Annotated in this window: 51 protein-coding genes and 3 tRNA genes (2 of these 54 cut by a window edge); 20 read left to right on the forward strand and 34 right to left on the reverse strand. The window is 68.7% G+C overall.

Translation table 11 applies throughout. The features are described 5' to 3' along the window. Positions 1-319: the 3' portion of a DUF3060 domain-containing protein gene (locus AC5Y5E_RS04490; protein ID WP_499901728.1), read on the forward strand. It extends 56 nt beyond the left edge of the window; the window shows 319 of its 375 coding nt (coding positions 57-375); the start codon falls outside the window, past its left edge; its stop codon occupies positions 317-319. A 35-nt stretch (positions 320-354) separates the two neighbouring features. After that, entirely contained in the window at positions 355-837 is a 483-nt protein-coding gene (locus AC5Y5E_RS04495) for a DUF3060 domain-containing protein (RefSeq protein WP_499901729.1), read from the forward strand. A 10-nt stretch (positions 838-847) separates the two neighbouring features. Here AC5Y5E_RS04495 and AC5Y5E_RS04500 read toward each other — a convergent pair whose 3' ends face one another. The 11 genes from AC5Y5E_RS04500 to AC5Y5E_RS04550 all read right to left on the reverse strand — a co-directional run bounded on the left by AC5Y5E_RS04500 (position 848) and on the right by AC5Y5E_RS04550 (position 19,629). Next, positions 848-1,615 carry a crotonase/enoyl-CoA hydratase family protein gene (locus AC5Y5E_RS04500; protein ID WP_499901730.1) on the reverse strand — a complete coding sequence of 256 codons (768 nt, stop codon included), beginning with the start codon at positions 1,613-1,615 and terminating at the stop codon, positions 848-850. Beyond that, a complete protein-coding gene (locus AC5Y5E_RS04505) occupies positions 1,612-2,331 on the reverse strand; it encodes a PaaX family transcriptional regulator C-terminal domain-containing protein (protein WP_499901731.1) in 720 nt (239 codons plus the stop codon). Before AC5Y5E_RS04505 ends, AC5Y5E_RS04500 begins: the two co-directional genes overlap by 4 nt. A 3-nt stretch (positions 2,332-2,334) precedes the next feature. After that, positions 2,335-3,273, reverse strand: a complete 939-nt coding sequence (locus tag AC5Y5E_RS04510) for a crotonase/enoyl-CoA hydratase family protein (RefSeq protein ID WP_499901732.1) — start codon at positions 3,271-3,273, stop codon at positions 2,335-2,337. Positions 3,274-3,281: 8 nt separating this feature from the next. Further along, complete coding sequence (locus tag AC5Y5E_RS04515) at positions 3,282-4,910, reverse strand: acyl-CoA dehydrogenase family protein (RefSeq protein ID WP_499901733.1); 1,629 nt, start codon at positions 4,908-4,910, stop codon at positions 3,282-3,284. Positions 4,911-4,957: 47 nt separating this feature from the next. Beyond that, the gene (locus tag AC5Y5E_RS04520; protein ID WP_499901734.1) at positions 4,958-5,794 is read right to left on the reverse strand and encodes a CE1 family esterase; all 837 of its coding nucleotides are present in this window, start codon (positions 5,792-5,794) and stop codon (positions 4,958-4,960) included. 10 nt (positions 5,795-5,804) lie between these two features. Next, complete coding sequence (locus AC5Y5E_RS04525) at positions 5,805-6,560, reverse strand: deoxyribonuclease IV (RefSeq protein ID WP_499901735.1); 756 nt, start codon at positions 6,558-6,560, stop codon at positions 5,805-5,807. Positions 6,561-6,599: 39 nt separating this feature from the next. Beyond that, positions 6,600-8,939, reverse strand: a complete 2,340-nt coding sequence (locus tag AC5Y5E_RS04530; protein WP_499901736.1) for a winged helix-turn-helix domain-containing protein — start codon at positions 8,937-8,939, stop codon at positions 6,600-6,602. 122 nt (positions 8,940-9,061) lie between these two features. Next, positions 9,062-13,012: a DNA-directed RNA polymerase subunit beta' gene (locus AC5Y5E_RS04535; RefSeq protein ID WP_499901737.1), complete on the reverse strand. Its 3,951-nt coding sequence runs from the start codon at positions 13,010-13,012 to the stop codon at positions 9,062-9,064. Positions 13,013-13,047: 35 nt separating this feature from the next. Further along, the gene (rpoB, locus tag AC5Y5E_RS04540) at positions 13,048-16,557 is read right to left on the reverse strand and encodes a DNA-directed RNA polymerase subunit beta (RefSeq protein WP_499901738.1); all 3,510 of its coding nucleotides are present in this window, start codon (positions 16,555-16,557) and stop codon (positions 13,048-13,050) included. Positions 16,558-16,942: 385 nt separating this feature from the next. Beyond that, entirely contained in the window at positions 16,943-17,956 is a 1,014-nt protein-coding gene (locus AC5Y5E_RS04545; RefSeq protein ID WP_499901739.1) for an ABC transporter ATP-binding protein, read from the reverse strand. A gap of 158 nt (positions 17,957-18,114) precedes the next feature. After that, positions 18,115-19,629 carry a carotenoid oxygenase family protein gene (locus AC5Y5E_RS04550; RefSeq protein ID WP_499901740.1) on the reverse strand — a complete coding sequence of 505 codons (1,515 nt, stop codon included), beginning with the start codon at positions 19,627-19,629 and terminating at the stop codon, positions 18,115-18,117. Between the two features lie 71 nt (positions 19,630-19,700). Here AC5Y5E_RS04550 and AC5Y5E_RS04555 point away from each other — a divergent pair, with 71 nt between their 5' ends. Continuing rightward, the gene (locus tag AC5Y5E_RS04555) at positions 19,701-20,378 is read left to right on the forward strand and encodes a TetR/AcrR family transcriptional regulator (RefSeq protein ID WP_499901741.1); all 678 of its coding nucleotides are present in this window, start codon (positions 19,701-19,703) and stop codon (positions 20,376-20,378) included. A gap of 49 nt (positions 20,379-20,427) precedes the next feature. Here the strand turns inward: AC5Y5E_RS04555 and rplL are convergent, their stop codons facing one another. The 5 genes from rplL to AC5Y5E_RS04580 all read right to left on the reverse strand — a co-directional run bounded on the left by rplL (position 20,428) and on the right by AC5Y5E_RS04580 (position 27,420). After that, positions 20,428-20,820, reverse strand: a complete 393-nt coding sequence (rplL, locus tag AC5Y5E_RS04560) for a 50S ribosomal protein L7/L12 (RefSeq protein ID WP_067012853.1) — start codon at positions 20,818-20,820, stop codon at positions 20,428-20,430. Positions 20,821-20,861: 41 nt separating this feature from the next. Beyond that, positions 20,862-21,470 (reverse strand): 50S ribosomal protein L10, encoded by a 609-nt coding sequence (rplJ, locus tag AC5Y5E_RS04565; RefSeq protein WP_499901742.1) that lies wholly within the window; start codon positions 21,468-21,470, stop codon positions 20,862-20,864. A 237-nt stretch (positions 21,471-21,707) separates the two neighbouring features. Next, entirely contained in the window at positions 21,708-22,631 is a 924-nt protein-coding gene (locus tag AC5Y5E_RS04570; protein ID WP_499901743.1) for an ROK family protein, read from the reverse strand. After that, the gene (locus AC5Y5E_RS04575; RefSeq protein WP_499901744.1) at positions 22,631-23,248 is read right to left on the reverse strand and encodes a DUF7158 domain-containing protein; all 618 of its coding nucleotides are present in this window, start codon (positions 23,246-23,248) and stop codon (positions 22,631-22,633) included. The genes AC5Y5E_RS04570 and AC5Y5E_RS04575 overlap by 1 nt, the downstream gene beginning before the upstream one ends. Then, complete coding sequence (locus tag AC5Y5E_RS04580; protein ID WP_499901745.1) at positions 23,245-27,420, reverse strand: glycoside hydrolase family 38 N-terminal domain-containing protein; 4,176 nt, start codon at positions 27,418-27,420, stop codon at positions 23,245-23,247. Before AC5Y5E_RS04580 ends, AC5Y5E_RS04575 begins: the two co-directional genes overlap by 4 nt. A 39-nt stretch (positions 27,421-27,459) precedes the next feature. Here AC5Y5E_RS04580 and AC5Y5E_RS04585 point away from each other — a divergent pair, with 39 nt between their 5' ends. The 11 genes from AC5Y5E_RS04585 to AC5Y5E_RS04635 all read left to right on the forward strand — a co-directional run bounded on the left by AC5Y5E_RS04585 (position 27,460) and on the right by AC5Y5E_RS04635 (position 37,675). Further along, complete coding sequence (locus AC5Y5E_RS04585) at positions 27,460-27,993, forward strand: DinB family protein (RefSeq protein WP_499901746.1); 534 nt, start codon at positions 27,460-27,462, stop codon at positions 27,991-27,993. A 3-nt stretch (positions 27,994-27,996) separates the two neighbouring features. After that, positions 27,997-28,587: a DinB family protein gene (locus AC5Y5E_RS04590; RefSeq protein WP_499901747.1), complete on the forward strand. Its 591-nt coding sequence runs from the start codon at positions 27,997-27,999 to the stop codon at positions 28,585-28,587. Then, a complete protein-coding gene (locus AC5Y5E_RS04595) occupies positions 28,563-29,510 on the forward strand; it encodes an alpha/beta fold hydrolase (RefSeq protein WP_499901748.1) in 948 nt (315 codons plus the stop codon). Before AC5Y5E_RS04590 ends, AC5Y5E_RS04595 begins: the two co-directional genes overlap by 25 nt. 52 nt (positions 29,511-29,562) lie before the next feature. Beyond that, a complete protein-coding gene (locus tag AC5Y5E_RS04600) occupies positions 29,563-30,909 on the forward strand; it encodes an ABC1 kinase family protein (RefSeq protein ID WP_499901749.1) in 1,347 nt (448 codons plus the stop codon). A gap of 8 nt (positions 30,910-30,917) precedes the next feature. Further along, the gene (locus tag AC5Y5E_RS04605) at positions 30,918-31,823 is read left to right on the forward strand and encodes an alpha/beta fold hydrolase (protein ID WP_499901750.1); all 906 of its coding nucleotides are present in this window, start codon (positions 30,918-30,920) and stop codon (positions 31,821-31,823) included. Positions 31,824-31,914: 91 nt separating this feature from the next. Next, positions 31,915-32,775 (forward strand): cyclopropane mycolic acid synthase family methyltransferase, encoded by an 861-nt coding sequence (locus AC5Y5E_RS04610; RefSeq protein ID WP_499901751.1) that lies wholly within the window; start codon positions 31,915-31,917, stop codon positions 32,773-32,775. A 7-nt stretch (positions 32,776-32,782) separates the two neighbouring features. Beyond that, positions 32,783-33,646: a cyclopropane mycolic acid synthase MmaA2 gene (gene mmaA2, locus AC5Y5E_RS04615; protein ID WP_499901752.1), complete on the forward strand. Its 864-nt coding sequence runs from the start codon at positions 32,783-32,785 to the stop codon at positions 33,644-33,646. Between the two features lie 142 nt (positions 33,647-33,788). Continuing rightward, positions 33,789-34,670 carry a cyclopropane mycolic acid synthase family methyltransferase gene (locus tag AC5Y5E_RS04620; RefSeq protein WP_499901753.1) on the forward strand — a complete coding sequence of 294 codons (882 nt, stop codon included), beginning with the start codon at positions 33,789-33,791 and terminating at the stop codon, positions 34,668-34,670. Positions 34,671-34,757: 87 nt separating this feature from the next. Then, positions 34,758-35,654, forward strand: a complete 897-nt coding sequence (mmaA4, locus tag AC5Y5E_RS04625; RefSeq protein WP_499901754.1) for a hydroxymycolate synthase MmaA4 — start codon at positions 34,758-34,760, stop codon at positions 35,652-35,654. A gap of 96 nt (positions 35,655-35,750) precedes the next feature. Then, positions 35,751-36,449, forward strand: coding sequence for a YciI family protein (locus tag AC5Y5E_RS04630; protein WP_499901755.1), 699 nt, complete (start codon positions 35,751-35,753; stop codon positions 36,447-36,449). Between the two features lie 8 nt (positions 36,450-36,457). Next, complete coding sequence (locus tag AC5Y5E_RS04635) at positions 36,458-37,675, forward strand: RNA polymerase sigma factor (protein WP_499901756.1); 1,218 nt, start codon at positions 36,458-36,460, stop codon at positions 37,673-37,675. On the opposite strand, the gene rplA is transcribed toward AC5Y5E_RS04635, so the two are convergent. The 12 genes from rplA to AC5Y5E_RS04695 all read right to left on the reverse strand — a co-directional run bounded on the left by rplA (position 37,672) and on the right by AC5Y5E_RS04695 (position 42,648). Then, positions 37,672-38,379 (reverse strand): 50S ribosomal protein L1, encoded by a 708-nt coding sequence (gene rplA / locus AC5Y5E_RS04640; protein ID WP_499901757.1) that lies wholly within the window; start codon positions 38,377-38,379, stop codon positions 37,672-37,674. The two genes, AC5Y5E_RS04635 and rplA, sit on opposite strands and share 4 nt — an antisense overlap. A 70-nt stretch (positions 38,380-38,449) precedes the next feature. Further along, complete coding sequence (gene rplK, locus AC5Y5E_RS04645) at positions 38,450-38,878, reverse strand: 50S ribosomal protein L11 (RefSeq protein WP_066907205.1); 429 nt, start codon at positions 38,876-38,878, stop codon at positions 38,450-38,452. Between the two features lie 24 nt (positions 38,879-38,902). After that, the gene (gene nusG, locus AC5Y5E_RS04650; RefSeq protein WP_499901880.1) at positions 38,903-39,604 is read right to left on the reverse strand and encodes a transcription termination/antitermination protein NusG; all 702 of its coding nucleotides are present in this window, start codon (positions 39,602-39,604) and stop codon (positions 38,903-38,905) included. A gap of 115 nt (positions 39,605-39,719) precedes the next feature. After that, the gene (gene secE, locus AC5Y5E_RS04655; RefSeq protein ID WP_499901758.1) at positions 39,720-40,172 is read right to left on the reverse strand and encodes a preprotein translocase subunit SecE; all 453 of its coding nucleotides are present in this window, start codon (positions 40,170-40,172) and stop codon (positions 39,720-39,722) included. A gap of 92 nt (positions 40,173-40,264) precedes the next feature. Further along, positions 40,265-40,337, reverse strand: a tRNA-Trp gene (locus tag AC5Y5E_RS04660). 155 nt (positions 40,338-40,492) lie between these two features. Beyond that, positions 40,493-40,993, reverse strand: a complete 501-nt coding sequence (gene hadC, locus AC5Y5E_RS04665; protein WP_499901759.1) for a (3R)-hydroxyacyl-ACP dehydratase subunit HadC — start codon at positions 40,991-40,993, stop codon at positions 40,493-40,495. 3 nt (positions 40,994-40,996) lie between these two features. Further along, complete coding sequence (gene hadB, locus AC5Y5E_RS04670) at positions 40,997-41,425, reverse strand: (3R)-hydroxyacyl-ACP dehydratase subunit HadB (protein ID WP_499901760.1); 429 nt, start codon at positions 41,423-41,425, stop codon at positions 40,997-40,999. After that, positions 41,412-41,864 carry a (3R)-hydroxyacyl-ACP dehydratase subunit HadA gene (gene hadA / locus AC5Y5E_RS04675; RefSeq protein ID WP_499901881.1) on the reverse strand — a complete coding sequence of 151 codons (453 nt, stop codon included), beginning with the start codon at positions 41,862-41,864 and terminating at the stop codon, positions 41,412-41,414. The genes hadB and hadA overlap by 14 nt, the downstream gene beginning before the upstream one ends. Positions 41,865-41,934: 70 nt before the next feature. After that, complete coding sequence (gene rpmG / locus AC5Y5E_RS04680) at positions 41,935-42,102, reverse strand: 50S ribosomal protein L33 (protein ID WP_066907182.1); 168 nt, start codon at positions 42,100-42,102, stop codon at positions 41,935-41,937. A gap of 44 nt (positions 42,103-42,146) precedes the next feature. Further along, positions 42,147-42,220: transfer RNA gene (locus AC5Y5E_RS04685), tRNA-Met, on the reverse strand. Positions 42,221-42,272: 52 nt separating this feature from the next. Beyond that, positions 42,273-42,345 (reverse strand) — tRNA-Thr (locus AC5Y5E_RS04690). Between the two features lie 96 nt (positions 42,346-42,441). After that, positions 42,442-42,648, reverse strand: a complete 207-nt coding sequence (locus AC5Y5E_RS04695) for a type II toxin-antitoxin system VapB family antitoxin (protein ID WP_499901761.1) — start codon at positions 42,646-42,648, stop codon at positions 42,442-42,444. 70 nt (positions 42,649-42,718) lie between these two features. On the opposite strand from AC5Y5E_RS04695, the gene AC5Y5E_RS04700 reads away from it, so the two are divergent. From AC5Y5E_RS04700 to AC5Y5E_RS04710, 3 genes are all read left to right on the forward strand, one after another. Then, complete coding sequence (locus AC5Y5E_RS04700; protein ID WP_499901762.1) at positions 42,719-43,432, forward strand: MBL fold metallo-hydrolase; 714 nt, start codon at positions 42,719-42,721, stop codon at positions 43,430-43,432. Between the two features lie 122 nt (positions 43,433-43,554). Beyond that, positions 43,555-44,388 carry a DUF8453 domain-containing protein gene (locus tag AC5Y5E_RS04705; RefSeq protein ID WP_499901763.1) on the forward strand — a complete coding sequence of 278 codons (834 nt, stop codon included), beginning with the start codon at positions 43,555-43,557 and terminating at the stop codon, positions 44,386-44,388. 21 nt (positions 44,389-44,409) lie between these two features. Continuing rightward, on the forward strand, positions 44,410-45,105 hold the full coding sequence (locus AC5Y5E_RS04710; protein ID WP_499901764.1) for a crotonase/enoyl-CoA hydratase family protein: 696 nt from the start codon (positions 44,410-44,412) through the stop codon (positions 45,103-45,105). Positions 45,106-45,219: 114 nt separating this feature from the next. Here AC5Y5E_RS04710 and cynS read toward each other — a convergent pair whose 3' ends face one another. The 5 genes from cynS to AC5Y5E_RS04735 form a co-directional block, all read right to left on the reverse strand. Continuing rightward, positions 45,220-45,675, reverse strand: coding sequence for a cyanase (cynS, locus tag AC5Y5E_RS04715; RefSeq protein WP_499901765.1), 456 nt, complete (start codon positions 45,673-45,675; stop codon positions 45,220-45,222). A 5-nt stretch (positions 45,676-45,680) separates the two neighbouring features. Further along, on the reverse strand, positions 45,681-46,436 hold the full coding sequence (locus AC5Y5E_RS04720; RefSeq protein WP_499901766.1) for a class I SAM-dependent methyltransferase: 756 nt from the start codon (positions 46,434-46,436) through the stop codon (positions 45,681-45,683). Positions 46,437-46,446: 10 nt separating this feature from the next. After that, entirely contained in the window at positions 46,447-46,881 is a 435-nt protein-coding gene (locus AC5Y5E_RS04725; protein ID WP_499901767.1) for an SRPBCC family protein, read from the reverse strand. Beyond that, positions 46,881-47,714, reverse strand: a complete 834-nt coding sequence (locus AC5Y5E_RS04730; protein ID WP_499901768.1) for a lysophospholipid acyltransferase family protein — start codon at positions 47,712-47,714, stop codon at positions 46,881-46,883. The genes AC5Y5E_RS04725 and AC5Y5E_RS04730 overlap by 1 nt, the downstream gene beginning before the upstream one ends. 68 nt (positions 47,715-47,782) lie before the next feature. Continuing rightward, positions 47,783-48,298: a nitroreductase family protein gene (locus AC5Y5E_RS04735; RefSeq protein ID WP_499901769.1), complete on the reverse strand. Its 516-nt coding sequence runs from the start codon at positions 48,296-48,298 to the stop codon at positions 47,783-47,785. 71 nt (positions 48,299-48,369) lie between these two features. Here AC5Y5E_RS04735 and recC point away from each other — a divergent pair, with 71 nt between their 5' ends. From recC to recD, 3 genes are read left to right on the forward strand one after another with little or no spacing between them, the layout of a single operon-like run. After that, a complete protein-coding gene (recC, locus tag AC5Y5E_RS04740) occupies positions 48,370-51,675 on the forward strand; it encodes an exodeoxyribonuclease V subunit gamma (protein WP_499901770.1) in 3,306 nt (1,101 codons plus the stop codon). After that, complete coding sequence (gene recB / locus AC5Y5E_RS04745; protein ID WP_499901771.1) at positions 51,676-54,975, forward strand: exodeoxyribonuclease V subunit beta; 3,300 nt, start codon at positions 51,676-51,678, stop codon at positions 54,973-54,975. It abuts the gene before it with no gap. Continuing rightward, positions 54,972-56,687, forward strand: a complete 1,716-nt coding sequence (gene recD, locus AC5Y5E_RS04750; protein ID WP_499901772.1) for an exodeoxyribonuclease V subunit alpha — start codon at positions 54,972-54,974, stop codon at positions 56,685-56,687. Before recB ends, recD begins: the two co-directional genes overlap by 4 nt. Positions 56,688-56,736: 49 nt before the next feature. Here the strand turns inward: recD and AC5Y5E_RS04755 are convergent, their stop codons facing one another. Continuing rightward, positions 56,737-56,960, reverse strand: partial view of an antitoxin gene (locus AC5Y5E_RS04755; protein WP_499901882.1) — the 3' portion only. It continues 4 nt past the right edge of the window; 224 of the gene's 228 nt are visible here — the last part of the coding sequence; the start codon falls outside the window, past its right edge; the stop codon is at positions 56,737-56,739.

Genomic DNA, 56,960 nt, shown 5'->3' on the forward strand with positions numbered 1-56,960 from the left:
CCCCGCCGCTCCGGCGCCGGACGCGCACGCCAAGAACGGCGACACCCATATCACCGGGCAGGGCGTCGAGCAGACTCTGGACTGCAACGACGCCACCCTGATCGTCAACGGCACCGCGAACATCATCAACGCCAAGGGAAACTGCTGGGCGGTCACGGTCATGGGGTCGGGCAACACCGTCATCGCGGACTCGGTCACCCACGACATCACCGTGTACGGCTACGACGAGACCGTCTTTTTTCACGGCGGTTCGCCGGTCCTCTGGGACCGCGGACGCGAACTGGGCATGACCAACCGGCTCCAGCAGGTGCCGGGCTGAGGCACGGCAGAATTCAACTCCGGAATCGAGGATCGATGCGTGACCACATCACCGACCGCTCGTCCAGGCTGGCCGCGCTCGCCTTGGCGCCGGCCGCCGCGGCCCTAGTGCTGGCGGGGTGCAGTTCGACGGCCAATCCGCCCGGGGGGGCAACGACGACCACGACGAAGAGCACCGCCACCACGACGAGCGGCGCGGCCGCGCCGACGAGCTCGGGCGGGGCGAGCACGACCGCCTCCATCGAGATCGGGAACTCGCTGAACTACGGGTCGATGGGGACCACGGCCACCCTCGATTGCGCCGACGGCAAGTCACTCAACGTCGGTGGCTCCGACAACACGCTGACCGTCACCGGCACCTGCGCGACGGTGACCATCGGCGGCGCCAACAACAAGATCACCTTCGACAAGGTCGACACGCGCATCAGCGTGGTGGGGTTCAACAACACCGTCACCTACAAGGACGGCGCCCCCAAGGTCGACAACCTCGGCTCGGGCAACACCATCAGCAAAGGCTAGGGCTGCCAGGTTAATTCGCGGGCGTACCGTGGCGCCCGGCGCCCGCGGCAAAGCGCCCGGCGCCCTCCGCGGCCTCCGCGGCGACCCGCGAGATGCTGGCGAATTCGAAGTCGATCGCCTCGGCTTCCGGCCTGCCCCACTGATGTAGCGCCGACAGCCGATCCGAACGCAGGCACTGCTGCGGCAGGGCCGCGAGCTGTGCCGCCAGTTCCTCGGCCGCTGGGCGCGCTTGGCCTTTGGGCACGACGCGGTTGGCCAGCCCCATCGTCAGCGCCTCGTCGGCTTGGACGCCTCGGCCGGTGAGGATCATGTCCATGGCGCGGCTCTGCCCGATGAGCCTGGGCAGCCGCACGGTGCCGCCGTCGATCAGCGGGACTCCCCAGCGCCGGCAGAACACGCCGAACACGGCGTCCTCCTCGGCGACCCGCAGGTCGCACCACAGGGCCAGCTCCAGTCCCCCGGCGACGGCGTAGCCACTGACCGCGGCGATCACGGGCTTGGACAGCACCATCCGCGTCGGCCCCATCGGCCCGGGGCCGGTGCGGTGCACCGCGTTGGCGTCGGGCGTGCCGAAGGACTTCAAATCGGCTCCGGCGCAAAAGGTTCCACCGTCGCCCCAGAGCACGGCGACCGATGCGGCGTCATCGCGGTCGAACTCGTCGAACGCCGCGTAGAGCGCGGCGGCCGTCGGACCGTTGACCGCGTTGCGCGCCCCCGGCCGATCGAGGATCACCGTGGTCACCGGGCCGTTTCGCTCGATACGCACCGGATCGTTCATTTTGCCTCCGCAAATAGTGGTTCCCGCCGCTGCAGCAGTTCAGTGGCGAAGCCGTGGTACGCCGCGCGCAGCCGCGCACCGGGCCAGTCGGCGGGCAGCAGTTCGTCGGGCAAGACCGGGTCGGTGAGCAGGTGTCGCACCGTCGCCGCGGCCACCACGAACCGGGCGGGTACGTCCGGCGCGGCGGCCATCTCGTCGAGTAGCCGGTTGCCGGCCCCGGCCCACGCGGGCAGGTCCCACAGCTGCGCGGCCAGCTCGGCGGCGTCGTCGACGCGTGCCCGCAGGACCCGCACCCGGGCGTCGATCTCGGGATCGAGGTCGGGCTCCAGGTTGTCGGGGCGCATCCACACCCCCTCGCGCAGTTCACCGAAGCGCTTGTCGTGCATGGCGTTCCGCAGCGCGGCCCGGGTGCGCGCGTCACCGCCCACGCTGGTCACGATCAGTGTGACCCACTCCCCGCCCCACGGGCGGACCCGTGGGTCGATGGCGTCGTCCTGGCGGCGTTGGCGGGCCAACAGGCGATCGGAGAGCCGGTAGCCGTCGGCCGAGCGGATCAGGTCGCCGGCGCCGACCATGCGGGTCAGCGCCACCCGCAGGGTCGTCTCTTTGATCCCGAAATCCGAAGTGAGCCTGACCAATTCGCTGGCCCGAGCGTGCGCCGGGTGGGCGCCGAGCAGCACGCTGAGCACCACCGACCGGGCCGTCATATCGGGCATGGTTTACACCTGTGACGCGCGGCGGCCGTGGTCACCGAAGGGTTCGTCGCGATGACGAACCGCCTCCCGGAAGCCGTGCTGCACCGCGTCGGCCACGAAGGCGTGCCCCTCAGGCGTGTGCCGCGCGACACCATCGAAGACGGTGCTGACCATCCTGCTGGTGGCCACCCCCTGTTGCAGCAGAGCCGAATTGAGCGCGAGCTTGACCATGATCAGCTGGTTGACCGGCATCGCCGCGATCCTTTCGACCAGCCGCTCGGTCCGCTCGTCGAGGTCCTCGGGGTCCGGCGCCTCCACGGCCAGGCCCCACTCGGCGGCCTGCGCGCCGGTGATGCAATCGCCGGTGAGCAGCAGGCGTTTCGCGCGCTGGTCGCCGAGCCGGTGGGCCCACAGGCCGGCGGCGGGGACGCCCCACACCCGGGTCGGCGGGTAGCCGATCTTGGCGTCGGCGGCGGCGATCACCTGGTCGGCGTGCAACGCGATGTCGGTGCCACCGGCCACGCAGTACCCGTGGATCTTGACCACCGTCGGCTTGTCGGCGTGCATGAGGCTGGAAAAGCCGCGCACGAACCGGCTCATCATCTGGTAGTCGATCATCGGGTCCCACGGCTGATTCGGCAGGTGGTTGACCGCCTGGGCCTTGCCGTCCAGCACTGTGCCCTGATACGCGCCGGTGCCCCCGGCCGACCCGGTGCGATCGGCGTAGGCGGACAGGTCGAAGCCCGCGCAGAAGCCCTCGCCGCGCCCCGACACCAGGATGACGTGGACGTCCGGGTCGAGGTCGGCGCGCGCCACCAGCGCCGAGAGCTCGAGTGGGGTGTCCGCGACGATCGCGTTGCCCTTCTCCGGCCTGTTGAAGGTGATGCGCGCAACCCGGCCGGTGACCTCGTAGGTCATGGTCTTCAGGTTGTCGAAGTCGACCGGCCTGATGGCGTGAGTCATGTTGCGGCTCAGCCCTTTACCAGGGAGCGCTCCAGGATGGGGGCCAAATCCAGCCCTTCCGGCATGGTGCCGAACGCACCGCCCCACCGGCCGTCGAGCCGGGTGGCCAGGAACGCCTCGGCGACGGCGGGGTGGCCGTGCCGCACCAGCAGCGAGCCCTGCAGCGCCAGGCAGATGTCCTCGGCGACCTTGCGGGCGCGGTAGGCGATGTTGTCCAGGTCGGCCAGTTGCTGCCGCAGCTTTTCCACGTGGCCGTCCAGTCGGTGATCCTGGCCCGTAGTTTGGGCCAGCTCGGCGAACAACACCTCGACGCACTCGGGGCGGGTTGCCATGGCGCGCAACGTGTCCAGGGCGCTGACGTTGCCCGAGCCCTCCCAGATGCCCATCAGCGGCGCCTCACGGAACAGTCGCGGCATGCCGGAGTCCTCGACATAGCCATTGCCGCCCAGGCATTCCAGCGCCTCGGCGGCGTGCGGGGTGGCGCGCTTGCACACCCAGTACTTGCTGGCGGCCAGGCCGATCCGGCGCAGCAGCGCTTCGGTCTCGTCGCCGCGCACCGCCTTGTCGGTGGCACCCGCCATCCGCATCGCCACGATCGTGGCCGCCTCGGCCTCGACGGCCAGGTCGGCCAGCACGTTGCGCATCAGCGGCTGGTCGATCAGGTAGGCGCCGAACGCCTTTCGGTGCTGGGCATGGTGGATGGCGCGGGTCAGGCCGGTGCGCATGCTGGTGGCGCTGCCGAGGGTGCAGTCCAGCCGGGTGAGGTTGACCATCTCGATGATCGTGGGGACGCCGCGGCCCTCCTCGCCCACCAGCCACGCGGTGGCGCCGTCGTACTCCACCTCGCTGGACGCGTTGGCGTGATTGCCCAGCTTGTCCTTGAGCCGCTGCAGGAACATCCGGTTGCGGGTGCCGTCTGGCAGTATCCGCGGCAGCAGGAAGCAGGACAGCCCGCCCGGCGCCTGCGCCAGCACCAGGAAGATGTCGCACATCGGCGCCGAGGTGAACCACTTGTGGCCGGTCAGGCTGTAGCTGCCATCGCCGTTCGGGGTTGCCTGGGTGGTGCCGGCGCGCACGTCGGAGCCGCCCTGCTTCTCCGTCATCGACATGCCCGCGGTGATGCCGGCCTTCGTGGTGGCCAGTTTCAGCTCGGGGTCGTACTCGCGACTGGTCAGCAGCGGCTCGTAAACCGCCGCCAGTTCGGGGTTGTGGCGCAGCGCCGGGACGACGGCGTACGTCATCGAGACGGGGCAGGTGTGTCCGGGCTCGACGTTCCAGACCGACATCTTGGCCGCGCGCACCACGTGCGCGCCCGCCCGCCCGTCGGCCCAGGGTGCCGCATGGATGCCGTGGGCGAGCGCCGCGCGCATCAGCTCGTGGTAGGCCGGGTCGTACTCGATCTCGTCGACGCGGTGCCCGTACTGGTCGTGGGTGTGCAGCACGGGCCGGTTGCGGTCGGCGAGCTCGCCCCAGCGCTGCGCTTCGCGGCTGCCCGCAAGCGCCCCAAGCTCATTCACCTCTTCCAGACCCCACTGCCCGCCCTCGCGGATCAGGGCCTCGACGAGCACGGCGGACGTGGCCGGGTTGTAGTTCTCCAGGGGCGGAACCTGGTTGGTCACGACATGGGTATCGGGCATGCCACCCATGTTACAGTTTTCCGACAGTCGCACAAGAGCTGTAATGATCAGCGGGGGTGCGCCGCGAAGAATTGCCACAGCGTCTTGGTCGCGAACGGCGGCCACTCGTGGCCGCCGCCGTCGACGGTGATCAGGACGACGCCCCGGTTGTCGGCGCACGCGGCCGTCGAGGTCGTCACCGGCCCGTTGCCGGTGGTGGTGGGGGCGCCGCATTGATCGACGTTGCGCCAGAACGCATTGACCTCGGGCACCGACGGGCCGTTGATGACGCTGAAGCCCTGCCCGCCGCCGTACGGGACGAGCCGGTCGGCGGTGCCGTGAATGTGGATGACCGACGCCGGGTGTGGGTTCCGGCAGGTGTTCAGCTGTGTTCCGGCGACCGGGCCGATCGCCGCGAAAATGTCGGTGGCGCAGGCCAGCGTGAGGGACATGATGGCGCCGTTGCTCATGCCGGTGGCGTAGACCTTGGCGGGGTCGATGCCGACATTGCGGGCGATGTCGGCGACGGCCGCGCTGATGAACGCGACGTCATCGACGCCTTCGCGTCCCGGGTGCCCGCAGCAGCCCTCCCCGTCGACGTTCCAGGCCCGGTCGAGGCCGTCGGGATAGGCGACGACGAACTTGGCGGAATCGGCCAAACGGTCCCACTCGTACCCCCTTTCGGCTTGCGCGGCACTGCCGGAATAGCCGTGCATCACGACGACCAGCGCGGCCGGCGTGGGCACTCCCGCGGGCTTGTAGAGCCGGTAGTCGCGATCGTGCCCACCGATGTTGACGTGGTGCAGGCTGGTGCCGGTGACGAACGCCGACGGCAGCTCGGGCCACGGCGAGCAACCGGCGACCAGGATTAGCACTCCGAAAAGCGTCGCCAGCCGACCGAGCATGGGCCGTGGATCAGCCGCCGGCGTTTTCCCGCAGGAACGCGATGTCGTCCTTGCGGCCCTCGTCCGCGGTCTCGCAGATCACCGGGGCGTCGGCGGCCTTGACCACCGCGACGAGCAGCTCGGGATCGATCTGGCCGGTGCCGAAGTTGGCGTGCCGGTCGGCGCCGGAGCCCGCGGCGTCCCTCGAGTCGTTGCAGTGCACCAGGTCGATGCGGCCGGTCAGGGCCTTGATCCGGTCGACCGCGTCGATCAGCTCCTCACCCGCGGCCCACGCGTGGCAGGTGTCCAGGCAGAAGCCGATGCCCTTGTCGCCGATGTGATCCCAGAGCCGGCCGATGGTGTCGAAGTGGCGGGCCATGGCGTGGTCACCGCCCGCCGTGTTCTCCAGGTACACGCGCACGTCGGTTTCGAGGTAGTCCAGCGCCTTGACCCACCGCTCGAAGCCGGCCTCCATGTCGTTGTCGTCGGCGTGACCGCCGTGGACGATCACCGCCGTCGCGCCGATCGCCGCGGCGGCGTCGCAGGTGTCCTGCAGGATCTTGCGCGACGGGATGCGGATCCGGTTGTTGGCCGAGGCCACGTTGATGAGGTACGGCGCGTGGACGTACAGGGGCATCGCGGACGCCTTCAGGGTCTCGGCGTCGTCGCGCGGCTTGGGCTTCTTCCAGCTCTGCGGGTTGCCGAGGAAGAATTGCACCACGTCGGCGCCGTCGGCCTGGGCGGCGGCCAGGGGATCGTCAGAGTGGACGTGCGAACCGATGAGCACGATGGCCAGTGTAGTGAGTGGCACCGACCGGGCCGCGTGCTAACCGAGCCCGGCGTCGACGAGCAGCTGCGGCAGCCCGTGTTCGGCGCACAGGTCGCGGACCGCCGAGACGTGGTTTCGCGCCTCGTCCGCCAGCCCGGCGACGGTGAGGGTTTCGGCCAGCAGCAGGCGGGCCTGAAGGTTCGCCAGCGGCCGAGCGGCCGGCGCAATGCCGCCGAGCAGCGCGCGGGCGCGCCGGCACGCCTGGTCGCGGTCGTCGGCGGCGCGGCTTCGCGACAGCAGGCGGATGCCGGATGCCTCGTCCAGTTCGGCGGTGATGGTGGCGATGCCGTTGCCACCGTGAAAGACGCGATGCATGGCCCGCAGCCGAGCGGCCTCCGGCGGGGCGATCGGCAGCTGCAACCTGACCCGCTCGTGGTTGATGACGGCCGCCAGCCGGGGCAGCCCCAACTTCTCGGCCACCGCCATACCGGCGTCGAGGCGACCGGTTGCCGCATCGCGATGCCCATGCGCCGCCTCGATTCTCGCGCTGACGGCGTATTGCGCCGTCAGGTAGTCGACCGCGCCGGCTTCGGGTCCGAGCCGATAGCTCTCCTCGAGAAGATCCGCCGCCTCGGCGAATTCGCCCTTCTCGTAGAGCAATTCGCCGAGTAGCGCGCCGGCGTGCCGCGCCGCCTGCGACTTCTGCCCCACCGCGGTACCGATTTCGTATGCCTTCCGGAAGCTGCGCAGCGCACGAGGGATGTCGAGCTGATGTCTGGCTGCAATGCCGGCCCAGCAGCTGTGGTACCCGGCGGCGGCGCCCTCGTCGTACGGCGCCGCCCACTCCAGGGCCCGATGGGCCGCCTCGTAGTCGAAGCGGTAGATCCCCGCGAACGCCGCGATGGTCGCCGTCGCCTGGGGTAGCACCGGGCGCAGGGTCTTTGGCCGCGATATCACCTCGGCCACCAGCCGGGCCATGCCTTCGACCCGGTCGGAGTTCAGTTGGGCCACCGCTCGCCACACCTTGGCCTCCAGGGTCAGATCCGCCCGCGCGGCCTCGGGCAGGCCCGAGGCGGATATGGCGCCGATGGCACGGTCGAGTGCGGCCTCGACGGCCGCGGGGCGCTGCAGCAGAATGTTGGCCGCCGCCATCGAAAGGTGCAGCCGTGGCCGCGTGTTCACCAGCTCCGCGGGTAGCTTCTCGATGATGCCCAGCAAGGTCGCCATGCGCGATTGGTTGACCGATCCAATCGTCCTGTCCCGCTCGACGAGGTCGACCGCCCGGGTGGCCTCCCCGGCGGCGAGCGCGTGGTCGACGGCATAACCGAGACAGCCGTGCTCGGCGAACCAGTCCGATGCGATGCGGTGCAGGTGTTCGAGGCGATCGGGGCTGTCGCGCTCGAGCCGGCGCCGCAGAAAACCGGCGAACATCTCGTGATAGCGAAACCACCGCGGGTCGTCGTCGAGGCGCCGCAGGAACAGGCCGCGTCGCTCGGCGTCGTCGAGTACGTCCTGCCCGCCGCTGACTCCCGCCAACACCGATGCCAGCTTCCCGCAGGTTCGTTCGGTGATCGACGTCGCGCAGAGGAACTGGAGCAATTCGGGCTCCAGGGTGTCGAGGACATTTTGCGCGAGGAATTCAGCGACCGCGTCGTTGTCCACCGGCATTCGACGCAGCAGGCCGGCGGCCCCGTCCCCCAGGCCATCGCCGCGCAGCGAGAGCGCCGCCAGCTGCAGGGCGGCGACCCGCCCGCCCGTCGCGGCGGTCAGTGCCGCGACGTCGCTATCCGCCAACCGCAGGCCCGCAACCTCGTTCAACAGCGTTTGCGCCTGATCGGCATCGAAACGCAGCTTCTCGGAATCGATTTCGATCAGTTCGTCGCGAAGTCGCAACTCGGCCAACGGCAACCGGGAACGCGACCAGCTGTTCACGATGATCTGCAGGTGGACCGAACCATGCTCGATCAGGAAGCGCAGGGCATGGGTGGTGTGGCCATCCGATACCCGCTGCCAATCGTCTACCACGAGGGTGACCGGGCAACCGTTCTGATCGATCTCGTCGATCAACGACGTCAACACGTGGGGCACCGCCTCCTCCCCGCGCTCGTCAAGGACCCGTCCCAACGAGGCGGCTACGGCGGGATGGACGCGCCGAATCGCCTTGAGCACGTGCGCCAGAAACCACACCACGTTGTTGTCGTCGTCATCGACCGTCAACCAGGCCACCGCCACACCGGAGCCGGCCGGTACCGCCCGCCATTGCTCCACCAGCGTCGTCTTGCCGAACCCCGAGGGCGCATGAATCAGGATCAGCCGTCGGCGCCCGGCCGCGCGCAGCACGGCCATCAAGTTGTCGCGAGTGACCAACGGCCGCACCGGTGAATGCAAGTCGCCCATCGATTCTCACCGTCCTCGACGACCGCAACGGGATGCGCTCAATCGACCTGCCACGATACCGCGAACGAAAAAGCCCCGGACCTCTTTGGGCCCGGGGCTTTTTCGTTGCCAACTATGCCGAACTAGCGGTAGTCGCTGTACCCGTAGTCGTCCAGCGGAACCGCGGCTCCGGTGGCCTGGCCGAAGTCCGGGCTGTAGTAATGATCCTCGTAGGACGGGATCGTGTACGCCGCGGCGCGGGCCTCTTCGGTGGGCTGCACCTGGATGTTGCGGTAGCGGTTGATGCCGGTACCAGCCGGGATCAGCTTTCCGATGATCACGTTCTCCTTCAGACCGTTGAGCTTGTCGCTGCGGCAGTTGATCGCCGCATCGGTCAGCACTCGGGTGGTCTCCTGGAACGACGCCGCGGACAGCCACGAGTCGGTGGCGAGGCTCGCCTTCGTGATACCCATCAGAACCGGACGCCCGGCGGCGGGCTCGCCGCCCTCGGCCACCACCCGGCGGTTCTCCGCCTCGAATTCCGCACGGTCGATCAGCGAGCCGGGCAGGAACTCCGTCGCGCCCGAGTCGATGATGGTGACGCGGCGCAGCATCTGGCGAACGATCACCTCGATGTGCTTGTCGTGGATCGACACACCCTGCGCGCGGTAGACCTCCTGGACCTCGCGGACCAGGTGGATCTGCACCTCGCGGGGGCCCTGCACACGCAGCACCTCGTGCGGGTCGGCCGAGCCTTCCATCAGCTGCTGGCCCACCTCGACGTGGTCGCCGTCGGACAGCACTCCCTCGGAGCCGTCGTCGTGCTTGTACACCCGCAGCCGCTGCCGCTTGGAGAGCTTGTCGTAGACGACTTCCTCGCCGCCGTCGTCCGGAACGATGGTGATCTTGTAGAACCGCTCACCGTCCTCGAGACGGACCCGCCCGGTGACGTCGGCGATCGGCGCCTTGCCGCGCGGGACGCGGGCCTCGAACAGCTCCTGCACGCGGGGCAGACCGCCGGTGATGTCCTCACCGACACCACCCTGGTGGAAGGTCCGCATCGTCAGCTGGGTGCCGGGCTCGCCGATGGACTGGGCCGCGACGATGCCGACGGCCTCGCCGATGTCGACCAGCTTGCCGGTGGCCATCGAGCGCCCGTAGCAGGTCGCGCACACGCCGGTGCCGGTGGTGCAGGTCAGCACCGAGCGCACCTTGACCGACGTGATGCGCGCCGCCAGCAGGGCGTCGATCTCCGGGTCACCCAGGTCCTCGCCGCGTGCGACGACGACGTTGCCCTTCTCGTCGACCGCATCGGTGCCCAAAGTCCGCGCGTACGCCGAGGTTTCGATGTACGGGTCGCGGATCAGCGTGCCGTCGGGCTGACGCTCGGCCAGCTCGACGACGATGCCGCGCTCGGTCTCGCAGTCGTGCTCGCGGACGATGACGTCCTGGCTCACGTCCACCAGACGACGGGTCAGGTAACCGGAGTCGGCGGTACGCAACGCGGTGTCCGCCAAGCCCTTTCGAGCGCCGTGGGTGTTGATGAAGTACTCCAACACCGTCAGGCCCTCGCGGAACGACGACTTGACCGGGCGCGGGATGAACTCACCCTTCGGGTTGGTCACCAAGCCCTTCATGCCGGCCAGGGTTCGCGTCTGGGTGAAGTTACCCGTGGCGCCCGAATCGACGATCGTGATGATCGGGTTGTCGGCGGGGTAGTGCTCGCGCAGCGCTTGACCGACCTCGTCGGTGGCTTCCTTCCAGATCTCCACCAGCGCCTCGTTGCGCTCGTCGTGGTTCAAAGCACCACGCTGGAACTGCTTTTCGACCTTGTCGGCGCGCTCCTCGTAGTGGTCGAGGATCTCCTTCTTGCGTGGCGGAACCAGCACGTCGGCCATCGAGACCGTGACACCGCTGCGGGTCGCCCAGTAGAAACCGGCGTCCTTGAGCTTGTCGACCGTCTGCGCCACCACGATCATCGGGTAGCGCTCGGCCAGGTCGTTGATGATCGAGGCCTGCACCTTCTTGTGCATCTGCTTGTTCACGAAGGGGTAGGCCACCGGCAGCAGCTCGTTGAACAGCACCCGGCCCAGCGTGGTCTCGGCCATCCAGGAGTCGCCCGGCTGCCAGCCGTTGGCGCCGAACAGCTCGGCCTCGATCTCGGCGGGCGGACGCAGCTGGGTCAGCCGCACCTTGATCTTGGCCCGCACCGAGAGCACCCCACGGTCCGACGCCATGATCGCCTCGGCCGGCGAGGAGTACACCCCGACCTCCGGTTGGTCCTTGGCGGCCGGTGAGTATTCGCCGGTGTCGCCGTCGACCTCGGTGGTCAGGAAGTACAGCCCGGTCACCATGTCCAGTCGGGGCATGGCCAACGGGCGGCCGGACGCCGGCGACAGGATGTTGTTGGAGGACAGCATCAGGATGCGGGCCTCGGCCTGCGCCTCGGCGCTCAGCGGCAGGTGCACCGCCATCTGGTCACCGTCGAAGTCGGCGTTGAATGCCTCACACACCAACGGGTGCAGCTGAATCGCCTTGCCCTCCACCAGCATCGGCTCGAAGGCCTGGATGCCCAGCCGGTGCAGGGTCGGCGCGCGGTTCAGCAGCACCGGGTGCTCGGCGATGACCTCTTCGAGGACGTCCCACACCTGGGGACGCTGCCGCTCGACCATCCGCTTGGCGCTCTTGATGTTCTGCGCGTGGTTGAGGTCGACGAGCCGCTTCATCACGAACGGCTTGAACAGCTCCAGCGCCATCAGCTTGGGCAGGCCGCACTGGTGCAGCTTGAGCTGCGGGCCGACCACGATGACCGAACGGCCGGAGTAGTCGACACGCTTGCCGAGCAGGTTCTGGCGGAACCGGCCCTGCTTGCCCTTGAGCAGATCGGAGAGCGACTTCAGCGGGCGGTTGCCCGGCCCGGTGACCGGGCGGCCGCGACGGCCGTTGTCGAACAGCGCGTCCACCGACTCCTGCAGCATCCGCTTCTCGTTGTTGACGATGATCTCGGGCGCGCCGAGGTCGATCAGCCTCTTGAGCCGGTTGTTGCGGTTGATCACGCGGCGGTACAGGTCGTTGAGGTCGCTGGTCGCGAACCGGCCACCGTCGAGCTGGACCATCGGCCGCAGCTCCGGCGGGATCACCGGCACGGCGTCGAGCACCATGCCCATCGGCGAATTGCCCGACTGCTGGAAGGCGGCGACCACCTTCAGCCGCTTGAGCGCGCGAAGCTTCTTCTGCCCCTTACCGTTTCGGATGACGTCACGCAGGTTGTCCGCCTCGGCGTCGATGTCGAAGTTCTCGATCAGCTTCTGGATCGACTCCGCGCCCATGGCACCGGTGAAGTACTCGCCGTAGCGGTCGACGAGCTCGCGGTAGAGGTTCTCGTCGACGATCAGCTGCTTGGGGGCCAGCTTGGTGAAGGTGCTCCAGATGTCCTCCAGCCGGTCCAGCTCGCGCTGGGCGCGGTCGCGGAGCTGGCGCATCTCCCGCTCGCCGCCGTCGCGAACCTTGCGCCGGGCGTCGGCCTTGGCGCCCTCGGCCTCCAGCTCGGCCAGGTCCGCCTCGAGCTTCTGCGCGCGGGCCTCCAGCTCGGCGTCGCGCTGGTCCTCAACTCCCTTGCGCTCCACCAGCATTTCGGCCTCGAGCGTCGACAGCTCGTTGTGCCGCATCTCGTCGTCGACGGACGTGATCACGTACGCGGCGAAGTAGATGATCTTCTCGAGGTCCTTCGGCGCCAGGTCGAGCAGGTAGCCCAGGCGCGAGGGCACACCCTTGAAGTACCAGATGTGCGTGACGGGCGCCGCCAACTCGATGTGGCCCATCCGCTCGCGGCGCACCTTGGCGCGGGTCACCTCGACCCCGCAGCGCTCGCAGATGATGCCCTTGAAGCGGACGCGCTTGTACTTGCCGCAGTAGCACTCCCAGTCCCGAGTCGGTCCGAAGATCTTCTCGCAGAACAGGCCGTCCTTCTCCGGCTTCAGCGTGCGGTAGTTGATCGTCTCCGGCTTCTTGACCTCGCCGTAAGACCATTGCCTGATGTCCTCCGCGGTGGCCAGGCCGATACGGAGTTCATCGAAGAAGTTGACGTCGAGCACGTAACTCCCTTTCCCCTTGCGGGTTTAGTAACTAATTAAGCCAAGTCCTCAACAGAGGCGGATTCGTTGCGGGACAAGTTGATTCCCAGGTTGGCGGCGGCCCGCTCCAGGTCCTCGTCCTCGCCCTCGCGCAGCTCGATGGCCGCGCCGTCACTCGACAGCACCTCGACGTTGAGGCAAAGCGACTGCAGCTCCTTGAGCAGCACCTTGAACGACTCGGGGATGCCCGGCTCGGGAATGTTCTCGCCCTTGACGATCGCCTCGTACACCTTGACCCGGCCGACGGTGTCGTCGGACTTGATGGTCAACAGCTCCTGCAGCGTGTACGCGGCGCCGTAGGCCTGCATGGCCCAGCACTCCATCTCACCGAACCGCTGACCACCGAACTGCGCCTTACCGCCCAGCGGCTGCTGGGTGATCATCGAGTACGGGCCGGTGGAGCGGGCGTGGATCTTGTCGTCCACCAGGTGGTGCAGCTTCATGATGTACATGAAGCCGACGGTCACCGGGTACGGGAACGGCTCGCCGCTGCGGCCGTCGAACAGCACCGCCTTGCCGTCGCCGTTGACCAGCACCTCACCGTCGCGGTTGGGCAGCGTGGCCGACAGCAGCCCCTGCAGCTCGGCCTCCTGTGCGCCGTCGAACACCGGTGTGGAGACGATGGCGTTCGGCTCGGCGTGCAGCAGGTCCTCGGGCAGGTTGGTGGCCCAGTCGGGCACGCCCTTGCCGGTGTCGACCTTCCAGCCGCTGTGCGCGCACCAGCCGAGGTGCGTTTCCAGGATCTGGCCGATGTTCATCCGTCGCGGCACACCGTGGGTGTTCAGGATGATGTCCACCGGGGTGCCGTCCGGCAGGAACGGCATGTCCTCGACCGGCAGGATCTTGCCGATCACGCCCTTGTTGCCGTGCCGGCCGGCGAGCTTGTCGCCGTCGGAGATCTTGCGCTTCTGGGCCACGTACACGCGGACCAGCTCGTTGACGCCGGCGGGCAGCTCGTCGTCGTCCTCGCGGGAGAACACCCGGATGCCGATGACCTTGCCGGACTCGCCGTGCGGCACCTTCAGGGAGGTGTCGCGGACCTCGCGGGCCTTCTCGCCGAAGATCGCCCGCAGCAGCCGCTCCTCCGGAGTCAGCTCGGTCTCACCCTTCGGGGTGACCTTGCCGACCAGGATGTCGCCGTCGCGAACCTCGGCCCCGATCCGCACGATGCCGCGCTCGTCCAGGTCGGCGAGGACCTCGTCGGAGACATTGGGGATGTCCCGGGTGATCTCCTCGGCGCCCAGCTTGGTGTCGCGGGCATCGATCTCATGTTCCTCGATGTGGATCGAGGTCAACACGTCCTCTTCGACCAGGCGGTTGGAGAGGATGATCGCGTCCTCGTAGTTGTGGCCCTCCCAGGGCATGATCGCGACCAGCAGGTTCTTGCCCAGGGCCATCTCACCGTTTTCGGTGCAGGGGCCGTCGGCGATGACCTGGCCGGCCTCGACGCGGTCGCCCGCGTCGACGATCGGCGACTGGTTGGCGCAGGTGCCGTGGTTGGAACGGGCGAACTTGCGCATCCGGTAGGTGTGCCGGGTGCCGTCGTCGGCCATCACGGTGATGTAGTCCGCGGAGACCTCCTCGATCACCCCGGCCTTGTCCGCGACGACGACGTCGCCGGCGTCGATCGCGGCGCGCAACTCCATGCCGGTGCCCACCAGCGGCGCCTCGCTGCGCACCAGAGGAACCGCCTGGCGCTGCATGTTGGCGCCCATCAGGGCGCGGTTGGCGTCGTCGTGCTCGAGGAACGGGATCATGGCGGTGGCCACCGACACCATCTGGCGCGGCGACACGTCCATGTAGTCGACCTCGGACGAGGGCACGTACTCGACCTCGCCCGCCTTGCGGCGAACCAGGACGCGCGGCTCGACGAACCGTCCGCTGGGATCGATCGGCGAGTTGGCCTGCGCCACCACGTGGCGGTCCTCCTCGTCGGCCGTCAGGTAGACGATCTCGTCGGTGACCACGCCGTCGACCACCTTGCGGTACGGCGTCTCGATGAACCCGAACGGGTTGACCCGCGCGTACACCGAAAGCGAGCCGATCAGACCGATGTTCGGACCCTCCGGGGTCTCGATCGGGCACATCCGGCCGTAGTGCGACGGGTGCACGTCACGGACCTCCAGGCCGGCGCGCTCACGGGACAGACCGCCCGGGCCCAGCGCCGACAGGCGGCGCTTGTGGGTGAGGCCCGACAGCGGGTTGTTCTGGTCCATGAACTGCGACAGCTGGCTGGTGCCGAAGAACTCCTTGATCGCGGCGACCACCGGGCGGATGTTGATCAGCGTCTGCGGCGTGATGGCCTCGACGTCCTGGGTGGTCATCCGCTCCCGGACGACGCGCTCCATCCTGGACATGCCGACCCGGATCTGGTTCTGGATCAGCTCGCCGACCGTGCGCAGCCGCCGGTTGCCGAAGTGGTCGATGTCGTCGGTCTCCACCGGCACCTCGACGCCGCCGGGGACGGTCATCACCGACTGCCCCTCGTGCAGACGAACCAGGTACTCGATGGTGGCGACGACGTCCTCTTCGGTCAGCGTGGTCGTCGTGATCGGGTTCTCGGTGTTCAGGCCGAGCTTCTTGTTGACCTTGTAGCGGCCCACCCGGGCCAGGTCGTAGCGCTTCTCCTTGAAGAACAGGTTCTCCAGCAGGGTCTGCGCGGACTCCTTGGTCGGCGGCTCGCCCGGACGCAGCTTGCGGTAGATATCCAGCAGCGCCTCGTCGGTGCCGGCGGTGTTGTCCTTCTCCAGCGTCGACATCATGATCTCGGAGAAGCCGAACCGCTCGGTGATCCGCTCAGCGGTCCAGCCCAGCGCCTTGAGCAGCACGGTGACGGGCTGGCGGCGCTTGCGGTCGATGCGCACGCCGACGGTGTCGCGCTTGTCGACGTCGAACTCGAGCCAGGCGCCGCGGCTGGGGATCACCTTGACGCTGTGCAGCGTCTTCTCGGTGGACTTGTCGATCGTCTCGTCGAAGTAGACGCCCGGCGAGCGCACCAGCTGGCTGACGACGACGCGCTCGGTCCCGTTGATGATGAAGGTGCCCTTCTCGGTCATCATCGGGAAGTCACCCATGAACACCGTCTGGCTCTTGATCTCGCCGGTGTTGTTGTTGATGAACTCGGCCGTGACGAACAGCGGGGCCGCGTAGGTCATGTCCTTGTCTTTGCACTCGTCGACCGGCGCCTTGACCTCGTCAAAGCGGGGATCGGAGAAAGACAGCGACATCGAGCCCGAGAAGTCCTCGATCGGCGACAGCTCGTCGAGGACCTCTTGGAGGCCGCCCTTGGGGCTGGGGTCGCCGCCGGCGACGGCCTTGTTGCGCCATTCGTCGTGGCCGGTCAGCCACTTGAACGAGTCGGTCTGCACGTCAAGAAGCCCCGGAACCTCGAGCGGTTCGCGGAGCTTGGCGAAAGAAACTCGGTTGGGTGCTCCGGGCACGGAGCCGTTTGTGGAACTTGAGTTTTTTGAACTCTGGCGACTCTTGCTCTGGCGGGAATCTGCCAAGATGCGTCCTTCCAGCACCTCGTGCGACTCACGGTTTCCGGGGGCACCGGCTGCGTTCGCCGCAACAATTTTGTCGGTTCGGCCGGCGAACGATCTGCCCAGATCTCACGCGCACAACTAAATAGCTAAGCCGCGGGATGGGGCTCAGGCTAAGACCACGGTGTCAGGTGGCGGGTGAGGTGGGCAGGAGGTAGCCAGCGCAACGTCCAACAATAGCGCAGGACCGCGCATTCCTCAACTACCCACAACAATCAGCCCAGGGACATCGGCGCTGGCTCGCGATCTCGACTTCCCGTGGGTACATGCTGCCCAACAGACTGACCCGTTTAGGCCCGGTCGTCAAGAGGGCGGGCCGCCAAGTTGCACCGAGTTAGCGCAAATTTCTCTACGCCTCGCCGAACTCGGTTGCCTTGTACCGGTGGGTGCCCTCGAGGTCGTCGAGGATCGCCGCCTGGGCGTTCTTGGGCAGGGTGTGCAGGATCTCGCGCACCCGGGCCTGGCGCCGCGCGACGGCCTTGCGCTCCGGCATGCCCGGCGTCGCGACGATCTGCGGGGGCACTCCCTCGATCTCCTCGACGCCGCCGGCGTGGTGACCGGCGTCGAGCAGGGCCTGCTCCTCGGCCATGGTGGCCTCGTCCTTCTCCTCGGACATGCCGATCGGCCCGATACGCCGGCCGTTGAGGAACTGCCGCACCACGGGCTCATCGCTGGTCAGCAGCACTTCCCGCGGGCCGAACATGACCAGCTTGCGGCGGAACAGCATGCCCATGTTGTCCGGCACGGTCCGGGCGATGTTGATGTTGTGCGTCACGATCAGGACGGTGGCGTCGATCTGGGCGTTGATGTCGAGGATCAACTGGCTCAGATACGCGGTACGAACCGGGTCCAGACCGGAGTCCGGCTCGTCGCACAGGATGATCTGCGGGTCCATCACCAGGGCCCGGGCCAGGCTGGCGCGCTTGCGCATACCGCCGGAGATCTCACCGGGGAACTTCTTCTCATCCCCGCCCAAGCCCACCAGGGTCAGCTTCTCCATGACGATGTCACGGATCTCGCTTTCCTTCTTCTTGGTGTGCTCGCGCAGCGGGAAGGCCGCGTTGTCGAACAGGTTCATCGAGCCGAACAGCGCGCCGTCCTGGAACATGACGCCGAACAGCGTGCGGATCTCGTAGAGCTCCTTGGCCGAGCACTCGAGGATGTCGGTGCCGTCGATCATGATCGAGCCGCGTTCCGGGCGCAGCAGACCGATGAGGGATTTCAGGAACACCGATTTGCCGGTACCCGACGGCCCCAACAGGACGCTGACCTCCCCGGCGGGGATATCCAACGTCACGTCTTCCCAAATTCTCGAGGGACCGAAGGACTTCGTGAGTCCCCTCACCTCGATAGCGACGCCCATGGGGAATCCTTCCGTCGACGCTCGTGCCCGCCACCTGCCCTTTTGTGTGGCATCAGTCACTGTAGCGCACGTCAGGCACCCGGCATCAGGCTTGGATCGCACCGCCGGGAAAAATTGGCCGACCTGAGACTTGGCGCCGCACCCCTATTCGACGCGAGTTAGCCGGAAGGCGCCCAGTTGCCGTGGAATCCCATCGGTACCCGCTGCGGCAGATGCACGGTAGCCACCGATTCGAGGGTCTGCGCATCCAGCAGCACCAGCTGCCCTTCGTCGCGCCCGCGGTGGTAGCCGTAGCCCATCAGGATGCCGTCGTCCTCGGCCCGGTCCCCGGGGTCACGTGCGGGGTTCGGCACGAAAGACATCTCGCCGAGCAAAAGCTCGGGGTCGAGTTCGGCCACCGTGGCCGACCCCGAGGCATAGTCGTGCTTGTACAGCGGTGTCGCCAGCTGCGGACCGCCCGCGGCGGAGAAGCCGCCCTCGATGCCGACGGCGTAGCCGAAGCGGTGCCGCTTGCCGAGGCGCGTCTCGTTGATCCGCGGGAATTCCTGCGAGCGCTCGTCGCGGCATTCGGTGGCCACCGCGCCGGTCGCCAGGTTGACGGTCCAGCGGTCCAGCCTGGGCGTGGTGTCGCCGGGGCCGCGCCGGTCGCGGTCGAACATCCGCTCGTAGCGCACCACGTCAAGCACCAAAACCTCTGCACCATCGCGCATTTCGGAGTACGCGTTGAGCGGGTGGTAGACGTAGCAGGGTTCGATGTCGAACCAGCGGACATCCTTATTGCCGCCCTCGCGGGGCATCACCCCGATGCGCGCCGGATAGCCGGGGTTCCAGGCGTACGGCATCCGGTCGTCGTGTTTCGGGTTGCGGTTCATCATCGCGGTGATCGGGCCCGGCACCCGGACCCGCCCGACCAGCGACTGCAGCGCCAGCCGGGCCGGTACGCCCAGCCAGCGCGGGATGTTCGTCGGAAGCACCTGCACCGGATCGAACGTCACCGGCAGGTCGTAGATCACCACGTATTTGTCGGTCAGCGAGAAGTCGTGCATCATCGGCGACCCGCTCACTTCGATGTCGACCGTGCGGCGGGCGCGCCCGCTGGTGTCGATCACCGAGTACTGCACGGTGCGCCCGCGGGCGAATGAGTAAGACACGGCATGCAATTCGCCGGTGTGGGGATCGCGGTGCGGATGGGCGGTGTAGCCGCCCTCCAGGGTGCCGTCGAAGTCACAGGTGCCGACGGTGTCGAGGTCCTCGGTCAGCTCGAAGTTGGCGGCCCCACCCTCGACCAGCGCCAGGGTGCGCCCGGCGTGGGCCAGCACGTTGGTGTTGGCCCCGAAGGACAGCATGCCCGCCCGCGGGTTGAGCCGGGCCGGGGCCGGCTCGCCGAGGGTGGCGCACACCGAGAGGCTGCGCACCCAGCGGTTGCGGTACCAGCGGGCCTCGCCGTCGCGCAGCGCGACCCCGTGCACCATGCCGTCGCCGCTGAACCAGTGGTAGGTGGCCGGGTCGACCTCCTCGGCCGGGTTGGGCCCGTTGCGCAGATAGCGCCCGTCGAGGTGCTCGGGGATGTGCCCGGTGACCTCCAGGTCGGTCGCGGTCACTTCGGCGCCCACCGGCGCCAAAAAGCCTTCGAGATACGGGTTCGTGGATCGGGTGGCTTGCGCGGATGTCACTGCTAAGCTCCTATAACATTGATATTTCAGTGTTATAAGGACCGTACGCCTGTGGTGAGAAGATGGCAACGATGACTTCGGAGACCGAGCGCAGCGTCCGAGACGAGATGCTGCACGCCGCCGTCGGGCTGCTCGACGAACAGGGGCCCGACGCGCTGCAGACCCGCAGGGTCGCGGGCGCCGCGGGGACCTCGACGATGGCGGTCTACACGCATTTCGGTGGGATGCGCGGCCTGATCGCCCAGGTTGCCGAGGAGGGCCTGCGGCAGTTCGACGCCGCGCTGACGCTGCCCGAGACCGATGACCCGGTCGCCGACCTGTTCGCCGTGGGCGCCGCCTACCGGCGCTACGCCATCGAGCGTTCGCACATGTATCGGCTGATGTTCGGCAGCACCAGCGCGCACGGCATCAACGCACCCGCCGGCAACGTCCTGACGCTGACGGTCGCCGAGATCGAGCGGGACATCCCCAGCTTCGCGCACGTGGTGCGAGCGGTGCAGCGGTCTATGCGTGCGGGGCGAATCACGGTCGGTTCCGCGGCTGACGACGCGGCGGTGGTGGCCACGGCGGCCCAGTTCTGGGCGTTGGTGCACGGATTCGTGATGCTCGAACTGGCCGGCTTCTACGGGGACGACGGCACGGCCGTCGCGCCGGTGCTCGGCTCGCTGACGTCGAACTTCCTGGTCGCCCTGGGAGATTCACACGAGCGCGTGCGCGAGTCGCAGCGAGCGGCGTTCGGCCTTCGCTGAGCGCACGAAACCCCCGGAAGGGCGCTTCCGGGGGCTTCGTGACGTGGTGCTACTTGACGGTGACGGTGGCGCCGGCGGCCTCGAGCTTGGCCTTGGCGTCGTCGGCGGCCTCCTTGGCCACCTTCTCCAGCAGCGGCTTGGGCGCGCCGTCGACGAGGTCCTTGGCCTCCTTGAGGCCCAGGCCGGAGACGATCTCGCGGACCACCTTGATCACGCCGATCTTCTTGTCACCGGCGGCCTCGAGGATGACGTCGAACTCCGACTGCTCCTCGGCGGCCTCGGCGGGCGCGCCACCGGCGGCCGGACCGGCGGCGGCGACGGCGACCGGGGCGGCCGCGGTGACCTCGAAGGTCTCCTCGAACTTCTTGACGAAGTCCGAGAGCTCCAGCAGGGTCATTTCCTTGAACGCGTCGAGCAGGTCGTCGGCAGTCATCTTTGCCATGGTGTGGGTCCTTCCTTGTTTTTCTACGTTGCGGTCGGTTGTTATTCGGCTTCGGCCGGGGGTTCGGCGGTTTCCGCGGTCTCGGCGGGCGCTTCTGCGGCCGGGGCCTCGGCGGCCGGGGCCGGGGCAGCGGCCTCGGCGGGCTTCTTCTCCTGCAGCGCGGCCAGCAGCCGGGCCATCTGGGAGGTGGGGGCGGCGAACAGCCCGGCCGCCTTGGCCAGGTTGCCCTTCATCGCGCCGGCCAGCTTGGCCAGCAGCACCTCGCGGGACTCCAGGTCCGCGATGCGCTCGACTTCGGACACGCTCAGCGGGTGGCCATCCATGTAGCCGCCCTTGATGACCAGCGCCTTGTTCTCCTTGGCGAAGGTCTTGATCGCCTTGGCGGCGTCAACCGGCTCGCCGCTGACGAACGCGATGGCCGTCGGCCCGGCGAACAGCTCGTCGAGACCCTCGATGCCGGCATCGGCGGCAGCCCGCTTGATCAGCGTGTTCTTGGCCACCGTGTAGGTAGCCGATCCCGCCAGCGAGCGGCGCAGCTCGGCCAGGTTGGCCACCGTCAAACCGCGGTACTCGGTGATCAGGGTGGCCGTCGAGTCCTTGAACTGCTCCGCGATGTCTGCAACGGCGGTGGCCTTGTCAGCCCGGGCCATGCATACCTCCTGAGGTCAAAGTTGTCGGTGATTCACCGCAAGAACGACGAACGCCCCGGCGCAGGAAGCGGCCGGGGCGTACAAATTCGCCGGCGTGCGCCGGCGTTCTGCCTCGTCCTCCTGCGCGGGCCGCCGGGATGCTCCCGGACCTTCAACCGATTGCTCGGTGACCGACGGTCTTCGGTGGATCGGCAACCAGGATAGCCTGACCCCCCGCGGTCAGCCAAAACGGTGCGGCTACGCGAGCCCGGCCAGCCTGGCGGCGCCCACCAGCCCGGCCTCGCCGCCCAGTGCCGCGGGCACCACCCGCAGGCCGGCCAGGAACTCCAGCCCGGCGTACTCGGTCAGCGCCGACCGCAGCGGGCCGAAGAGCAGGTCCCCGGAGTTGGCCACACCGCCGCCGATGACGACGAGGTCGAGGTCGCAGACCGCCCCGACCGACGCGATCATCGCCGCCAGCGCGGTGGCGCCCCGCCGAAACGCCCGCTGCGCCACCGGGACCCCGGCCGCCGCCGCGGCGGCCAGCTCCCGGGCGCCGGCGCCCGGTGGCGCGGCCCAGCCGTTGTCCCGCGCCCAGCGCACCATCCACGGTCCGGACGCGACGGTCTCGACGCAGCCGCGCCCGCCGCACGCACACGGCCTGCCGTCCTGGTCGACCACCACGTGACCGACGTGGCCGGCGTTGCCGGTGCGCCCGGTGTACGGGACGCCGTCGAGCACCAGTCCCCCGCCCACGCCGGTGGACACCACCATGCCAAGCATGAAGCGGGCGCCGCGGCCCGCCCCGAGCCAGTGCTCGCCCAGCGCCATGCACACGCCGTCGCCGCCGAGACGGACGGGAACGCCCGGGACCCCGGGAATCATGGCCGCGACCCGGTCCCGCAGGGGGAAGCCGCGCCAGGAGCGGATGTTGACCGGGCTGACGCTTCCGGCGTGCAGGTCGATGGGCCCGGCGCACGCGATTCCCACCGCGGTGACGGCGCCGTCGGCGACGCGCAGCATGTCGGCGATGGTCGTCGCGACCGCGGCCCAGACCTCCTCCGCGGATCCGCCCGGCGGGGTGGGCCGGATCGCGGTGTGCACCAGCGTGCCGCCGGGATCGGTCAGCCCGGCGGCGATCTTGGTGCCGCCGATGTCGAGGCAGAGCGTGCGGGCGGCCATCAGTGGCGATGCGTGTTGTCGGGTTGGCGTGGGTCGCCCGGGTGCTCGTAGCCGGGGGCGAGGCGGACCAGCGCGGCGCGCCGCGCGTCCAGCCACACCCGGAACGCGCGCCGGCGCGCGGCACCGCGCAGGTGGTCGGCGATCGCCGAGCGCACCTCCGCCAAGGGCGGCGCGGCGAGCGCGGGGGCGCGCCAGCCGTGCGGGCCCGGTCGCGGCGCGGCGAAGCGCAGGGGGTTGCGGGCGTGGTAGTCGGCCACCTCGTCGACGCCGACCCCGACCGCGGCGGTGACGTCGGCGAACAGCGCCCGGGCCAACGGATCCGTCAGCGCGGCGGCCGCCACGCTGCCGATCTCGAGGCGCGCCGCCGCGTCGGGCAGCAGCTCGGCCTCGGCGGGCGCGCCGGTCGCGGTGAGGCCCCGGGCGGCGGCCTCGGCGGCGACCACCCGCTCGGTCACGATCAGCTGGGTGAGCCAGCGCCGCAGCTGCCGTCCCTCCCCGGTGCCGGGCGCCGGCAGCGCGGCGACGCGCGGACCGCTGCGCAACCGCATCTCTCGAGCGTCTACCTCATCGACCGAAACCGGTTCGCCGGCCACGGTCGCCACCAGTCCGACGCTCATGTCACGGTCACCTTCACCGCCGGCGAGTACACCAGCCGGCCCGCGCAGCCCACCCGGACCAGCGCCCACCACTGCCCGGGATCCAGCCACGCCGGCGGGGTCAGGTCGAAGCCGAGCTCGACCGTCCCACGGGCGGGCACGACGGCGCCGAGCACGTTGGGCCCCATCCACTCCCACGTGCCCCAGGGGCTGATCAGGTGCGCCTCCGCGGCCAGGGGGGCGCGGGCGTGGGTGCCGACCGTCACGGTCAGCCGGGCGGTCCCGCCCGCCGCGAGCTCGACGTCGCCGGGCTCGTCGGCGAGGTACAGCAGCTCGCGCTCGTGGTGTGCGCCCACGTCGACGACGCAGACGTCCTCGACCTCCTGACGCCACGCCGCCGGGACGCCGTCGCCGGTCAGGCACAGCCGGGCGCGCAGCGGGTAGAGCCCGGGCCGCGCCCGCGCCGGGATCGTCACCGTCACCTCGGCCTCGCGATGGTCGCCCACGCCCAGCGTGAACGGCAGCTCCGCCGGTCTCGCCGTCCAGCCGTCCGGGCACAGCACCGTCACCGCCCCGTGCAGCGTGGCGTCGCTGCAGTCGCCGGCCACGGTGAGCCGCAACGCCACCTCGGCGCCCGGCCCGGCGGTCACGCGCTGCGGGTGCAGGTGCGCGACGGCCGGAAGTCCCCCGAGCGGGGCGGGTCCGCGGTTGTGCAGCCAGTAGCGCGCGTACAGCGGTTGGGCGGTTTCGGCGTCCGGCGCCAGCGGCGCGTATTCCGTCGCCGCGCTTTGTGTTTCGAGGTGGGCCAGCACGGTGGCCACCTGATAGCCGTGCAGCTCCACCGATTTCGCGCGCCCGCCACGCGTTCCCAGCGGCCTTTCCAGCAGGTCGGCGAACGCCAGCCCGCGCACCGTGGCCGGCTCGGAGCCGAGGCTGACGCGGGTGCGTTTCCCGGTCGTCTGCACCAGCCTCAGGGCCACCGCGCTCGGGTCGACGGGCCGGGTGCGCCCCGCCGCCAGCGGGTTGCCGGCGGCCTTGAGGGCCGCCAGCTGGACGGAACCGGCGGGCTCGATGTGCAGCAGCGACCCGCTCGCCGGCAGCGCGCCGTCCGCTTCGCCGGACACTACGGCGAGCAGTGGATGGCCGAATTCCGCGCTGCGCGCGGGGATCTCGGCCTCACGCCAGTCGCCGTCGCCGCAGGCCAGCGCGTAGTCGAAGACGTGGGACCAGTGCTGGAGCTGGAAGTTGGAGCCGTCGGGCGCGGTACGGCGCGGATCGTCGATCCAGGTTCCCGACGGCCAGCCGGTGCAGGACCGCATCAGCGCGGTGTGCAGCGTGCCGTCGGTCTCGACGGCGAAGCTGGGCACCCCGCGGTTGAGCAGCGCGACGGTGCGGGATTCGAAGCGTTCGATGCCCGCCGGCGCCCGCTGGTTGACCAGGATCTCCGCGCTCCCGAGCTCGTCGACCACCGACGCGATCGCGGCGGCCAGGCCGCCCTCGTCGCTGGCGTCGATCACCAGCACGGGCAGCGCCCGCGGCGGGCGCAGGTCGGCGCCGGGAACCCAGGCCGCGGCCAACGGTGTCTCGGCCGGCACCCAGACCCTGGCCCGCCCCGTTTCCGCCAGCTGGCGCTCGAGTTCGGCTAGGTACTCCGGATCCGCTTGCGCCAGAACGGCTTTGGCAAACGCGTTGCGGGCCGGCCCGCCCAGCGCGATGCGGACGTCGGGGAGGTTCGAGTCGACGTCGAGGCAGCCGTAGCGCGGCTTGTCGGCGCCGCTGCAGGTCGCCGTGACGCCGGCGCGGACCAGCGCCACCATCAGCTCGCGCGCCAGCGGCCCGGACTCCGCCTCGGCCGGCGACACCACCTCGGCCACCGACACCGCCCGCACTGAGTTCTCCGAGGCGCCGACCCGCACCCGCACCGCCGACGACAGGCCGAACCAGCCGTAGGCCGGGTTGTCCAGCGTCCACAGGTGCCGCGCCGTGTCCACCGAGCGGGCGCCGTCGTGCAGCAGCGCGAAGCCGCGGCCGACGACGGCGTCCCCCACCTCGCTGACCGGCATGGCGCCCGGCACCGGGCACGGCCAGCGCAGCCGCAACAAGCGGTCCTCCCCGGCGAATTCGTCGATGGCCGTGCGGCAGTCCAGCCGCGCCAGCCCGTTCCACAGCGTCAGGGTTTGGGTGTAGCGCAGCTGCCCGCCGATGCGGCCGTGCACCACGAGGCGCTGACCGAGCGGGCCGCGGTAGGCCCGCACCCGGGCCGGCCAGGCCGACGAGCCCACCACCGGACCCTTGGGCAGCAGGTGCCACGGCCCCTCCCCCTGCCGGGGGTGCGACGGGTATTCCTCGTAGAGGGCCAGCTCGTTGCCCACCCGGCCGTCGGCGATCAGCTGCCGGCCGTCGGAGGACATCAGGGACACGATCCCCCCGCCGCGCGCCGGGTCGGCCTCCAGCCGGTAGTGCTCGTTGCCGATCGCCGAGCCGGGCATCGTTTCCCACCCGGCAGCCCCGCCGCCCGGCACCAGCCGATAGGCCCGCCAGCCCAGCGACGGCACGTCGCGCGCCAGCCAGGTGACCGACCGCCCGTCGTCCGCCACGTGCGCCGGCAGGTCGGTTCCGTCGGGATCGAGCACGCGTACCCCGGCGCCGACCGGCGCGTCGAGCCGCGCGGTGACGATATCGGTTCGCTTGTGCGCCAATGGGTTCCATACGACCACGTCGCCGTCGACGGCGCCGGACAGCGCCGCCAGCGAGTTGTCCCGCACCGCGCGGCCCAACTCCCACGCGTCGCGCCAACCGGTCAGCAGGTCCAGATAGACCTGATCGGACTCCGAGCCGGTGATGGCGTCGTGGTGCGCGCCGTACGCCAGCTGCACCCACGCCTTGGCGAGCGCGGCCTGCGGGTACTCGGCGCCGGTCAGCAGCGCGGCGAACACGGCGAAGCGCTCGGCCTCGAGCACGGCGTTCTCGGCCGCCCGATTGGCCTGTTTGGTGTCGATGTACGAGACGTCCTTGCCGGTGTAGATCGGGTTCATGTCCCGGGTCTGCGGGGACGGCTCGCAACCGCGCTGCGCGAGTTCGGCGCGCACCGCGGCGAAAAAGTCCCGCGGTATCGCGCACACGAACCGCGGCCACGTGTAGCGCGCGGCCCAGTCGCGATGGATCGCGGTGACCCATTTGTTCGGCGGCGTGTAGTCGGTCCCGACCGGCAGCAGCACGTTGCGGGTCAGGGCGACCTTCTTGAGCCGATCGAACAGCGCGCGGGTGGCCTCCTCCGCCTCCGCGAGCGAGACCGACGCGTCCATCCCCCAGCCCGCCCCGTAGTGCGCGGGCATGTAATGCGTGAGCAGGCCGCGGCCCGACGGCGCGATCCACTCGAACTCGCTGCAGAACTGCATGCGATCCATCTCGCCGCCCTGGGTCGGGCCCCACTGGTGGTGCGGCCCGCGCGCCCACGAACTCGACGTCAGGCCGGCGTCGGCGGCCAGCCCGGGGAATTGCGGATCGTGGCCGAACACGTCGAGCTGCCACGCGGTGGCCGGGTCGGCGCCCAGCACGTCACGCTGAAATCCCATGCCGTGCACCAGGTTCCGGATCGTTGTCTCCGGGCTGGTGAGGTTGGTGTTGGGTTCGTTGTAGGTGCCGCCCATCACCTCGACGCGGCCCTGCGCGATGAACCGGCGCAGGTCGGCGCGGTCCTCGGGGTGGGTGTCCCAGTACGGCTTGAGGTAGTCGACCTCCGCCAGCACGAACTTGTACTCGGGCTCGCGGCGGGCCATCTCCAGGTGCGCGCGGACCAGTTCGAAGCCGTTGGCCTGCCGTCCCGGCGGGTCTTCGGCCCATTCGCTGGTGTAGGCGCCCTGCGTGTTCCACCACACCGGGTCGTAGTGAAAGTGACTGACCATGAACATGGTCCAGCCGGGCTCGGCGACGGTGAACTCGAACGGCTTGCCGACGCGCCCGGCGCGCGCCCGCGCGGCGCGCCGCTGGCCGACGACCGGGCGGTCGACCGTGACCGGGACCTCGACGACGTCGCTGCCGGGCTGGGCGATCGCCTCACCGCTCAGGCCGTCGCCGTCGACGCGGACCGGCGTCGGCTGGGCGCAACCCGCCAGGCCGATGCGCGCGAGCTGCAGCGGCGCGTCCGGCGGCCCGACGAACAGTTCGGTCGATTCCGCCAAAACCACCCGCATGCCAAAAGCATGTCACCCCGTGGTGGAAAGCTCGGTGACATGGCCGACCTGACGACTCAACTGGCGGATCAGCTCGACTGGCACTGGCGCGAACAACTGCGCCCTCGGCTGGACGGCCTCACCGATGACGAGTACTTCTGGCAGCCGGTACCCGACTGCTGGAGCGTGCACCCGGGGGGATCGGTGGACTTCGTGCATCCCCCGCCCATTCCGACGCCGTTCACCACCATCGCGTGGCGAATGGCGCACGTCATCGTCGGGGTGTTCGCCGTGCGTGCCCACAATCATTTCGGCGGGCCGCCCGCCAGCTATCAGGACTGGGACTACGCCACCGACGCCGCCACCGCGCTGAGGCAACTCGACGAGGCGTACGCCGCATGGATGACCGGGGTGCGGTCGCTTTCGACCGCGGAGCTGACCCGCCGCTGCGGGCCGGCCGAAGGGCCGTACGCCGACTACCCGCTGTCCGAGCTGGTCTTGCACATCAATCGAGAAGCGATTCACCATGGTGCCGAAATCGCATGCCTGCGCGACCTTTACCTCCACAGCCGAACCGTCGACAAGAGGGACTAACAGATGCCCGCACTCGCCCCGCCCGTCACCGACGAACGCAACGCCCTGCGCGAATTCCTGGCGTTCCACCAAAGCGCCTACTTCGCGGTCTCGTACGGCCTCACCGACGAACAGGCCCGCTCGGCGCCTTCGGTCAGCGCGCTGTCGGTCGGCGGGCTGGTCAAGCACGCCACCGCCATGCAACGCAACTGGATGGCGCGCGTGGCCGCCGCCCCGGAGCTGCCGCCGAAGGACCCCCGCCCGTTCGAGCAGATCGCCAAGGAGTTCGGCGACCAGCACGTGATGCGGCCCGACGAGACGCTGGCCGGGCTGCTGAAGGCGTTCGAGGCCCAGAACGCGGAATCGCTGCGCCTGGTCGAAACCGCCGACCTGGACGCCACGGTTCCCGTGCCGCAGGACATCCCCTGGTTCCCCAAGGACCAGAAGGCGTGGTCGGTGCGCTGGGTGATCCTGCACGTGATCAACGAGCTCTCCCGCCACGCCGGGCACGCCGACATCGTCCGGGAATCCATCGACGGCGCCACCATGTACGAGCTGATCGCCGGGCTGGAAAATTGGCAGATCGAAGGATGGGTCCAGCCCTGGCGGAAATAGGGCAAATACGTAGCGGCCTCGCGCGCCGCGACACGCCGCACGGCCCCGTCGAGCTCTACTACGAGGATCTCGGCGACCCGGCCGCGCCGCCGGCGCTGCTCATCATGGGCCTGGGCGCCCAGCTGCCGATGTGGCCCGACGGCTTCTGCGCGCAGCTTCTCGACGCCGGCTACCGCGTCATCCGCTTCGACCACCGCGACACCGGGCTGTCGGCCAAGATGCACGGGCTGCGGGCGCCGGGCTCGGTGTACCGGCGCGTCGGGCGCTACCTGCTGGGCAGGCCCAGCCGGGTGCCCTACACGCTGATCGACATGACGGCGGACGTGGTGGCGTTGCTCGACCACCTGGGCGTCGCCCGGGCCCACGTGGTGGGCGCCTCGCTGGGCGGGATGATCGCGCAGATCCTGGCCGGCACCGAGCCGCACCGGGTGGCGTCGCTGGGCATCATCATGTCGAGCACCGGCAAGCCGTTCGCGGCGCTGCCGGCCTGGCGCGTCATCCGGCTGGCCTTCGATCCGCCGGCCAAGGACGCCTCGCCGGAGGAGAAGCTGGCGGCCGAGGTGCGCAACGTCGCGGTGTTCAACGGCCCCAACTTCCTGCCGCCCGAGGGCGAGCTGCGCGACCGGGTGCGCCGGCTTGCGGAGCGCGGCAGCTACCCGCCGGGCATGCTGCGCCAATTCGACGCCATGCTGGGCACCGGCAGCCTCCTCGGTTACAGCAAGGCGATCACCGCCCCGACCGTCGTACTGCACGGTTCGGCCGACCCGATGGTGCGGCCGCGCAACGGGCGCGCCGTCGCCGCGGCCATCCCGAAGGCGCGATTCGTGGTGGTCGACGGGATGGGACACGACCTCCCCGAACCGGTCTGGCGGCCGATCGTCGAGGCCCTCACCGAGAACTTCGCGCTCACCGAAACGCGGTGAGCGCGCTCACAGGAATTGGGACTTGACACGCCCGATTTGGCAGACTGCTGAGATGACTACTACCAAACACCGCGAGGTGGCCAAGCTGGACCGGGTGCCGTTGCCGGTCGAAGCGGCCCGGGTAGCAGCCACCGGCTGGCAGGTCACCCGCGCCGCCGCGAGCATCGTCACCAAGCTGCCCAGCAAGGGGCCGTGGCAGCAGAAGGTGATCAAGCAGCTCCCCCAAACGTTCGCCGACCTGGGGCCCACGTACGTGAAGTTCGGGCAGATCATCGCGTCCAGCCCCGGCGCGTTCGGCGAGTCGCTGTCGCGCGAATTCCGCGGCCTGCTCGACCGGGTGCCGCCCGCCGACGCCAAAGAGGTGCACAAGCTCTTCGTCGAGGAGCTGGGCGCCGACCCCGCCGAGCTGTTCGCCAAGTGGGACGAGACGCCGTTCGCGTCGGCGTCCATCGCGCAGGTGCACTACGCCACCCTGCACAGCGGCGAGGACGTCGTCGTCAAGATCCAGCGGCCGGGCATCCGCCGCCGGGTCGCCGCCGACCTGCAGATCCTCAAGCGCTTCGCCCAGGCCGTCGAGCTGGCCAAGCTCGGCCGTCGGCTCTCGGCGCAGGACGTGGTCGCCGACTTCTCCGGCAACCTGGCCGAGGAGCTGAACTTCCGGCTCGAGGCCCAGTCGATGGAGGCGTGGGTGTCACACCTGCACGCCTCCCCGCTGGGCCAGAACATCCGGGTGCCGCAGGTGCACTGGGAGTTCACCAGCGACCGGGTGCTCACCATGGAACGGGTGCACGGCATCCGCATCGACGACGTCGCCGCCATCCGCAAGGCCGGGTTCGACGGCACCGAGCTGGTCAAGGCGCTGCTGTTCTCCCTTTTCGAGGGCGGCCTGCGGCACGGGTTGTTCCACGGCGACCTGCACGCCGGCAACCTCTACGTCGACGACGCGGGGCGCATCGTGTTCTTCGACTTCGGCATCATGGGCCGCATCGACCCCCGCACCCGCTGGCTGCTGCGCGAGCTGGTGTACGCGCTGCTGGTCAAGAAGGACCACGCCTCGGCCGGCAAGATCGTGGTGCTGATGGGCGCCGTCGGCACCATGAAGCCCGAGGCCGAGGCCGCCAAGGACCTGGAAAAGTTCGCCACCCCGCTGACCATGCAGACGCTGGGCGACATGTCCTACGCCGACATCGGACGGCAGCTCTCGACGCTGGCCGACGCCTACGACGTCAAGCTGCCCCGGGAGCTGGTGCTCATCGGCAAGCAGTTCCTCTACGTCGAGCGGTACATGAAGCTGCTCGCACCGAAGTGGCAGATGATGTCCGACCCACAGCTGACGGGCTACTTCGCCAACTTCATGGTCGAGGTCGGTCGCGAGCATCAGACCGACGTGGAGGCCTAGGGGCCCCGATGGAAATCCGCACCGGCGCCGCGATATCCGGCGACCTCAAGCTCTACTACGAAGACATGGGCGACGTCGACGACCCGCCCGTCCTGCTGATCATGGGCCTGGGCGCGCAGCTGCTGCTGTGGCGCACCGGGTTCTGCGAGAGGCTCGTCGCCCAGGGCCTGCGGGTCATCCGGTACGACAACCGCGACGTGGGCCTGTCCAGCAAGACGCCGAAGGCCGGCTCCGGGCAGCCCCTGGTCCCGCGGCTGGCGCGGTTTTGGCTGGGGCTGCGCGCCGAGGCCGCCTACGCGCTGGAAGACCTGGCCGACGACGCGGCCGCCGTGCTGGACCACCTCGGCATCGAGCGCGCCCACATTGTCGGGGCGTCGATGGGTGGCATGATCGCGCAGGTCTTCGCGGCGCGATTCGCCGAGCGGACCAAGAGCCTGGCGGTCATCTTCTCCAGCAACAATCGCCCGTTCCTGCCGCCGCCCGCCCCGCGCGCCCTGCTGGCCGTGCTCAAGGGTCCACCGCCGGGTTCGCCGCTCGACGTGATCGTCGACAACGTCGTGCGCGTCACCAAGATCACCGGCAGCCCGCGCTACCGCGCGCCCGAGGAGCAGGTCCGCGCCGAGGCCGTCGAAGGCTACGAGCGCAGCTATTACCCCTGGGGCGTCGCCCGGCACTTCAGCGCGATCATGGCCAGCGGCAGCCTGCTCGGCTACAACCGGCGCACGGTCGCACCGACGGTGGTCATCCACGGCCGCGCCGACAAGCTGATGCCGCCCTCCGGCGGCCGTGCCGTCGCGCGCGCCATCAACGGAGCTCGACTAGTCTTGTTTGACGGCATGGGCCACGACCTGCCTCAGCAACTGTGGGATCGGCTGATCAGCGTGCTTACTAGCAACTTCGCCGACGCCAGTTGAGGACGGCGTCGGGCGGTTTTCTTCAGTGCCCTTGTGATTTCACGGGCACTCTAACCGCGTTGTACGGTTGGCGTTAGGAGGGTGTCGAATAATGGCGAAGCTGAAACCGTATTACGAGGAGTCGCAGTCGACATACGACATTTCCGACGACTTCTTCGGCTTGTTTCTGGACCCGAACATGGTCTACACGTGCGCCTACTTCGAGCGCGACGACATGACGCTGGAAGAGGCACAACTGGCCAAGCTGGATCTGGCGCTGGACAAGCTGAACCTCGAACCGGGAATGACGCTGCTCGACGTCGGCTGCGGGTGGGGCGGGGCGGTGGTCCGCGCCGTTGAGAAGTACGACGTCAACGTCATCGGTATCACGTTGAGCCGAAATCACTACGAGCGCAGCAAGAACCGGCTGGCGGCGATCCCGACGACTCGGCACGCCGAGGCCCGGCTGCAAGGCTGGGAAGAATTCGACGAGAAGGTCGACCGCATCGTCACCTTCGAGGCGTTCGACGCCTTCAAAAAGGAACGCTGGCCCCTCTTCTTCGAGCGCGCCTACGAGATCCTTCCCGACGACGGCCGGATGCTGCTGCACAGCATATTCACCTATCCGCAGACGTACTGGCGCGAGCACGGCATCACGGTGACGATGAGTGACCTGCGATTCTTTCGCTTCCTAGGAACGGAAATCTTTCCCGGCGGCGGGATGTGCGGCGAGGCCGATATCGTCGACAATTCGGAGGCGGCCGGGTTCTCGGTGGAGAAGGTCCAATACCTGCAGGCGCACTATGCGCGGACGTTGGACATGTGGGCGGCCAATCTGCGCGGCAATCGCGAACGCGCGATCGCCCTCCAGTCCGAGGAGGTCTACGACCGCTACATGCGCTACCTGACGGGCTGCGCGAACCTCTTCCGCAAGGGCATCTCCAACGTCGCCCAGTACACCCTCGCGAAGTGACTGATCCGTGGCCAAGGATCTGACGCCGCACTTCGACGACGTGCAGGCGCATTACGACCTTTCCGACGACTTCTTCCGCCTGTTCCTCGACCCCACCCAGACGTACAGCTGCGCCTACTTCGAGCGCGACGACATGAATCTGGAAGAGGCGCAGATCGCCAAGATCGATCTGGCGCTGGGCAAGCTGGGCTTGCAGGCCGGCATGAGCCTGCTCGATGTCGGCTGCGGCTGGGGCGCCACGATGCGCCGGGCGATCGACAAGTACGACGTGAACGTCGTGGGCCTGACGTTGTCGAAAAACCAAGCCGCCCACGTGCAGAGGTCGTTCGACGAAATGGAAAGCCCGCGTAGCAAGCGCGTGTTGCTCGCCGGCTGGGAACAGTTCGACGAGCCCGTCGACCGCATCGTCTCGATCGGCGCGTTCGAGCACTTCGGTCACGAGCGCTACGACGACTTCTTCGCGATGGCGCATCGCGTTTTGCCCGCCGACGGCGTGATGCTGCTGCACACGATCACCGGGCTGACGGGACCGCAGTGCGTCGAGCGTGGCATCCCGCTCACGTTCGAGATGGCCCGCTTCATCAAGTTCATCGTCACCGAGATCTTCCCGGGCGGGCGGCTGCCGTCGATCGAGATGGTGGGCGAGCGCTCGGCCAAGGCGGGGTTCACGCTGACCCGACGGCAGTCACTCCAGCCGCATTACGCGAAGACTCTCGACCTGTGGGCGCAGGCCCTGCAGGACCACCGCGACGATGCCATCGCCATCCAATCCGAAGAGGTCTACGAGCGGTACATGAAGTACCTGACCGGCTGCGCGAACGCATTCCGGGTCGGCTATATCGACGTCAATCAGTTCACTCTGGAGAAATAGCGGTGGCGCGCGTCACATTAGGACGAACCGTTCGATAAACCCTGGGGGCGCGCGACTTCAAACGCGAGGGATGGGACCGGCCGCGTGTAGGGTTCCGGGGGACGGCATCGAGCCAGGGAGCCGGTCCAGTCGGGAGGACACGATGCTCGAGAATCGGGTGGGGGCCACGCTCAAGCGGTCGAACCGCGACAACGTCCAGTCGCACTACGACCTGTCGAACGAATTCTTCGCCCTGTTCGTCGACCCGACCCGTACCTACAGCTGCGCGTATTTCCCGCGCGAGGGCATGAGCCTGCACGACGCGCAGCTCGCCAAGCTCGACCTGTCCCTCGACAAGCTGGGGCTGCAGCCGGGGATGACCCTGCTCGACGTGGGCTGCGGCTGGGGCTCGGTGCTGAAGCGCGCTGTCGAGCGCTACGACGTCAACGTGATCGGGCTGACCCTGTCGAAGAACCAGCACGCGTACTGCCAGCAGCTGCTCGACGGGATCGACAGCAACCGCTCGCGACGGGTACTGCTGCGCGACTGGGCCGAGTTCGACGAGCCGGTGGACCGCATCATCGTCATTGAGGCGTTGGAACACTTCGGTTTTCACCGCTACGACGATTTCTTCAAATTCACCTACAACGCCCTGCCCGACGACGGCGTCATGATGCTGCACTCGATCACCGGGCTGCACTTCAAGCAGGTGACCGCGCGCGGACTGCCGGTGACGATGGAGATGGCGAAGTTCATGAGGTTCATCGTCACCGACATCTTCCCGGGCGGCCGGCTGCCGACGATCGAGACCGTCGAGGAGCACTGCGCGAAGGTCGGTTTCCGGGTGACCCGCCGCCAGTCGTTGCAACTGGACTTCGCCAAGACCCTGGACTTCTGGGCCGAGGCCCTCGAGGCGCGCAGGGACGAGGCCATCGCCATCCAGTCCGAAGAGGTTTACGAGATGTACATGAAGTACCTGACCGGGTGCGCCGGGGTGTTCCGCACCGGTTACGTGGACTGCAACCAGTTCACCTTGGAGAAGTGAGCTTCGGTATCGTTGCGCGTCAGTGATCTCGACAACGCACACCCCCGCGGCGTGAGGCAGTGAACTTCCAGGAGAACAAGACGGAAAATGGCTGATCAACCGACTGGCCCGACGAAGACGCGGACCCGCTCCGAAGACATCCAGGCCCACTACGACGTCTCGGACGACTTCTTCGCCTTGTTCCAGGACCCGACCCGGATCTACAGCTGCGCCTACTTCGAGCCGCCGGACCTCACGCTCGAAGAAGCCCAGATCGCCAAGGTCGACCTCAACCTCGACAAACTGGATCTCAAACCCGGCATGACGCTGCTGGACATCGGCTGCGGCTGGGGCTCGACCATGAAGCGCGCCGTCGAGAAGTACGACGTCAACGTCATCGGCCTGACCCTGTCCAACAACCAGTACGCCCGCTGCGAGCAGGTGCTTGGCGAACTCGCCACCGACCGCTCCCGTGAGGTGCGCCTGCAGGGCTGGGAGGACTTCAACGATCCGGTCGATCGGATCGTGTCGATCGAGGCGTTCGAGCACTTCGGGCACGAAAACTACGACGACTTCTTCAAGCGGTGTTTCAACATCATGCCCGACGACGGCCGGATGACCATCCAGAGCAGCGTGAGTTATCACCCCTACAACATGGCCGCCCGCGGCAAGAAACTGACCTTCGAGACGGTTCGCTTCATCAAGTTCATCATCACCGAAATCTTCCCGGGCGGTCGCCTGCCGTCCACCGAGATGATGGTCGAACACGGCGAGAAGGCGGGCTTCACTGTTCCCGAACCACTTTCGCTGCGGCCGCACTACATAAAGACGTTGCACATCTGGGGCGATGCGCTGCAGTCCAACAGGGAAAAGGCCATCGAGATCACCTCCGAAGAGAACTACGACCGGTACATGAAGTATCTGCGCGGCTGCGAGCACTACTTCGCCGACGAGATGCTCGACTGCAGCCTGGTGACCTACCTCAAGCCGGGCGCCGTCGCCTAAGTTTTCCGCGGCGAGTGTCGGATTTCCGGCAGCGCCGTTCGTCGACTAGTTAGAGAGTGGAGCACGGGGCTTCGCTCACTACCGGAGGTGACGAACATGCAATATTTCGCCTTGTTGATCAGCAGGGAACAAGAGCGCACGCCCGAGGACGCAGCATCCGCGATGGCGGAATGGGAGAGCTTCCACGCCAAGGCCGGCCCCGCGATCAGGTCCGGAGACGCGCTGGCCCCCGCCGCCGCCGCAGTAGTCATCAGCGGCGGCCCGGACGCGCCGGTGGTCACCGACGGGCCCTTCGCCGAGGCCGCGGAGGTGGCCTGCGGCTACTACGTGTTCGAAGCGGAAAACCTCGACGAGGCGCTGGCGCTGGCGCGCGACATCCCGCTCGCCAAGTTCGGGGCCGTGGAAGTGTGGCCCGCCGTCCACTCAATCGAGTTGTCCCGCAAGCTCACCGGCAACGACTGGCTCGCGCTGCTGCTGGAACCGCCCGCATCCGCACACACACCCGGCACACCGGAGTGGGAAGCGGTGGCGGCCAAGCACGCCGATCTGCACGCGGCCGCGGGCGATCACATCGTCGGCGGCGCCGCATTGCACGACCGGTCCACGGCGACGACCGTGCGCGTGCGCGACGGCGAGGTCCTGATCACCGACGGGCCATATATCGAAGGCGCCGAAATCGCCACGGGCATCTACCTGATCGGCGCCGCGGATCGCGACGAAGCCGTCAAGCTCGCGTCGATGATCCCCGCCTCGACGGTGCAGTTGCGGCAGCTGGCCGGGATCTCCGCGCTCTAGATTCGCCGATGACAGGCCTGGACGGCGTCTTCCGCCGGGAGTGGGGTCCCGCCGTCGCCGCGCTCGCGCGGTGGTCCGGGGACCTCACGGTCGCGGAGGACGCCGTCCAGGAGGCCTGCGCGGAGGCGCTGCGCACCTGGTCCCGCGACGGTGTGCCGGACAGCCCCGGCGGCTGGCTGGTGACCGTCGCGCGCAACCGCGCCCGGGACCGGCTGCGCCGCGAATCCGTGCGTCCCGGAAAGGAATTGGCCGCCGTGGTTGACGAGATTCGGGCGCGCACCGATCACACCGACCCGCACCCCGTCGTCGACGACGAGCTGCGGATGATGTTCACCTGTGCGCACCCGGCGCTGGACCGGCAGTCACAGCTGGCGCTCACGCTGCGGTTGGTCTCCGGGTTGACCGTCGGCGAGATCGCCCGCGCGCTGCTGCAGAGCGAGGCGGCCATCGGCCAGCGAATCACGCGCGCCAAGAACAAGGTTCGGCACGCCAACATCCCGCTGCGGGTGCCGCCCGCCGAACTGCTGCCCGAGCGCACACCGCACGTGCTCGGTTGCATCTACTCGGTCTTCACCGAGGGCTATTGGTCGACCGGGGGCCCGTCGGCGATCCGCGACGAACTGTGCGACGAAGGCGTCCGGCTGGCGCAGGAGCTGTGCGGGCTGATGCCGCACGAGCTGGAGGCGCACGCGTTGGCAGCCCTTGTGCTGCTGCACGATTCGCGACGCGCGACCCGGGTGGACGCCGACGGGATGCTGGTGCCGCTCGAGGAGCAGGACCGTCGCCGCTGGGACCGCGGCCGCATCGCCCGCGGGCTGGACCGGCTGCGCCTGGCCGAGGGATCGACGGGGCCGTACCTGCCGCAGGCGGTGATCGCCGCGCTGCACGCGACGGCGCCGTCGTGGGAGCAGACGGATTGGGTCACCATCTGCGCGGCCTACGACCGGCTGCTGTCGATGACGGACTCTCCGGTGGTGCGCGCCAACCGCGCGCTGGCGGTCGGTTTCCGCGACGGCCCCGAAGCGGGCCTGGCCGCCCTGGACAGGGCGGCGGAAGACCCGCGGCTGGGCCGCTCGAATCTCGTCGCGACGGTGCGGGCCGACCTGCTCCGGCGCGCGGGCCGAACCGCGGAGGCCGTGACGTGGTACCGAAAGGCGTTGCAGTCCAACGGCTCCGAGCCGGGCCGCGAGTTCCTGCGGCGGCGCATCGCCGAGTGCGGCGGCTAGGCCTCCGCGAAGTTGCGGGTGACGGCCGGGTCCACCGGAATGCCCGGGCCCGTGGTCGTCGACACCGTGATCTTCTTCAGGTAGCGACCCTTCGACGACGACGGCTTGAGCCGCAACACCTCGTCGATGGCGGCGCCGTAGTTCTCCGCCAGGCTCTTCTCGTCGAACGAGGCCTTGCCGATGACGAAGTGCAGGTTGGCCTGCTTGTCCACGCGGAAGTTGATCTTGCCGCCCTTGATGTCGGACACGGCCTTCGCGACGTCGGGCGTGACGGTGCCGGTCTTGGGGTTCGGCATCAGGCCGCGCGGACCCAGGATCCGGGCGATGCGCCCGACTTTGGCCATCTGGTCGGGGGTGGCGATCGCGGCGTCGAAGTCCAGGAACCCGCCCTGGATCTTCTCGATCAGGTCGTCGCTGCCGACGATGTCGGCGCCGGCCGCCTGCGCCTGCTCGGCCTTGTCGCCGACGGCAAAGACCGCGACCCGGGCCGTCTTACCGGTGCCGTGCGGCAGGTTGACGGTGCCGCGGACCATCTGGTCGGCCTTGCGCGGGTCGACGCCGAGCCGGATCGCCACCTCGACGGTCGCGTCCTGCTTGGCCGACGACGTCTCCTTGGCGAGCTTGGCCGCCTCGAGCGGGCTGTAGAGGTTGTCGCGGTCGATCTTCTCGGACGCGGCGCGGTATGCCTTGCTGTTCTTGCTCATTGATTCATCCAATCTGGTGTTGGGGTCGTGGTTGCGCGGGCCGAAGCTGGCCCTCCCACGGCTTGCGTTGCTACTCGACGGTGATCCCCATCGACCGGGCGGTACCGGCGATGATCTTGGCGGCGGCGTCGATGTCGTTGGCGTTGAGGTCCGCCTTCTTGGTCTCGGCGATCTCTTTGACCTGATCCCAGCTGACCTTGGCGACCTTGGTCTTGTGCGGCTCCGCGGAGCCCTTGCCCACACCGGCGGCCTTGAGCAGCAGCTTGGCGGCCGGCGGCGTCTTGAGCGCGAAGGTGAAGCTGCGGTCCTCGTAGACCGTGATCTCCACCGGGATGACGTTGCCGCGCTGGTTTTCTGTCGCGGCGTTGTACGCCTTGCAGAACTCCATGATGTTGACGCCGTGCTGGCCGAGCGCGGGCCCGACGGGCGGGGCGGGGTTGGCCTGCCCGGCCTGGATCTGCAGCTTGATCAGCCCGACGACTTTCTTCTTCGGGGCCATGAGTTGTTGTTCGTTCCTTCCTTGCTAAATCTTCGAGACTTGGCTGAACGTGAGTTCGACGGGGGTTTCGCGGCCAAAGATCGACACCAGCACCTTGAGCTTCTGCTGTTCGCCGTTGACCTCGCTGATGGTGGCCGGCAGCGTCGCGAACGGTCCGTCCATGACCGTCACCGATTCGCCGACCTCGTAGTCGACCTCGACGGTCGGGCGCTCCAGGCCGCCGGCCTCGGCGACGGTGGCGGTGCTGGCGGCGCCCTTGGCGGCCTTCTTCGCCGCCCCGCGCGGCAGCAGGAACTTCACCACGTCGTCGAGCGCCAGGGCCGACGGGCGCGACGTCGCGCCGACGAACCCGGTGACGCCCGGGGTGTTGCGCACCGCGGCCCACGAGTCGTCGGTCAGGTCCATGCGCACCAGGATGTAGCCCGGCAGCACCTTGCGGTTGACCTGCTTGCGCTGGCCGTTCTTGATCTCGGTGACCTCTTCGGTGGGCACCTCGACCTGGAAGATGTAGTCGCCGACGTCCAGGTTCTGCACGCGGGTTTCCAGGTTGGCTTTCACCTTGTTCTCATATCCCGCATACGAGTGGATGACGTACCAGTCGCCGGGCTTGCTGCGCAGATCCGCCTTGAGCGCGGCGGCGGGGTCCTCCTCGACCTCCTCCGTCGGCTCGGCGGGAGCCTCGTCGCTTGGGGTCTCGGTGGCCTCGCTGGTCTCGGCGGCCTCGATGGTCTCGGCGGCCTCGGTGGTCTCGGCGACGTCCTGCACGTCGACCGCTTCACCCGCGGACGTGTCACCGTCGAAGGTAGTCACGGTTCTCAGTCCTTCCTGTAACTCTCAAAGCTCAGCCGAACACCAGCAGCACCAGTTTGGCCAGACCGAAATCGGCCAGGCCGACCAGCGCGACCATGAAGGCGAGGAACGCCAGCACCACGGAGGTGTAGGTGAACATCTGCCGGCGGTTGGGCCAGATCACCTTCCGCATCTCCGCAACGACCTGCTTGAGGTAGTTGTAGACGAACGCGAACGGATTGACCGAACGACCGGCGGGCTTCTTCTTGGGGGCCTTGGCCGTCCGGCCCTTCTTGGCCTTGCCCCCCTTGGCGACCTCGACCTCGTCGGCCGACTCCGCGTCGACCGACGAACTCGAGTCGTCGGTCACGCGCTGCCGGGTCCGCTTGCCGGTGGGCCGCGCAGGCTTGGTCACCACGGCCGTCCGACCGCCGCTGTCGCGGCTTTCCTCAGTCTCGCCGCCGTCGCGTGCGGCGTCGTTGGCTGCGTCGCCCTCGTCGCTCACCGCATGCTCCTTTGTTTGCTAGTTTCCCGCGAGCCGTCCCGATAGTGGGGCACTTCTTCCAGTGTCCACCATCGCACGGCGGTCGCCGTCAGCAGGGGCGACAGGACTTGAACCTGCAACCTGCGGTTTTGGAGACCGCTGCTCTGCCAGTTGAGCTACGCCCCTTCGCGGTTGGCAGGCCAACCTGCGCTTACCTGCCGGGGCTTACATGACACGCGCGCTCCCCGATTACTCAAATCCCGGAAAGCGCGCTGATGCTGGGAAAACCCCGACGATCGAGTGTACTCGATACCCCTTAAGCGCAGGAAATCCGGCGCAAACTAGGACGTTCTGACGACCTGGCCGGATTCCTTGTCCCATCTGAGCTGGATGGAGTCGTCACCCTCGTGTCCCATCAGCGTGGTGTAGGCGACCAGGACCACCTCGCCGTCCTGATTGGTGCAGGTGTTCTCGGTGACGACGATGTCGGCACCGAAGCGCTCATTCACCGATTGGATGTCCATCCGGCCGTAGAGCCTGTCGCCGACAAATATCGGTTTGTGGTAGACGAACCTCTGATCCACCTGGACGATCTGCATGGTCTCCATGCCGACGTCGACATTGCGGAAGAAGTCATCCTGGATGATCTTCGCGAAGATCGACACAAAAGTCAGCGGCGCCATGATGGCGTCGTAGCCCAGTTCGGCGGCCGCTTTCTCGTCGAAGCATGCCGGATCGTCGCACTTGATCGCCCGTGCGAATCCGCGAACTTGCTCACGGCCAACTTCGAAATAGTCCGGGTACTTCCAACTCATTCCCCGGACGTCGGTTTTGAGCGCCATGTCTTATGCCAGGTTCGCCGACGCGATGGCCCGGCCGAAGATCTTCTTGCCGCCGGTGGTGGCGGTGAGGGCGATCGTCACCGACTTGGTCTCCGGGTCGACCGACTTCACCCGGCCGTTGAAGACCAGCTCGGCGCCCTTGCCGTCGTTGGGGACCGGCACCACGGCGGTGAACCGCACGTTGTACTCGGTGACCGCACCCGGGTCACCGACCCACGAGGTGACGTAGCCGCCGCCCAGCCCCATGGTCAGCATGCCGTGGGCGATCGCGGTGTCCAGCCCGACGACCTTGGCGATCTCGTCGTCCCAGTGGATCGGGTTGAGATCGCCGGAGACACCCGCGTAGTTCACCAGGTCCTGACGGGTCAGCGGGTAGGTCTTCTCCGGCAGCTTGTCGCCCACTTTGACCGAACCGAACTCACGCAGTGGCATCAGAAAATCCCTTTTCTCCATCCTCACCGGCACGGCCCGCCAGGGTCGTGTAGGTCTCCTGCACAATGTCACCGGCTTCGTCGGTGATGATGTTCTTGGTCACGATGATCTGGGTGCCGTGCGCCTCGCGCATCGAGTCCAGCCACACGTCGCAGTACAGCTTGTCGCCGGCGACGATCGGCTTGGCGAACTTGAGCACCTGGTCGACCTGGACGATCTGCGCATCCTCGACCGCGATCTTGGCGTACTGGAAGAACGCCGACTGGGCCTGGTAACCGAACACGCAGATGAACGTCAGCGGGGCCACCAGGGCCTTGTAGCCGAGTTCGGCCGCCGCGTCCTCCTCGCGAAACATCGAATCGTCGTTTTGCACCGCCACCGCGTATTCGCGGATCTTCTCCCGCTCCACCACATAGTGGTCGGGATAGCGGAAGTGCATCCCGACGAGATTTGGACTCAAAGACACAGGTCTAAAACCTACCTAGTCAATCTCGATAGATGTTGCGGCCCTACCGTGTCTCGCGGTGGGGCTGGTGCTTGCCGCAATTGGGGCAGAACTTCTTCAGCTCCATGCGGTCGGGGTCGTTGCGGCGGTTCTTCTTGGTGATGTAGTTGCGGTGCTTGCACACCTCGCATGCCAAGGTGATCTTGGGCCGCACATCGGTACTGGAAGCCATGTCCGTTCTCTCTCAAATCTCTCTCAAGTCGCGCTTTTGCCTTGTAGCGATGGCCGGACTCGAACCGGCGACCTAACGATTATGAGTCGTTCGCTCTAACCGACTGAGCTACATCGCCTCGGGGCCACCCCGTTTGGGGTGTGGGCCGCCTGCCTGCTCGGCGTCCGCCGAGCCCCCTAACGGAATCGAACCGTTGACCTTTTCCTTACCATGGAAACGCTCTACCGACTGAGCTAAGGGGGCCGTTCACCCAAGCGACAGTCCTGCCGCGGGGCCTAAAAGAGGGTACAGCCTGGCGCGCAACGTCACCAAACCACCGACGTGGCCGTGGGCGGCTCCTCAACTGGTCGCGTCGCGATGGGGCTGCCACGCGCTGAGATCGCTGAACTCGTCGTACTCCTGGTCGCCCTGGTCCGCCGCGTTCGACTCGCTCAGCAGGGTCCGCAACGCGAGATGGACGGCCTCGCGCGTGTCGGCCAGATGGAACCGACGTATCGCCTCTTGGACCAGATCGTCGTCGACTTCGATCTCGACCGTCTTCTTCATGGGCCAACAATACCCACTAGGCGCGGGCTGAACCGAGCGACGAGTCGCGCCCAGGCCCTAGTCTGGTCGGGTGTCAGAGGACCGGCTGTACTTCCGCCAACTGCTCTCGGGTCGCGATTTCGCCGCCGGTGACATGTTCGCGACGCAGATGCGCAACTTCGCCTACCTGATCGGGGACCGTCAGACCGGGGACTGCCTGGTGGTCGACCCCGCGTATGCGGCCGGCGACCTGCTCGACACGCTCGAGGCCGACGGCATGCACCTGTCCGGCGTGCTGGTGACCCACCATCACCCCGACCACGTGGGCGGGTCGATGATGGGCTTCCAAATGGAGGGGCTGGCCGAGCTGCTGGAGCGGGCCGCCGTCCCGGTGCATGTGAATACCCATGAAGCCCTTTGGGTTTCGCGGGTGACCGGGATCGGCCTCGACGACCTCACCACCCACGAGGGCCACGACAAGGTGGCCATCGGCGATATCGAAATCGAGCTGCTGCACACCCCGGGGCACACTCCCGGCAGCCAGTGCTTCCTGCTCGGGGACCGCCTGGTCGCCGGCGACACGCTGTTCCTGGACGGCTGCGGGCGCACCGACTTCCCCGGCGGCGACTCCGACGAGATGTACCGCAGTCTGCAGCGGCTCGCCGCGCTGCCGGGCGACCCGACAGTGTTTCCGGGACACTGGTATTCGGCCGAGCCGAGCGCATCGCTGTCGGAGGTCAAGCGCTCCAACTATGTGTACCGCGCCGCCGATCTTGATCAGTGGCGAATGTTGATGGGCGGCTAATTGAGTGGGTCCATATTTCGATGCACTGATTGCCGCTCGGCAATATCGGCCGAATGCCTCTACGATCGGTCCAGCGAAATTTCCCGCCGAAGATCATGTGATATAAGCGGAGGGTGGATTCAATGGGGTGGATCCAGGGCGGCTGGCACGGGGTGACAAATGTGGGGTCCAGCACCTGGTTGGCGTGGGCGGCGTGGGCTGCCATCTTGCTGGGTGTCGTCGCGCTGATCTTCACAAATCGCCAGCTCAGACTGAACCGGCGGGTGGCCGCGGAACGGACCCGGCCTCACGTCGCGATGTTCATGGAGCCGCATCCCGCCGACTGGCACGTGATCGAACTCGTCGTCCGGAATTTCGGCCAGACGGCGGCCTATGACATCCGTTTTTCATTTCCGAATCCGCCGACGGTGGCCGAATACGAAAACGCCGCCGACGGCTATGCCGACGTCGCAGAACTGCAGCTTCCGCGCGAGTTGCCGGTGCTCGCCCCCGGCCAGGAATGGCGGATGGTGTGGGACTCGGCGCTCGACCGCGCCGAAATCGGGACCGGCATCGAATCTCGCTTCACCGGGACTCTGACCTATTACGACCGCCTCGACAAGCCGCGTGGTTGGCGGTTCTGGCAGGGCGAGCGGCCCGTGCTGCAGACGAACGTGGTGCTGGACTGGGATGCGCTGCCGCCGGTTCAGCGCATCGAGCTGATGACGACCCACGACCTGGCGAAACGGGAAAAGCAGAAGCTGGAGCTGCTGCGCGGCCTGCTGACCTACTTCCACTACGCGAGCAAGGAAACCCGCCCGGAGGTGTTCCGCAGCGAGATCGAGCGGATCAACGGCGCCGTGCAGGAGACCCAGGAGCGGTGGCGCACCCGGCTGCTCGACGAGCCCACCGACGTCAGCCTGCGCTGGGGTAACGCGGAGGCCGACCTGGCCAAACACCGCAGCCAGCACGTCTGACGAGGATCGAAGGAGCAACCCATGAGCGGCCCGGTCCTCTACAGCCTGAAGGACTCCATCGCGGTCATCAGGATGGACGACGGCAAGGTCAACGCGCTGGGCCCGACCATGCAGCAGGCGCTGGGCGAGGCGATCGACCGGGCCGAGAGCGACAACGCCGGGGCGCTGGTGATCACCGGCAACGAGCGGGTGTTCAGCGGTGGCTTCGACCTGAAGATCCTGACCTCGGGTCAGGCGCAGCCCGCGATCGACATGCTCCGGGGCGGCTTCGAGCTGGCGCATCGGCTGTTGTCGTACCCCAAGCCGGTGGTGATGGCCTGCACCGGCCATGCGATCGCGATGGGCGCGTTCCTGTTGTCCTCCGGCGACCACCGGGTGGCCGCGCACGCCTACAACATCCAGGCCAACGAGGTAGCGATCGGCATGGTCATCCCGTACGCGGCGCTGGAGATCATGAAGCTGCGGCTGACGCAGTCCGCCTACCAGCAGGCCGCCGGGCTGGCCAAGACGTTCTTCGGCGAAACCGCCCTCGCGGCAGGCTTTGTCGACGAAATCGTGCTGCCCGAGATGGTGGTCAGCCGGGCCGAGGAGGCCGCGCGCGAATTCGCCGGCCTACACCAGCACGCCCACGCCGCAACCAAATTGCGCGCCCGCGCCGACGCACTGGCGGCGATCCGCGCCGGAATAGACGGGATAGAGGCCGAGTTCGGGCTCTGAGACGCCGCATCCGCTTGAACTGGCAATGCGAACGCGGTGGCAGGTAAAAGACCTGGCCACCGCGTTGCTCGCCTCCTCGCGGCCAGTGTGGCACGGATGCCACCGGCCGTCACTTCACCCTTCCGCCGACGTCCACTGGTAGGGCAGGAACTTCCCGTCGAACGTCACCACCACCCGGTCGCCGGAGGGGTGCGCCCGCTTTTGCAGGTCGACGCTGAAGTTGATCGCGCTCATGATGCCGTCGCCGAACTGCTCGTGGATGACCTCCTTGATGGCGCCGCCGTACACCTGCAGGGCTTCGTAGAAGCGGTAGATGGTCGGATCGGTCGGCACGGCGGTGGGCAGGCCGCCGCGCATCGGCGGGGCCGCCAGCACGGGCACCGCCGATTCGTCGAGGCCGAGCATTTCGACGAGGACCTTGCCGAGCTCGGCGGGTATCGGGTGCTGGCCCAGCAACGCCGACGTGGTCCACAGCACCGGCCGGCCGATCGCGTCGGCCAACTCCTGCCACGTCAGCCCCTTCGCCAACCGCGCCACGACGACCTGTTCGGTGAGTTCGTTTCTCGTCATGCGTATCAGCATTGCACCGGTTTGGTGGCGGTGACGAGGCGCGTCGAAAACCAGGGCCCGCCATACCACATCCGCCATCCGAGGTTGCGCCGCTTGACGTTTCGCCAGCCCAGCTCGCGGAGCCGGGCCGCGTGGTTGCGGGTCTCCCACAGGTCGCCGATGGCGAGCCGACCGCCCGGGCGCAGCACGCGAACCGCTTCGTCCAGGGCCTGCCACCGCCCGGCGCGGCTTCCGATGTTGTGGATCGCCAGGTTGCTGACGATGACGTCCACGCTTTCGTCGGGCAATGGCAGGGCGGTCATGTCGCCGGTGCGCACCTCGACGCGGTCGGCCACCCCTTCCAGGGCCGCGTTGGCCAGGGTGGCCTGCTGTGAGTTGTCGGTCTGGTCGGCCCGCCACAGATCCACCCCGATCGCCCGGCCGCGCGGCAGCCGCTTGGCCGCGGCCATCAACACCGCGCCGCGCCCACATCCCAGGTCGAGCACGGTCTCGTCACCGCGCAGCCGCAGCTCGTCGAGCACCCGGTCCCAGACGACGAACTTGCCCGAGCGCGTCGCGTAGATGTAGGAGAACATCGCCGCGAGCAGGGCCGCGCCCGATCCCCCGGCCAGCACCGCCCCGGCCCGCCTGCCGCGTGCACAGCTGATCCCGGCCCACACCGCCAGGGCCGCGGCCTGGGCGGCCACGGCGATGGCCTGGGCGCGCGCCGAGATGGTCTTGAATGAGCCGTCGATTCCGTAGTCGCCGCGGTGATCATGCACGGTCCCGACCTTACGACTCGACAAGGCGGCGAAGGTTTTTCAGACTTTCGTCCAGTGAGCGGCCAACCCAGAACGCCGCGACTCGGTCCGCGATCAGCCCGAGCAATCCGCCTTCGGAGCTGTAGGCCAGGCGGAATGTCACGAGCGTTCGGCCAGGCCCGGCATCGCGCAGCCGGAAACGACCGCGCTGCGTTACCCCGGTGATGTTGATCCAGGCCAGATCGCGCGCCATATCGAATTCCACGACTTCGGCGACGCCGCCCACGGGTATCGAGCCGATCTTCCATAGCACGGTGTACCGGGCGCCCAACCGGGCCGGGCCTTCCGTCAACGTCTCCCAGCGCTCCAGGTGAGGCAGAAAGGAGGGGTAGCGGTCCGGATCGCTGAGCACCTTCCACACAGTTTCGCGTCCGGCGTTGATGATGGTCCGGCGTTCGACGCGCATCAGCCGATCACCGGGAAGTGGCGTTCGGCGGCTAGGCGGTCGACGCCGGCCTGCAGGCTGGCAACCACTTCGTCGTACACGGCCTGGTCGTCATCGTGCACCCTGATCGGCTCCTGCACCTCGATAACGATCTTGGCGGGCAGCGGGATATGCCCCAGCAGGTCACTGACATTCAGCCCCCACGGCAACGCCAGCGAAATGGGAACGCTCTTGAGCCGGAACAGCTTATCGAGCAGTAGCAGCCTGGCCAGCCACTGGGCGCGGCCGAGGAACAGGGCCGTCTCCTGACCACCGACGCTGGCCACCGGCACGATCGGCACGCCGGTGTCGCGTGCGAGCCGCACGAAGCCTTTGCGGCCGCCGAAGTCGACCACGTGTCGCTGCCACGAAGGGCGGAAGACCTCGTAGTCACCGCCGGGGTACACCAGCACGGCGGCACCGGATTTCAGTGCCAGACAGGCGTTTTCGGGACTGGCCGCTACGGTGCCGAATTTGCGCAGCCAGCGCAGCGGGGGATATAGGGTGACCAGGTTGTGCGCGAGCTGATAAAACGGGCGCTCCACGCCGAAATACGAGCAGAACGCCAGGGTGAAGACGAAGGTGTCCGGCGGGACGTTGCCTCCGCTGTGGTTGCCGACCAACAGCACGGGGCCTTCCGGCGGTATGCGGTCGAGTCGACGGACGTCGGCCCGGAAATACAACGACGCCAGAAGCCACGTGCCGGGCAACTGGTCGCGAATGAAGTCCGGGTCGCGCTGGTCCAGGTCTGCCTTGGGCACCCGGTCGACAATCTGCTTGCTCACCCACCCGATCGCATCCGCGACTCCGGCCATGGCCTTAGCCTGGCATAGCCAAGCGAAGGCGAGGAGGGCCTTTCGTCGTTACCGCGGGGGCCGTGCGCTCACCAGCGCCCGTGATGAACGACCTCGGTGAAGGGGCGCCGATTCGGCTTGCGGATTGGCGTGAGCGGACGGTCGGCGGGATGGCCGACGCCGAGCAGGAAGGCGACCTGGTGGTCGTCGGGCACGCCCAGGATGGCCCGCGCCTTGTCCTGATCGCCCACCGACGAGTGGCCCGTCCCGATGCCCAGGTCGGTGGCCGCGATCATCATCGCCATCGTGGCCTGGCCGATGTCGTAGGTGTCGGTGACCAGCCTGCGCTGGTCCGGGGGCTCGGGCACGACGATCGCGATCGCGGCCGGCGCCGCGGCGATGTGACCGGCGCCCTGCCAGACCGTGGACAGCTCCCGCAGCTGATCGCGGTCCGTGACGATGACGAAGTCCCACGGCTGCCGGTTTTTCGCGGACGGCGCCCGCCAGCCGGCCTCGGCGATGCGGTTCAGGTCGTCTTCCGACACCGGTTGTGGCGTGTATTGCCGGACATTGCGTCGCGCGCTGATCGCGTCCCAAGCTTCCATGCCATGTCGAACGGCATGTCGGCGCGGAATCATCCCCGCCCGTCGGTGCGGCGTTCTATGGTGGCAGCGCAATGGCCCTCCATCTCCACCGCGCCGAACGTACCGACTCACTCGCCGACGCTCTCGGCGCCCTGCTGGCCAACCCCCAGGCCGACCCGTTCGCCGAGGAGCTGGTGCTGGTGCCCGCGCGTGGCGTGGAACGCTGGCTTTCTCAGCGGCTGTCGCACGTGCTCGGGTCCGGGCCCGCTGGCGGCGACGGGGTGTGCGCGGGGGTGGCGTTCCGCAGCCCGGCGTCGTTGATCGCCGAAATCACCCGCACGGTCGACGACGACCCCTGGTCGCCGGAGGCGATGACGTGGCCGCTGCTGGAGGTCATCGACTGCAGCCTCGACGAGCCGTGGTGTGCAACGCTGGCAACACATTTGGGCCACTTCCACACCGGCGAGGAGTCGGAGCTGCGCCGCGCCCGGCGGTATGCGACGGCGCGCCGGCTGGCGGGGTTGTTCGCCTCCTACGCCCGGCAGCGCCCGCAACTGCTCACCGACTGGCTGGACGGCAACACCGGAAACCTCGACGAGGACCTGCTCTGGCAGCCGGAACTGTGGCGGGCGCTGGTCGGGCGCGTGCAGGCCGACCCCCCGCATGTGCGCCACCGCAAGACCGTCGAGCGGCTGCGGGACGGGCCGAGCGACCTGCCGCAGCGGCTGTCGCTGTTCGGGCACACCCGCCTGGCGTGCACCGACGTGCAATTGCTCGACGCGCTGGCGACCCACCATGACCTGCACCTGTGGCTGCCACACCCCAGCGACGGACTGTGGAAGGCGCTGGCCGCCGCCCGCGGCGCGATTCCCCGCCGCGCCGACGTCAGCCACCGCGACGTGAGGCATCCGCTGCTGGCCACGCTCGGGCGAGACCTGCGCGAACTCCAGCGCGGCCTGCCCGCGGATCCGCTGACCGACGAATACCTACCCGGCCGGCAGCGCACCGACACGCTGCTCGGCTGGCTGCAGTCCGACATCGCGGCCAATGCCGTTCGGCGCCATGGGCGCACGCTCGCGGCGGACGACCGCTCCGTCCAGATACACAGCTGCCACGGCGCGGCCCGTCAGGTCGACGTGCTGCGCGAGGTGCTGCTCGGCCTGCTGCAGGACGACCCGACGCTTCAGCCGCGCGACATCCTGGTGATGTGTCCGGACATCGAGACCTACGCGCCGCTGATCGTCGCCGACTTCGGGCTCGGCGACGTGGTGCACGGCGCGCATCCCGCCCACCGCTTGCGGGTGCGGCTCGCGGACCGCTCGCCGATCCAGACCAATCCGCTGCTCGGCGTGGCCGCGCAGCTGCTGGCGCTGGCGGGCAGCCGGGTGACCGCCAGCGAGGTGCTCGACTTCGCCGAGGCCGCGCCCGTGCGCGCCTGCTTCGGTTTCACCGACGACGACCTGGAGGCCATCACCCGTTGGGTCCGGCAGGCGAACATCCGGTGGGGCTTCGACCAGGAGCACCGGCGGCCGTATCACGTCGACTTCGTGCACAACACTTGGCGTTTCGGCATCGACCGGGTGCTGACCGGTGTCGCGATGTCCGAAGACTCGCACGCGTGGATCGACGCGACCCTCCCCCTGGACGATGTCAGCAGCAACCGCGTCCAATTGGCCGGGCAGTTGGCCGAATTCGTCTGCCGGCTGCAACATGTCGTCGACTCGCTCACCGGCGCGCGGCCGTTGCGCGACTGGCTGGCCGCCCTGACCGAGGGCATCACCCTGCTGGCGCGCGTCGACGATTCGGACCTGTGGCAGACCAGCCAGCTGCAGCGCGAGTTCGCCCAGGTGCTGGCCGACGCTGGCCCGCGCGCGGAGACCGAGTTGCGGCTGCCCGACGTCCGCGCGCTGCTCGACCGGCACCTCGCCGGGCGCCCGACCCGGGCCAACTTCCGCACCGGCACGCTGACGGTATGCACGATGGTGCCGATGCGCTCGGTGCCGCACCGGGTGGTCTGCCTGGTCGGGCTCGACGACGGCGTGTTCCCACGCCTTGGCGTCGTCGACGGCGACGACGTGCTGGCCCGCAAGCCGATGACCGGCGAACGCGACATCCGTTCGGAGGACCGGCAATTGCTGCTCGACGCCATCGGCGCCGCCACCGAGAAACTGGTGATCACCTACACCGGCGCCAACGAATACTCGGGCCAGCCGCGCCCGCCGGCGGTGCCGCTGGCCGAACTGCTGGACGCCCTCGATGAGACCGTGCCGGGCGGCGTCCGCGACCGCGTCCTCGTCGAGCATCCGTTGCAGCCGTTCGACATTCGCAACGTCACGCCCGGCGAGCTGGTGCCGAAGGTTCCGTTCAGCTTCGACCCGACCGTGCTGCGGGCGGCGCGGGTGGCCGGCGGCGAACGGGGCGAGCGGCCCGACTTCATCTCCGGGCCGTTGCCGCCACCGCCGCCCGACGACGTGATCCTCGCCGACCTCGTCGACTTCTTCAAGGACCCAGTGAAGGGCTTCTTCCGCGCCCTGGAATTCACGCTGCCCCGCGACGTCGACGGCGTTCAGGACGCCATGCCCGTGGACCTCAACGCGCTCGAGGAATGGACGGTCGGCGACCGGATGCTGGGCGACATCCTGCGCGGCATGACGCCCGACGACGCGCGGCAGGCCGAATGGCGCCGCGGCACCCTGCCGCCCGGCCAGCTGGGGTGGCGCAAGGCCACCGAGATTCGCGATCAGGCCACCGTCCTCGCGAAGGAGGCGCTGCGGCTGCGGCGGGCGGAGCCTCGGGCCTACGACATAGACATCCAAGGCATCGAGCTCGGCTCCGGGCGACGACTCACCGGCACGGTGTCGCCGGTGTACGGCGACCGCCTGGTGTCGGTCACCTATTCCAGGCTGGACGGCAAACACCTGCTCGAGTCGTGGATTCCGTTGCTGGCGTTGACCGCTCGTGACCCGGGCCGCGACTGGTCGGCGGTGTGCATCGGCCGCGCCAAGCGGGGCACCACCCCGCGGGCGGAGGGGCTGGGACGCCCGCCCGACCCATCTCACGAGGCCGTCCGGCTGCTGCGCGAGCTGGTGACGATCTACGACGCCGGGCGCCGGGAGCCGATTCCGTTGCCCGTCAAGACATCCTATGCCTGGGCGGCCGCCCGGCATTGTGGTGACGATCCCGTCCGTGAGGCGGAATATCGGTGGAAATCCGGCAACTATCCCGGCGAGAACGAGGCCCCCGCCCACGTGCGGGCCTGGGGCAGGAACGCGCGGCTGCAGGACCTGATGGCTGCCCCGCGGCCCGGTGAGGAGTGCGACGGCGAGGACAACCGGCTCGGCGCCTACGCCGCCCGGGTCTGGCTGCCGATGCTGCGTGCCGAGAGCAGGCCGAGCTAGATGGAGCGCTTCGACCTGCTCGGCCCGCTGCCCGCCGATCGCTCCACGACGGTGCTGGAGGCCAGCGCGGGAACCGGCAAGACCTTCGCGCTGGCCGGACTGGTGACCCGCTACCTCGCCGAGGGCGCGGCGACGCTCGACCAGATGCTGCTCATCACCTTCGGCCGGGCCGCCAGCCAGGAGCTGCGCGAGCGGGTGCGCTGCCAAATCGTCGACGCCGTGGCGGCTTTCGACGGCGGCGGCGTCGGTGCCAATGAATTGGTGGCCCGCCTGCTGGACGGCACCGACGACGAGCGCGCGCTGCGCCGGGAGCGCCTCCGTGACGCGGTGGCCGGATTCGACGCGGCGACCATCGCGACCACCCACCAGTTCTGCCAGCTGGTGTTGCGCTCGCTCGGGGTGGCCGGCGACACCGCCGCGAGCGTGACCCTGATCGAGAGCCTCGACGAGCTCGTCACCGAGATCGTCGACGACCTGTACCTGGCGCACTTCGGTCAGCAGCGGGACGATCCGCTACTGGCCTACCGCGATGCGCTGCGCCTGGCGCGCGAGGTGGCCAACAACCCGTCGGCGCAGCTGCGGCCGCTCGATCCCGCCCCCGGGTCGCGGGCGGCGGTCTGCGTCGGATTCGCGAAACATGTTCTCGCCGAGCTGGATACCCGAAAGCGGCAACTAGGGGTGCTGAGCTATGACGACCTGCTGAGCCGGCTGGCGGACGCGCTGGCCACCCACGATTCGCCGGCCCGCGCGCGCATGCATCAACGCTGGCCGATCGTGATGGTCGACGAGTTCCAGGACACCGACCCGGTGCAGTGGCAGGTCATCGACCGCGCGTTCAGCGGGCGCTCCACCGTCGTCCTGATCGGCGACCCGAAGCAGGCCATCTACGCGTTCCGCGGCGGCGACATCGACACGTACCTGCGGGCGGCCGAAACCGCGGGCGAGAAGAAGACGCTGGGCACCAACTGGCGCAGCGACGCCGCGCTGGTCGAACGCCTGCAGGTGGTGCTGCGCGGCGCCCAACTCGGCGATCCCGCGATCGTGGTGAACGAGGTCGACTCGCACCATCGGGGTCACCGCCTTGCCGGCGCCCCCCATAACGATCCGTTCCGGTTGCGGGTGGTGCCGCGAACGGCGTTGGGCCGCAGGGGTTTGGCGAACATGCCGATCGAGGAGTTGCGGCGCCACATCGGCGCCGACCTGGCCGCCGACATCCGCGCCCTGCTGGCCGGCGGCGCGACGTTCGCCGGTGAGCCGCTGCAGGCCCGCGACATCGCCGTGATCGTGGAAAGGCACAAGGACGCCAGCGCATGCTTTCGGGCGCTGTGCGACGCGGGGATCCCGGCCGTGTACACCGGCGACTCCGACGTCTTCACCTCCGATGCCGCCGAGGATTGGCTCTGCCTGCTGGAGGCCTTCGATCAACCGCACCGGCCCGGCGTGGTCCGCGCCGCGGCGGCGACGATGTTCTTCGGCGAGACCGCCGAATCGCTGGCGGCCGGCGGTGATGCGCTGACCGACCGGGTGGCGGAAACCTTGCGGGAGTGGGCGGGTCATGCCCGCGAGCGCGGCGTCGCGGCGATCTTCGAGGCCGCGCAATTGCGGGGCATGGGCGATCGGGTGTTGTCCTGGCAGGGCGGCGAGCGCCACCTGACCGATCTGGCACACATCACGCAGCTGCTTCAGGACGTCGCGCACCGCGAGCACTACAGCCTGCCCGCGCTGCGCGACTGGCTGCGCCGCCAGCGCGACGAACGCAGCGGCTCGACCGAACGCAACCGTCGGCTGGACAGCGACGCGGCCGCCGTTCAGATCATGACGGTCTACGTGAGCAAGGGGCTACAGTACCCGATCGTGTACCTGCCGTTCGCATTCAACCGCAGCGTGCCCAAACGCGACATCGTGCTGTTCCACGACGACAGGGTGCGCTGCCTGCACGTCGGCGGCAGCGACAGCCCCGACTTCGCGACCGTCGAGACGCTGGGACGCGCGGAGGACGCCGGCGACGCCAGCCGGCTGACCTACGTCGCGATGACCCGCGCGCAGTCGCAGGTGGTGGCGTGGTGGTCGCCGGCCTTCGACGAACCCAACGGCGGCCTGTCGCGGCTGCTGCGCGGTCGGCGGCCGGGAGAGGCGTTCGTGCCGGACCGCTGCGAGCCCGCGAAGATTCCCGACGACGACGCGCTGGCCCGGCTGCGCGAATGGGAGGCCGCGGGCGGTCCGGTGATCGAGGAGTCGGTGGTGGCCAGGGCATTGCCCTCGATGCCGCCCGAGCCGGTGCCGCCGAACCTGGACAACCGGCACTTCCACCGCAGCATCGACACCGGCTGGCGGCGCACCTCCTACTCGGGTCTCATCCGGATGGCCGAGTCCACCGGGGTGAGCAGCGAGCCTGAGGTCACCGAGCTCGACGACGAATCCGGCGCAGTCCCGTTGGCCCAGAACGCATCCGGCCCGGAGATACCCTCGCCGATGGTCGACCTGCCGATGGGCGCGAAGTTCGGCACCCTGGTGCACGCGGTGCTGGAGACCGCCGACCCGCTGGCCGCCGATCTGGAGGCCGAGCTTCAGGCGCACATCCGGAGGCACTCGGTATGGTGGCCGGTCGAGGTGGCGCCCGAGGCGCTGGCCGCCGCGCTGGTGCCGATGCACGACACCCCGCTGGGCCCGCTGGCCGGCGATTTGACGCTGCGGCGAATCGGCCTGCGGGATCGCCTGCGGGAGATGGACTTTGAGTTTCCGCTGGCCGGCGGCGACCTGCGTGGTGCGGCACCCGAGATTCTCCTGGCGGACATGGGGGCGGTGTTGCGCGAGCACTTGCCCGCCGGCGATGCGCTGGCCTCGTACGCCGATCGGTTGGCGGGACCGGCGCTGGGCGGCCAGTCGTTGCGTGGCTACCTGTCCGGCTCGGTGGACGCCGTGCTGCGCATTCCCGACGGCGCGGGGCACCGCTATCTGGTGGTGGATTACAAGACCAACTGGCTCGGCGAGCCGGAGCGGCCGCTGACGTCGGCGGACTACGACCGGCCGCGGCTGGTCGAGGCGATGCTGCACTCGGACTATCCGCTGCAGGCGCTGTTGTACAGCGTTGTGCTGCACCGGTTCTTGCGGTGGCGGGTGGCCGGCTACGATCCCGCCCGGCACCTCGGGGGCGTCCTGTACCTGTTCGTCCGCGGGATGTGCGGGGCGGACACACCCACCGTCGACGGGCATCCGTCCGGGGTGTTCAGCTGGCACCCGCCGTCGTCTTTGGTTGCGGCGTTGTCGGATCTGCTCGATGCGGGGCGGGCCGTCGCGTGACGGTGCAGGCGATCGCCGCCGAGGGGTTGCTGCGGGAATTCGGCGACGCCGGCGTCTTCGAGGCGGCGGATGTCCATGTGGCGCAGCGCCTCACGGCGCTCGCCGGCGAGCCCGACGAGCGGGTGGCGCTGGCGATCGCGCTCGTGGTGCGCGCGTTGCGGGGCGGTTCGGTGTGCGTGGACCTGCGGGCGGTGCAGGCGCAGCTCGGCATGGCCGGCCTGCCCTGGCCGGCCGCCGACGATTGGCTGGCCGCGGTGCGGGCCAGCCCGTTGCTCGGATCGCCGCCGGCCCTGCGGCTGTTCGGGGACCTGCTCTACCTGGATCGGTACTGGCTCGAGGAAGAGCAGGTGTGCGCCGACTTGTTGGCGCTCTCGGTGTCCGGGACAGCGGGCGACGTGCCCGCCCTGCAGCGACTCTTCCCCCACCCGGAGTATGACGAGCAACGAGCGGCCGCCGAAATCGCGCTGTCGCAGGCGGTTACGGTGCTGACCGGCGGGCCCGGCACCGGCAAGACCACCACGGTGGCGCGGCTGCTGGCACTGCTGGTCGGCCAGGCCGAACTCGCCGGCGCCCCGCGGCCCCGGATCGCGCTGGCCGCACCGACCGGCAAGGCCGCGGCGCGGCTGGCCGAGGCGGTGGCCGCCGAGGTCGAGAAGCTCGACGCGGCGGACCGGGCGCGGCTCGCCGGCCTGCGGGCCACCACGCTGCATCGGCTGCTGGGCTCGCGGCCGGATACGTCGGTGCGGTTCAAGCACAATCGCGGCAACCGGCTGCCGCACGACGTCATCGTCGTCGACGAAACATCGATGGTGTCGTTGACGATGATGGCCCGGCTGCTGGAGGCCGTGCGCCCGGACACGCGGCTGATTGTGGTGGGCGATCCCGACCAGCTCGCCTCGGTGGAAGCCGGCGCGGTGCTCGCGGACCTGGTGGAGGGGCTCACCGCCCGTCACGACATCCGGGTGGCCGCCCTGCGCACGCCCCACCGGTTCGGCGAGTCGATCGGTGCGCTGGCCGAGGCGATCCGCACCGGCGACGACGACCGGGTGGTGGGGTTGCTGGCCGCGGGCGGGGAGCACATCGAGTGGATCGACTCCGACCGTCCGGCCGACCGGTTGCGCCGGGTGCTGGTTTCCCATGCGCTGCGCGTGCGGGAGGCAGCGGTGCTCGGGGCCGCCGGGGCGGCGTTGGCGACGCTCGACGAGCACCGGCTGTTGTGCGCGCACCGGCACGGCCCGTACGGGGTGTCGCACTGGAACCGGCAGGTGGAGCGCTGGCTTTCCGAGGAGACGGGCCAGCCGGCGTTCGTCACGTGGTACGCCGGTCGGCCATTGTTGGTGACTGCCAACGACTATGGTCTCAAGGTCTACAACGGCGACACCGGCGTCGTCGTCGCCGGCGAGGATGGGCTGCGGGCCGTCATCGCCGGCGCCACCGGGCCGCTGGACTTCTCCCCCAGCCGGCTGGCCGACGTCGAGACCATGCACGCGATGACGATCCACAAGAGCCAGGGCAGCCAGGCCGCCGAGGTGACGGTGCTGATGCCGCCCGAGGATTCGCGCCTGCTGACGCGCGAGCTGTTCTATACCGCGGTGACTCGTGCCAAGGCAAAGGTCCGGGTGGTCGGTTCGGAGGCGTCGGTGCGCGCCGCGATCGGACGGCGCGCGGCGCGGGCGAGCGGGCTGCGCCAGCGGCTGCAGGCGGCGCGCTGATCCTGGTGCCGCGCGACGTCAACTTGCCGTGGAAATGAGCACCGCAACGTCACACCTCGTCCTCCAGAGAGCGCACGTCCTCGGAAGTCACGACCGTCCCAAGACTCACCAACGGCAGTCCCGTCCTCGAATCCCTGGTGATCGTGGAAGTGTTGCCGGCTCCGAGGCCGCGCCGGATGAGGTCGGCGACAGTCTCGCTCAGCGTGCGGTGCGTATCCCGTGCAATCGCCAGCGCCAGCTGATGCAGGTCGTCGGGCAGATCAATAGTGGTGC

The organism is Mycobacterium sp. NGS54, from assembly GCF_059812465.1.

Coding starts and splice junctions, on each gene's coding strand:
- AC5Y5E_RS04495 (WP_499901729.1), top strand. CDS start 355: ATGCGTGACCACATCACCGACCGCTCGTCCAGGCTGGCCGCGCTCGCC.
- AC5Y5E_RS04500 (WP_499901730.1), bottom strand. CDS start 1,615: ATGAACGATCCGGTGCGTATCGAGCGAAACGGCCCGGTGACCACGGTG.
- AC5Y5E_RS04505 (WP_499901731.1), bottom strand. CDS start 2,331: ATGCCCGATATGACGGCCCGGTCGGTGGTGCTCAGCGTGCTGCTCGGC.
- AC5Y5E_RS04510 (WP_499901732.1), bottom strand. CDS start 3,273: ATGACTCACGCCATCAGGCCGGTCGACTTCGACAACCTGAAGACCATG.
- AC5Y5E_RS04515 (WP_499901733.1), bottom strand. CDS start 4,910: ATGCCCGATACCCATGTCGTGACCAACCAGGTTCCGCCCCTGGAGAAC.
- AC5Y5E_RS04520 (WP_499901734.1), bottom strand. CDS start 5,794: ATGCTCGGTCGGCTGGCGACGCTTTTCGGAGTGCTAATCCTGGTCGCC.
- AC5Y5E_RS04530 (WP_499901736.1), bottom strand. CDS start 8,939: ATGGGCGACTTGCATTCACCGGTGCGGCCGTTGGTCACTCGCGACAAC.
- AC5Y5E_RS04545 (WP_499901739.1), bottom strand. CDS start 17,956: ATGGGCGTCGCTATCGAGGTGAGGGGACTCACGAAGTCCTTCGGTCCC.
- AC5Y5E_RS04555 (WP_499901741.1), top strand. CDS start 19,701: ATGACTTCGGAGACCGAGCGCAGCGTCCGAGACGAGATGCTGCACGCC.
- rplL (WP_067012853.1), bottom strand. CDS start 20,820: ATGGCAAAGATGACTGCCGACGACCTGCTCGACGCGTTCAAGGAAATG.
- rplJ (WP_499901742.1), bottom strand. CDS start 21,470: ATGGCCCGGGCTGACAAGGCCACCGCCGTTGCAGACATCGCGGAGCAG.
- AC5Y5E_RS04570 (WP_499901743.1), bottom strand. CDS start 22,631: ATGGCCGCCCGCACGCTCTGCCTCGACATCGGCGGCACCAAGATCGCC.
- AC5Y5E_RS04575 (WP_499901744.1), bottom strand. CDS start 23,248: ATGAGCGTCGGACTGGTGGCGACCGTGGCCGGCGAACCGGTTTCGGTC.
- AC5Y5E_RS04580 (WP_499901745.1), bottom strand. CDS start 27,420: ATGCGGGTGGTTTTGGCGGAATCGACCGAACTGTTCGTCGGGCCGCCG.
- AC5Y5E_RS04585 (WP_499901746.1), top strand. CDS start 27,460: ATGGCCGACCTGACGACTCAACTGGCGGATCAGCTCGACTGGCACTGG.
- AC5Y5E_RS04590 (WP_499901747.1), top strand. CDS start 27,997: ATGCCCGCACTCGCCCCGCCCGTCACCGACGAACGCAACGCCCTGCGC.
- AC5Y5E_RS04595 (WP_499901748.1), top strand. CDS start 28,563: ATGGGTCCAGCCCTGGCGGAAATAGGGCAAATACGTAGCGGCCTCGCG.
- AC5Y5E_RS04600 (WP_499901749.1), top strand. CDS start 29,563: ATGACTACTACCAAACACCGCGAGGTGGCCAAGCTGGACCGGGTGCCG.
- AC5Y5E_RS04605 (WP_499901750.1), top strand. CDS start 30,918: ATGGAAATCCGCACCGGCGCCGCGATATCCGGCGACCTCAAGCTCTAC.
- AC5Y5E_RS04610 (WP_499901751.1), top strand. CDS start 31,915: ATGGCGAAGCTGAAACCGTATTACGAGGAGTCGCAGTCGACATACGAC.
- AC5Y5E_RS04620 (WP_499901753.1), top strand. CDS start 33,789: ATGCTCGAGAATCGGGTGGGGGCCACGCTCAAGCGGTCGAACCGCGAC.
- mmaA4 (WP_499901754.1), top strand. CDS start 34,758: ATGGCTGATCAACCGACTGGCCCGACGAAGACGCGGACCCGCTCCGAA.
- AC5Y5E_RS04630 (WP_499901755.1), top strand. CDS start 35,751: ATGCAATATTTCGCCTTGTTGATCAGCAGGGAACAAGAGCGCACGCCC.
- AC5Y5E_RS04635 (WP_499901756.1), top strand. CDS start 36,458: ATGACAGGCCTGGACGGCGTCTTCCGCCGGGAGTGGGGTCCCGCCGTC.
- rplA (WP_499901757.1), bottom strand. CDS start 38,379: ATGAGCAAGAACAGCAAGGCATACCGCGCCGCGTCCGAGAAGATCGAC.
- rplK (WP_066907205.1), bottom strand. CDS start 38,878: ATGGCCCCGAAGAAGAAAGTCGTCGGGCTGATCAAGCTGCAGATCCAG.
- hadC (WP_499901759.1), bottom strand. CDS start 40,993: ATGGCGCTCAAAACCGACGTCCGGGGAATGAGTTGGAAGTACCCGGAC.
- hadB (WP_499901760.1), bottom strand. CDS start 41,425: ATGCCACTGCGTGAGTTCGGTTCGGTCAAAGTGGGCGACAAGCTGCCG.
- hadA (WP_499901881.1), bottom strand. CDS start 41,864: ATGCACTTCCGCTATCCCGACCACTATGTGGTGGAGCGGGAGAAGATC.
- rpmG (WP_066907182.1), bottom strand. CDS start 42,102: ATGGCTTCCAGTACCGATGTGCGGCCCAAGATCACCTTGGCATGCGAG.
- AC5Y5E_RS04695 (WP_499901761.1), bottom strand. CDS start 42,648: ATGAAGAAGACGGTCGAGATCGAAGTCGACGACGATCTGGTCCAAGAG.
- AC5Y5E_RS04705 (WP_499901763.1), top strand. CDS start 43,555: ATGGGGTGGATCCAGGGCGGCTGGCACGGGGTGACAAATGTGGGGTCC.
- AC5Y5E_RS04710 (WP_499901764.1), top strand. CDS start 44,410: ATGAGCGGCCCGGTCCTCTACAGCCTGAAGGACTCCATCGCGGTCATC.
- cynS (WP_499901765.1), bottom strand. CDS start 45,675: ATGACGAGAAACGAACTCACCGAACAGGTCGTCGTGGCGCGGTTGGCG.
- AC5Y5E_RS04725 (WP_499901767.1), bottom strand. CDS start 46,881: ATGCGCGTCGAACGCCGGACCATCATCAACGCCGGACGCGAAACTGTG.
- AC5Y5E_RS04730 (WP_499901768.1), bottom strand. CDS start 47,714: ATGGCCGGAGTCGCGGATGCGATCGGGTGGGTGAGCAAGCAGATTGTC.
- AC5Y5E_RS04735 (WP_499901769.1), bottom strand. CDS start 48,298: ATGGAAGCTTGGGACGCGATCAGCGCGCGACGCAATGTCCGGCAATAC.
- recC (WP_499901770.1), top strand. CDS start 48,370: ATGGCCCTCCATCTCCACCGCGCCGAACGTACCGACTCACTCGCCGAC.
- recB (WP_499901771.1), top strand. CDS start 51,676: ATGGAGCGCTTCGACCTGCTCGGCCCGCTGCCCGCCGATCGCTCCACG.